Annotated in this window: 57 protein-coding genes (2 of these 57 only partly in view); 22 read left to right on the forward strand and 35 right to left on the reverse strand. The window is 59.9% G+C overall.

Going from position 1 to position 56,995, the window contains the following annotated elements; all coding sequences use genetic code 11:
- The 8 genes from msrP to rluD all read right to left on the reverse strand — a co-directional run.
- Positions 1-756, reverse strand: the 5' portion of a protein-coding gene (gene msrP, locus GH975_RS10025; RefSeq protein WP_153714387.1) for a protein-methionine-sulfoxide reductase catalytic subunit MsrP. Its footprint begins 213 nt before the window's first position; only the first 756 of its 969 coding nucleotides appear in the window; the start codon lies at positions 754-756; the stop codon falls past the left edge of the window.
- A 38-nt stretch (positions 757-794) separates the two neighbouring features.
- On the reverse strand, positions 795-1,568 hold the full coding sequence (gene pssA, locus GH975_RS10030; RefSeq protein ID WP_153714388.1) for a CDP-diacylglycerol--serine O-phosphatidyltransferase: 774 nt from the start codon (positions 1,566-1,568) through the stop codon (positions 795-797).
- Positions 1,569-1,570: 2 nt separating this feature from the next.
- Complete coding sequence (gene ilvC / locus GH975_RS10035; RefSeq protein ID WP_153714389.1) at positions 1,571-2,587, reverse strand: ketol-acid reductoisomerase; 1,017 nt, start codon at positions 2,585-2,587, stop codon at positions 1,571-1,573.
- A gap of 24 nt (positions 2,588-2,611) precedes the next feature.
- The gene (ilvN, locus tag GH975_RS10040) at positions 2,612-3,103 is read right to left on the reverse strand and encodes an acetolactate synthase small subunit (protein WP_153714390.1); all 492 of its coding nucleotides are present in this window, start codon (positions 3,101-3,103) and stop codon (positions 2,612-2,614) included.
- Complete coding sequence (locus tag GH975_RS10045) at positions 3,103-4,845, reverse strand: acetolactate synthase 3 large subunit (RefSeq protein ID WP_153714391.1); 1,743 nt, start codon at positions 4,843-4,845, stop codon at positions 3,103-3,105. Before GH975_RS10045 ends, ilvN begins: the two co-directional genes overlap by 1 nt.
- 106 nt (positions 4,846-4,951) lie before the next feature.
- The gene (gene clpB, locus GH975_RS10050; RefSeq protein WP_153714392.1) at positions 4,952-7,525 is read right to left on the reverse strand and encodes an ATP-dependent chaperone ClpB; all 2,574 of its coding nucleotides are present in this window, start codon (positions 7,523-7,525) and stop codon (positions 4,952-4,954) included.
- A 65-nt stretch (positions 7,526-7,590) separates the two neighbouring features.
- A complete protein-coding gene (pgeF, locus tag GH975_RS10055; RefSeq protein WP_153714393.1) occupies positions 7,591-8,301 on the reverse strand; it encodes a peptidoglycan editing factor PgeF in 711 nt (236 codons plus the stop codon).
- Positions 8,298-9,239: a 23S rRNA pseudouridine(1911/1915/1917) synthase RluD gene (gene rluD, locus GH975_RS10060; RefSeq protein ID WP_153714394.1), complete on the reverse strand. Its 942-nt coding sequence runs from the start codon at positions 9,237-9,239 to the stop codon at positions 8,298-8,300. The genes pgeF and rluD overlap by 4 nt, the downstream gene beginning before the upstream one ends.
- A 64-nt stretch (positions 9,240-9,303) precedes the next feature.
- On the opposite strand from rluD, the gene GH975_RS10065 reads away from it, so the two are divergent.
- Complete coding sequence (locus tag GH975_RS10065; protein ID WP_153714395.1) at positions 9,304-10,269, forward strand: outer membrane protein assembly factor BamD; 966 nt, start codon at positions 9,304-9,306, stop codon at positions 10,267-10,269.
- Here GH975_RS10065 and GH975_RS10070 read toward each other — a convergent pair.
- Entirely contained in the window at positions 10,266-11,918 is a 1,653-nt protein-coding gene (locus GH975_RS10070; protein ID WP_153714396.1) for an NAD+ synthase, read from the reverse strand. The genes GH975_RS10065 and GH975_RS10070 overlap by 4 nt on opposite strands.
- 83 nt (positions 11,919-12,001) lie before the next feature.
- Between GH975_RS10070 and GH975_RS10075 the strand changes: the two genes are divergently transcribed.
- Complete coding sequence (locus tag GH975_RS10075; protein WP_153714834.1) at positions 12,002-12,481, forward strand: GspH/FimT family pseudopilin; 480 nt, start codon at positions 12,002-12,004, stop codon at positions 12,479-12,481.
- Here GH975_RS10075 and GH975_RS10080 read toward each other — a convergent pair.
- From GH975_RS10080 to murJ, 12 genes are all read right to left on the reverse strand, one after another.
- Positions 12,478-12,909 carry a type IV pilin protein gene (locus GH975_RS10080; protein WP_153714397.1) on the reverse strand — a complete coding sequence of 144 codons (432 nt, stop codon included), beginning with the start codon at positions 12,907-12,909 and terminating at the stop codon, positions 12,478-12,480. The genes GH975_RS10075 and GH975_RS10080 overlap by 4 nt on opposite strands.
- Positions 12,888-17,753, reverse strand: a complete 4,866-nt coding sequence (locus GH975_RS10085; RefSeq protein ID WP_153714398.1) for a pilus assembly protein — start codon at positions 17,751-17,753, stop codon at positions 12,888-12,890. Before GH975_RS10085 ends, GH975_RS10080 begins: the two co-directional genes overlap by 22 nt.
- Entirely contained in the window at positions 17,753-18,373 is a 621-nt protein-coding gene (locus tag GH975_RS10090) for a pilus assembly PilX family protein (RefSeq protein WP_153714399.1), read from the reverse strand. The genes GH975_RS10085 and GH975_RS10090 overlap by 1 nt, the downstream gene beginning before the upstream one ends.
- Positions 18,370-19,389, reverse strand: coding sequence for a PilW family protein (locus GH975_RS10095; RefSeq protein WP_153714400.1), 1,020 nt, complete (start codon positions 19,387-19,389; stop codon positions 18,370-18,372). Before GH975_RS10095 ends, GH975_RS10090 begins: the two co-directional genes overlap by 4 nt.
- Positions 19,386-19,838, reverse strand: coding sequence for a type IV pilus modification protein PilV (pilV, locus tag GH975_RS10100; RefSeq protein WP_153714401.1), 453 nt, complete (start codon positions 19,836-19,838; stop codon positions 19,386-19,388). The genes GH975_RS10095 and pilV overlap by 4 nt, the downstream gene beginning before the upstream one ends.
- Positions 19,829-20,365, reverse strand: a complete 537-nt coding sequence (locus GH975_RS10105; protein WP_153714402.1) for a GspH/FimT family pseudopilin — start codon at positions 20,363-20,365, stop codon at positions 19,829-19,831. Before GH975_RS10105 ends, pilV begins: the two co-directional genes overlap by 10 nt.
- 132 nt (positions 20,366-20,497) lie before the next feature.
- Positions 20,498-21,451, reverse strand: a complete 954-nt coding sequence (gene ispH / locus GH975_RS10110) for a 4-hydroxy-3-methylbut-2-enyl diphosphate reductase (protein WP_153714403.1) — start codon at positions 21,449-21,451, stop codon at positions 20,498-20,500.
- Between the two features lies 1 nt (position 21,452).
- Entirely contained in the window at positions 21,453-21,902 is a 450-nt protein-coding gene (locus tag GH975_RS10115; protein WP_153714404.1) for an FKBP-type peptidyl-prolyl cis-trans isomerase, read from the reverse strand.
- Positions 21,877-22,359, reverse strand: coding sequence for a signal peptidase II (gene lspA, locus GH975_RS10120; protein ID WP_153714405.1), 483 nt, complete (start codon positions 22,357-22,359; stop codon positions 21,877-21,879). The genes GH975_RS10115 and lspA overlap by 26 nt, the downstream gene beginning before the upstream one ends.
- The gene (gene ileS, locus GH975_RS10125; protein ID WP_153714406.1) at positions 22,356-25,169 is read right to left on the reverse strand and encodes an isoleucine--tRNA ligase; all 2,814 of its coding nucleotides are present in this window, start codon (positions 25,167-25,169) and stop codon (positions 22,356-22,358) included. Before ileS ends, lspA begins: the two co-directional genes overlap by 4 nt.
- Positions 25,166-26,059: a bifunctional riboflavin kinase/FAD synthetase gene (gene ribF, locus GH975_RS10130; protein WP_246164717.1), complete on the reverse strand. Its 894-nt coding sequence runs from the start codon at positions 26,057-26,059 to the stop codon at positions 25,166-25,168. Before ribF ends, ileS begins: the two co-directional genes overlap by 4 nt.
- An 87-nt stretch (positions 26,060-26,146) precedes the next feature.
- The gene (murJ, locus tag GH975_RS10135; protein WP_153714408.1) at positions 26,147-27,748 is read right to left on the reverse strand and encodes a murein biosynthesis integral membrane protein MurJ; all 1,602 of its coding nucleotides are present in this window, start codon (positions 27,746-27,748) and stop codon (positions 26,147-26,149) included.
- Positions 27,749-27,785: 37 nt separating this feature from the next.
- Here murJ and rpsT point away from each other — a divergent pair, with 37 nt between their 5' ends.
- A complete protein-coding gene (rpsT, locus tag GH975_RS10140) occupies positions 27,786-28,055 on the forward strand; it encodes a 30S ribosomal protein S20 (RefSeq protein WP_153714409.1) in 270 nt (89 codons plus the stop codon).
- A gap of 69 nt (positions 28,056-28,124) precedes the next feature.
- Here rpsT and proB read toward each other — a convergent pair whose 3' ends face one another.
- The 4 genes from proB to rplU all read right to left on the reverse strand — a co-directional run bounded on the left by proB (position 28,125) and on the right by rplU (position 31,075).
- Entirely contained in the window at positions 28,125-29,222 is a 1,098-nt protein-coding gene (gene proB / locus GH975_RS10145) for a glutamate 5-kinase (protein WP_153714410.1), read from the reverse strand.
- Complete coding sequence (cgtA, locus tag GH975_RS10150) at positions 29,219-30,427, reverse strand: Obg family GTPase CgtA (RefSeq protein WP_153714411.1); 1,209 nt, start codon at positions 30,425-30,427, stop codon at positions 29,219-29,221. The genes proB and cgtA overlap by 4 nt, the downstream gene beginning before the upstream one ends.
- A 62-nt stretch (positions 30,428-30,489) precedes the next feature.
- Positions 30,490-30,747, reverse strand: a complete 258-nt coding sequence (rpmA, locus tag GH975_RS10155) for a 50S ribosomal protein L27 (protein ID WP_153714412.1) — start codon at positions 30,745-30,747, stop codon at positions 30,490-30,492.
- A 16-nt stretch (positions 30,748-30,763) separates the two neighbouring features.
- On the reverse strand, positions 30,764-31,075 hold the full coding sequence (gene rplU / locus GH975_RS10160) for a 50S ribosomal protein L21 (RefSeq protein ID WP_153714413.1): 312 nt from the start codon (positions 31,073-31,075) through the stop codon (positions 30,764-30,766).
- A 154-nt stretch (positions 31,076-31,229) separates the two neighbouring features.
- Here rplU and GH975_RS10165 point away from each other — a divergent pair, with 154 nt between their 5' ends.
- The 3 genes from GH975_RS10165 to GH975_RS10175 are packed head-to-tail and all read left to right on the forward strand — an operon-like array spanning position 31,230 to position 33,518.
- Entirely contained in the window at positions 31,230-32,201 is a 972-nt protein-coding gene (locus GH975_RS10165; RefSeq protein ID WP_246164718.1) for a polyprenyl synthetase family protein, read from the forward strand.
- Between the two features lie 56 nt (positions 32,202-32,257).
- A complete protein-coding gene (msrA, locus tag GH975_RS10170) occupies positions 32,258-32,728 on the forward strand; it encodes a peptide-methionine (S)-S-oxide reductase MsrA (protein ID WP_153714415.1) in 471 nt (156 codons plus the stop codon).
- Positions 32,718-33,518 (forward strand): SDR family oxidoreductase, encoded by an 801-nt coding sequence (locus tag GH975_RS10175; RefSeq protein ID WP_170272624.1) that lies wholly within the window; start codon positions 32,718-32,720, stop codon positions 33,516-33,518. Before msrA ends, GH975_RS10175 begins: the two co-directional genes overlap by 11 nt.
- On the opposite strand, the gene GH975_RS10180 is transcribed toward GH975_RS10175, so the two are convergent.
- Entirely contained in the window at positions 33,508-33,936 is a 429-nt protein-coding gene (locus GH975_RS10180; protein WP_153714417.1) for an SRPBCC family protein, read from the reverse strand. The two genes, GH975_RS10175 and GH975_RS10180, sit on opposite strands and share 11 nt — an antisense overlap.
- A 1-nt stretch (position 33,937) precedes the next feature.
- A complete protein-coding gene (locus GH975_RS10185) occupies positions 33,938-36,124 on the reverse strand; it encodes a patatin-like phospholipase family protein (protein WP_170272625.1) in 2,187 nt (728 codons plus the stop codon).
- A 64-nt stretch (positions 36,125-36,188) separates the two neighbouring features.
- Between GH975_RS10185 and GH975_RS10190 the strand changes: the two genes are divergently transcribed.
- The 8 genes from GH975_RS10190 to GH975_RS10225 all read left to right on the forward strand — a co-directional run bounded on the left by GH975_RS10190 (position 36,189) and on the right by GH975_RS10225 (position 41,295).
- Positions 36,189-37,142, forward strand: a complete 954-nt coding sequence (locus tag GH975_RS10190) for a ligase-associated DNA damage response exonuclease (RefSeq protein WP_153714419.1) — start codon at positions 36,189-36,191, stop codon at positions 37,140-37,142.
- Positions 37,139-37,681, forward strand: a complete 543-nt coding sequence (locus GH975_RS10195) for a hypothetical protein (RefSeq protein WP_153714420.1) — start codon at positions 37,139-37,141, stop codon at positions 37,679-37,681. The genes GH975_RS10190 and GH975_RS10195 overlap by 4 nt, the downstream gene beginning before the upstream one ends.
- A 179-nt stretch (positions 37,682-37,860) precedes the next feature.
- Positions 37,861-38,277, forward strand: coding sequence for a DUF4864 domain-containing protein (locus GH975_RS10200; RefSeq protein ID WP_153714421.1), 417 nt, complete (start codon positions 37,861-37,863; stop codon positions 38,275-38,277).
- Positions 38,278-38,280: 3 nt separating this feature from the next.
- The gene (locus tag GH975_RS10205; protein ID WP_153714422.1) at positions 38,281-38,577 is read left to right on the forward strand and encodes a hypothetical protein; all 297 of its coding nucleotides are present in this window, start codon (positions 38,281-38,283) and stop codon (positions 38,575-38,577) included.
- Positions 38,578-38,625: 48 nt separating this feature from the next.
- Positions 38,626-39,471 carry a carboxylating nicotinate-nucleotide diphosphorylase gene (nadC, locus tag GH975_RS10210; protein ID WP_153714423.1) on the forward strand — a complete coding sequence of 282 codons (846 nt, stop codon included), beginning with the start codon at positions 38,626-38,628 and terminating at the stop codon, positions 39,469-39,471.
- The gene (locus tag GH975_RS10215) at positions 39,468-39,656 is read left to right on the forward strand and encodes a hypothetical protein (protein ID WP_153714424.1); all 189 of its coding nucleotides are present in this window, start codon (positions 39,468-39,470) and stop codon (positions 39,654-39,656) included. Before nadC ends, GH975_RS10215 begins: the two co-directional genes overlap by 4 nt.
- Positions 39,653-40,330, forward strand: a complete 678-nt coding sequence (locus GH975_RS10220) for a type 1 glutamine amidotransferase (protein ID WP_153714425.1) — start codon at positions 39,653-39,655, stop codon at positions 40,328-40,330. Before GH975_RS10215 ends, GH975_RS10220 begins: the two co-directional genes overlap by 4 nt.
- Positions 40,327-41,295: an asparaginase gene (locus GH975_RS10225; RefSeq protein WP_153714426.1), complete on the forward strand. Its 969-nt coding sequence runs from the start codon at positions 40,327-40,329 to the stop codon at positions 41,293-41,295. The genes GH975_RS10220 and GH975_RS10225 overlap by 4 nt, the downstream gene beginning before the upstream one ends.
- On the opposite strand, the gene GH975_RS10230 is transcribed toward GH975_RS10225, so the two are convergent.
- Positions 41,282-42,544 (reverse strand): hypothetical protein, encoded by a 1,263-nt coding sequence (locus GH975_RS10230; protein WP_153714427.1) that lies wholly within the window; start codon positions 42,542-42,544, stop codon positions 41,282-41,284. The genes GH975_RS10225 and GH975_RS10230 overlap by 14 nt on opposite strands.
- Positions 42,545-42,577: 33 nt before the next feature.
- Here GH975_RS10230 and GH975_RS10235 point away from each other — a divergent pair, with 33 nt between their 5' ends.
- On the forward strand, positions 42,578-43,354 hold the full coding sequence (locus GH975_RS10235) for a YdcF family protein (RefSeq protein ID WP_153714428.1): 777 nt from the start codon (positions 42,578-42,580) through the stop codon (positions 43,352-43,354).
- Positions 43,355-43,438: 84 nt separating this feature from the next.
- The gene (locus GH975_RS10240) at positions 43,439-44,386 is read left to right on the forward strand and encodes a GGDEF domain-containing response regulator (RefSeq protein WP_153714429.1); all 948 of its coding nucleotides are present in this window, start codon (positions 43,439-43,441) and stop codon (positions 44,384-44,386) included.
- Positions 44,387-44,439: 53 nt separating this feature from the next.
- On the opposite strand, the gene GH975_RS12275 is transcribed toward GH975_RS10240, so the two are convergent.
- Both GH975_RS12275 and GH975_RS10250 read right to left on the reverse strand, forming a co-directional pair.
- Positions 44,440-44,904 carry a pilin gene (locus tag GH975_RS12275; protein ID WP_153714430.1) on the reverse strand — a complete coding sequence of 155 codons (465 nt, stop codon included), beginning with the start codon at positions 44,902-44,904 and terminating at the stop codon, positions 44,440-44,442.
- Positions 44,905-45,123: 219 nt separating this feature from the next.
- Positions 45,124-45,522, reverse strand: a complete 399-nt coding sequence (locus GH975_RS10250; protein ID WP_153714431.1) for a pilin — start codon at positions 45,520-45,522, stop codon at positions 45,124-45,126.
- A gap of 204 nt (positions 45,523-45,726) precedes the next feature.
- Here GH975_RS10250 and pilB point away from each other — a divergent pair, with 204 nt between their 5' ends.
- From pilB to GH975_RS10275, 5 genes are read left to right on the forward strand one after another with little or no spacing between them, the layout of a single operon-like run.
- Positions 45,727-47,424, forward strand: coding sequence for a type IV-A pilus assembly ATPase PilB (gene pilB, locus GH975_RS10255; RefSeq protein ID WP_153714432.1), 1,698 nt, complete (start codon positions 45,727-45,729; stop codon positions 47,422-47,424).
- Positions 47,425-47,436: 12 nt separating this feature from the next.
- A complete protein-coding gene (locus GH975_RS10260; RefSeq protein WP_153714433.1) occupies positions 47,437-48,681 on the forward strand; it encodes a type II secretion system F family protein in 1,245 nt (414 codons plus the stop codon).
- Positions 48,682-48,705: 24 nt separating this feature from the next.
- Positions 48,706-49,593 carry a prepilin peptidase gene (locus GH975_RS10265; protein WP_153714434.1) on the forward strand — a complete coding sequence of 296 codons (888 nt, stop codon included), beginning with the start codon at positions 48,706-48,708 and terminating at the stop codon, positions 49,591-49,593.
- On the forward strand, positions 49,590-50,189 hold the full coding sequence (gene coaE, locus GH975_RS10270; protein WP_153714435.1) for a dephospho-CoA kinase: 600 nt from the start codon (positions 49,590-49,592) through the stop codon (positions 50,187-50,189). The genes GH975_RS10265 and coaE overlap by 4 nt, the downstream gene beginning before the upstream one ends.
- Positions 50,186-50,395, forward strand: a complete 210-nt coding sequence (locus GH975_RS10275; protein ID WP_153714436.1) for a DNA gyrase inhibitor YacG — start codon at positions 50,186-50,188, stop codon at positions 50,393-50,395. The genes coaE and GH975_RS10275 overlap by 4 nt, the downstream gene beginning before the upstream one ends.
- Here the strand turns inward: GH975_RS10275 and mutT are convergent.
- Genes mutT through secA form a run of 3 tightly spaced genes read right to left on the reverse strand, consistent with a single transcriptional unit; the run spans position 50,359 to position 54,628 of the window.
- Positions 50,359-50,781, reverse strand: coding sequence for an 8-oxo-dGTP diphosphatase MutT (gene mutT / locus GH975_RS10280; protein ID WP_153714437.1), 423 nt, complete (start codon positions 50,779-50,781; stop codon positions 50,359-50,361). The genes GH975_RS10275 and mutT overlap by 37 nt on opposite strands.
- Positions 50,762-51,934, reverse strand: a complete 1,173-nt coding sequence (argJ, locus tag GH975_RS10285) for a bifunctional glutamate N-acetyltransferase/amino-acid acetyltransferase ArgJ (RefSeq protein WP_153714438.1) — start codon at positions 51,932-51,934, stop codon at positions 50,762-50,764. The genes mutT and argJ overlap by 20 nt, the downstream gene beginning before the upstream one ends.
- A gap of 12 nt (positions 51,935-51,946) precedes the next feature.
- On the reverse strand, positions 51,947-54,628 hold the full coding sequence (gene secA / locus GH975_RS10290; RefSeq protein WP_153714439.1) for a preprotein translocase subunit SecA: 2,682 nt from the start codon (positions 54,626-54,628) through the stop codon (positions 51,947-51,949).
- A 79-nt stretch (positions 54,629-54,707) separates the two neighbouring features.
- Between secA and GH975_RS10295 the strand changes: the two genes are divergently transcribed.
- Entirely contained in the window at positions 54,708-55,124 is a 417-nt protein-coding gene (locus tag GH975_RS10295) for a hypothetical protein (protein WP_153714440.1), read from the forward strand.
- Here GH975_RS10295 and lpxC read toward each other — a convergent pair.
- Entirely contained in the window at positions 55,103-56,011 is a 909-nt protein-coding gene (gene lpxC / locus GH975_RS10300; protein WP_153714441.1) for a UDP-3-O-acyl-N-acetylglucosamine deacetylase, read from the reverse strand. The two genes, GH975_RS10295 and lpxC, sit on opposite strands and share 22 nt — an antisense overlap.
- 121 nt (positions 56,012-56,132) lie before the next feature.
- Positions 56,133-56,995: the 3' portion of a cell division protein FtsZ gene (ftsZ, locus tag GH975_RS10305; protein WP_153714442.1), read on the reverse strand. Its footprint extends 292 nt past the window's final position; only the last 863 of its 1,155 coding nucleotides appear in the window; the start codon falls outside the window, past its right edge — the gene reads right to left on this strand; it ends in the stop codon at positions 56,133-56,135.

Consider the following 56,995-nt stretch of genomic DNA (forward strand, 5'->3'; position numbering starts at 1 on the left):
CTGGGTTTCGGAAAAACGAATCGAGACGATCGACTTGATCGACTTAAAGCCGTATTTCCAAGGCACCACCAGGCGCACCGGAGCTCCGTTTTGCGGTGGTAGCGCTTGGCCATACATGCCGACCGCTAAGAAACATAGGTCATGCATGGCTTCGTCCATGCGAAGCCCTTCTTGATACGGCCACTGAATCGTTGAAAAACGGCTGCGCTGACCGGGCATTTGCTCGGGGTCAACCAAGGTCTCGAAGGCGACGTATTTGGCGTCGCCGGTGGGGTCAAATTGGCTCAGCACTTTTGACAGAGGCACACCGATAAATGGCAGTACCATCGACCAGGCCTCGACGCACCGAAAGCGCGTGATGCGCTCTTCCAAAGCCAGCCCACGAATAATCGCCTCAAGATCGAATTCTCCGATGTTATTGGCCGCCCCCGAAACCGTCACGCGCCATGGGTCGGTGACAAAGTCCTGGGCATTTTTAGCCGGATCACTCTTGTCAGTCCCAAACTCATAGAAGTTGTTATAGCGAGTGGCAACGTCATAGGGGGTCAGAGCATCGCGTGACCCCGGATCGGCTTGATGGCCTGCGATTGCGGGCTGCAACCAATCGGGGCCGGGGTAATCAATCGGGGCATCGGCCGACTTGGCCGACAGCGCGGTCAGGCTAAGACCGGCACCCAAGCCGGCCATAATGACCTTGCGACGGTGCCAAATTTCAGGGGGCGTAATTTCACTGGGAAGTGGTTGCTGTTGGGCCATGGGCTCTCCTTGTGAACCTATGACCCAATACTAACCGATCAGTTCCCGGACGGTTTACCTGGTCGTAGTCGGCCCAGCGCCCATTCAGCCGGACCACTGAACAGGTAAATCATAGCGATCAACAGCAATACACGCGGTGGATCCAAGGAGATGACCGCATACACCACGACGACCGCGGCCAAGGCCACGAACGGCACTTTGCTACCGGGATCTAATTCTTTGAAGCTACGGTAGTTAACGTTACTGACCATCAAACCACCCAAGGCGGCGGTCAAGGGCAAGTACAGCACCAGCCAATCACGCCCATCAACGGCCATGTCACCGAGCGTCCAGGTCAGTGCCGCGACGGTACCTGCCGCGGCTGGGGAGGCTAGGCCCGTAAAAAATCGCTTGTCAGCCGTTTCGGTTTGAACATTAAACCGGGCCAACCGTAAGGCGGCGCAGGCGACAAATATAAAGGCTGCAATCCAACCGACTTTACCGCCGTATTGAAGCGCAAAAGAAAAGGACAGGATGGCCGGCGCTACGCCAAAGGACACCATGTCGGATAAAGAGTCGAACTGGACGCCAAATTCGGATTGGGTGTTGGTCATGCGAGCAACACGCCCATCCATGCCATCCAGAACGCCCGCGACGATAATGCTAATCGCGGCCACCACAAACAACCCATTTTCGGGGGTCGCCCGCATCGCGTTGACGATGCTGTAAAAGCCTGCCAACAACGCTGCGGTGGTAATCAAGTTCGGCAGCAAGTAGATACCCCGGCGCTGCGCGCGCCGGTCTATGGAAACGGGCTGCTTGTCTGCCGGCATGCTTAGTTCTTTGACTTGTCGACCAGAGCGTTAGCGCTGATCCAAGGCATCATGGCACGCAACTGAGCACCGGTCTCTTCGATCGGGTGTGCTGCGTTGTTGCGACGACGCGCTGTCATGGACGGGTAGTTGCTTGCGCCTTCGGCGATGAACATCTTGGCGTACTCGCCGTCTTGGATGCGCTTGAGTGCGTTGCGCATAGCCTGACGGCTTTCGTCGTTGATGATTTCAGGACCGGTCACGTACTCGCCGTATTCAGCGTTGTTCGAGATCGAGTAGTTCATGTTGGCGATGCCGCCTTCGTACATCAAGTCAACGATCAACTTGAGCTCGTGCAAGCACTCGAAGTAAGCCATCTCAGGTGCGTAGCCCGCTTCGGTCAGGGTTTCAAAGCCCATTTTGACCAGCTCAACCGCACCACCACACAGAACTGCCTGCTCGCCGAACAAGTCGGTTTCAGTTTCGTCCTTGAACGTGGTCTCGATGATACCGGTACGACCGCCGCCGATTGCGGATGCATATGACAGTGCCAACTCTTTGGCCGTGCCCGACGCGTCCTGCTGGATCGCGATCAAGTCAGGGATACCGCCGCCCTTAACGAATTCGCTACGCACGGTGTGACCCGGCGCTTTCGGCGCGACCATGACCACGTCCAAGTCGGCGCGCGGCACAACCTGGTTGTAGTGAATGGCAAAGCCGTGGGCGAATGCCAAGGTCGCACCGCTTTTGACGTTCGGTTCGATTTCGTCGTTGTACAGCGCACCTTGGAATTCGTCAGGCGTCAGGATCATGATGAAATCAGCTTGGGCAACGGCAACGGCAACGTCAGCCACTTTCAGGCCAGCACTTTCAGCTTTGGCGCGTGAAGCACTGCCAGCGCGCAGGCCGACCGTGACGTCAACACCAGAGTCGTGCAGGTTACAGGCGTGGGCGTGGCCCTGTGAGCCATAACCGATAATAGAAACTTTACGGCCTTTGATCAGGGACAGGTCGCAGTCTTTGTCGTAATACACTTTCATTTTCAACACTTCCAAATAAAGGGTTTATAAAGCGAGCGTGCGCTCGCCGCGCGCGATACCGCACACGCCTGTGCGGACCACTTCCATAATGGCGACCGAGCCAACGGCTTCGATAAATGCGTCCAATTTGTCGGAACTACCCGCCAATTGAACTGTGTACGCAGACGGCGTGACGTCAACCACCTGCCCACGAAAGATATCAGCCGTGCGTTTCACTTCGGCGCGCTGGGCGCCGGTGGCTTTAATCTTGATCAGCATGAGTTCGCGCTCGATATGCGCGCCCTCAGACAGATCGACCAGTTTAACCACATCAATCAGCTTGTTGAGCTGTTTGGTGATTTGTTCCACCACCCGATCGTCACCGATGGTAGTCACAGTCAAACGCGACAAGGATGGGTCATCCGTCGCCGCAACGGTCAAACTTTCAATGTTGTAGCCGCGCTGGGAGAACAACCCTGTGACGCGACTGAGTGCCCCGGGGGCGTTTTCCATCAGAACAGAAATGATGTGCCGCATTAGGTGCGCTCCGTCTTACTGACCCACATATCGCGCATTGAACCGGTTGCAATTTGCATCGGGTACACGTGCTCGGAGGGGTCAACCAAAATATCCAAGAACACCAGCTTGTCTTTCAGCGCGAAGCAATCCTGCATCGCTTTCTTGAGCTGGCTCGGGTCGCTGACGCGCATGCCGACGTGGCCATAGGCTTCGGCCAGCTTGACGAAATCAGGCAACGAGTCCTGATAGGTCGAGGCCGAATAACGTCCGCCGTACTGCATGTCCTGCCATTGGCGAACCATGCCCAAGGCTTCATTGTTGATGTTGATGATCTTAATCGGCAAGGCGTACTGGGCGCAGGCAGACAGTTCTTGAATACACATCTGGATGCTGCCTTCACCGGTAACCACGGCGACCGGTGAATCACGGTGTGCAAATTGAACACCCATGGCCGCAGGCAGCCCGAAGCCCATGGTGCCCAAACCACCGGAGTTGATCCATTGGCGAGGCTTTTTGTACTTGTAGTACTGGGCTGCGAACATCTGGTGCTGACCGACGTCCGAACACACGTAGGCATCGCCACCGGTGACTTCGTACAGGGTCTTGACCACGTCTTGCGGCATGATCATGTCCGGGTTACGAACGTAACGATCACCCGTCCACAGGCCATGCGCCGCGCGCCAGCCTTCGATTTGATCCCACCAGGCTTTGATGTCGTCGCCGTTTTCGGCCTTGGGCATTTCGCCCAACATCGCCAGCATATCCGTCAACACCGATTTGGTCGGGCCGACGATCGGCACTTCGACTTCTGTGATTGTTTTTTGAATCGAGGCCGGATCAATGTCGATATGAATGAACTTGGCGCCCGGGCAGAATTTATCCGGGTCGTTGGTCACGCGATCGTCAAAACGCGCGCCGACGGCGAAGATCACGTCCGCATTGTGCATTGCCATGTTGGCTTCGTAGAAACCGTGCATGCCCAACATGCCGATGAATTGACCGTCGTCACCCGGAAACGAGCCCAACCCCATCAAGGTGTTGGTCACTGGGTATCCGAGTTTGCGCGCCAAGTCCGTCAATTCAGCACTGGCGTCACCAATGACGGTGCCGCCACCGGCGTAAATCACCGGTCGCTTGGCCTGAAGCAACAGCTCCAGAGCTTTGCGGATTTGACCGGAATGCCCTTTGGTCGCCGGGCTGTAGGAGCGCAAGCGAACCGATTCAGGGTATTCGAAAGGGAACTTGTCAGCCGGCGCCGTCATGTCTTTGGGCACGTCAATGACGACCGGGCCCGGACGACCAGTGGACGCCAACATAAAGGCTTTCTTCATGATCGACGGAATTTCTTCGACGCTTTGGACCATGAACGAGTGCTTCACGATCGGGCGCGAGACACCGATCATGTCGGTTTCTTGGAAGAAGTCCGTGCCGGTCGCCCAACTTGGGACATTGCCGCTGATCACGACCAACGGAATCGAATCCATGTAGGCCGTCGCGATGCCAGTAATGGCATTGGTGGCACCGGGTCCGCTGGTGACCAGTACGACACCGGTTTTACCTGTTGAACGCGCATAGCCATCCGCCGCATGCACTGCCGCTTGTTCGTGGCGCACTAAGATGTGCTCCACCGCGTCTTGCCGATACAACGCATCGTAGATGTGCAGTACTGAACCGCCGGGGTAGCCGAAAATTAAATCGACGCCCTCTTCTTTCAGCGACCGCATGATCATTTCGCCGCCCGATAGGTGCTCAACCGTCATGTCATTTTCCGTCGTGTTAATCGCGATATGGCCAAGGCCAAGGGGGCCACATAATGCCCTTTTGGCCCGCCGTCGGCAAGACAGCGCAGCGGTTAGCGGCCAAACATTACGACACCGCTACAAATTCCCATGCGCCGTCGCGGACGTCGGCCTCAATCGCAGTCCCCGGCTCGAAGTCACCTTGCAGTAACCGCTGTGCCAAGGGGTTTTCAATGCACTGCTGGATCGCCCGCTTCAATGGGCGTGCACCGTAAAGTGGATCAAACCCGGCCACGACCAGGGCGTCCAAGGCTGCGTCCGTTAGTCGAAGACTCAATTGACGGGCGTGTAATCGCTGATCCAAGCGCTGCAATTGCAGCCCGGCGATTTCGCGAATGTGCTCGGCGCCGAGCGCGTGGAATACGATCGATTCATCAATACGGTTGAGAAACTCCGGGCGAAAATGCTGACCGACCACGCCCATGACCGCCCGGCGCATGTCCTCGGCCGGGGCGTCGTGCATGGACTGGATCATGTCGGACCCCAAGTTCGAGGTCATCACCACCACCGTATTGCGGAAATCGACCGTACGCCCCTGACCGTCGGTCAAGCGGCCATCCTCGAGCACCTGTAACAGCACGTTGAAAACATCTGGATGGGCTTTTTCGACCTCGTCCAACAACAACACGCTGTAGGGGCGGCGACGGACGGCCTCGGTCAGGTAGCCCCCTTCCTCGTAGCCAACATAGCCGGGGGGCGCACCGGTTAAACGCGCCACCGAGTGCTTTTCCATGAATTCCGACATGTCAATGCGGATCATGGCGTCATCGCTGTCGAACAAAAAGTTGGCCAAGGCTTTGCACAGCTCGGTTTTACCGACGCCGGTCGGGCCTAAAAACAAAAACGATCCGCTCGGGCGATTTGGATCCGACAATCCGGCTCGCGCACGGCGCACGGCATTGGCCACGGCGACCACCGCTTCGTGCTGACCGACGACCTGGTCGTGCAGCACTGACTCCATACGCAGTAACTTATCGCGCTCCCCTTCCAGCATTTTACTGACCGGCACGCCGGTCCAGCGGCTGACCACCTCGGCAACTTCTTCTTCGCCGACACGCGAGCGGATCAGGGTCATTTCGACCCCCTCACCGGACTCCGCGGCGGCCAACTGACGCTCCAGCTCCGGCACTTGCCCATATTGAATTTCACTCATGCGCGCCAAATCGCCGGCGCGTTGGGCTGCTTCCAATTGAGTCTGAGCTTGATCCAGTTGTTCCTTGATGTGCTGAGTGCCTTGGGTCGAGGCCTTCTCGCGGGTCCAGATTTCTTCCAGATCCGCCATCTCGCGCTCGAGCACGCTAATGTCCTCGGCCAAATGTTGTTGGCGGGCGACCGCATCCTTATCGGTTTCTTTCTTTAGCGCTTCGTTCTCGATCTTTAGCTGAATCAATCGACGATCCAGTCGATCCAGCTTTTCAGGCTTGGAGTCCATTTCCATGCGGATCCGGCTGGCCGCTTCGTCGATCAAATCAATTGCTTTGTCGGGCAGCTGACGGTCGGTGATGTAGCGCATCGACAACTTGGCCGCGGCAATGACCGCGCCGTCGGTGATTTGAACCCCGTGGTGCACTTCATATTTGGGTTTCAATCCGCGCAAGATTGCGATGGTATCAATTTCGCTGGGCTCGTCGACCAAGACCTTTTGAAAACGGCGCTCCAACGCGGCGTCCTTTTCGATGTACTGGCGGTACTCGTCCAGCGTGGTTGCACCGACACAGTGCAACTCGCCGCGCGCCAGCGCCGGCTTGAGCATATTGCCCGCGTCCATGGCACCGTCGGCCTTGCCCGCGCCGACCATGGTGTGCAACTCGTCAATGAACAGGATGATCTGGCCTTCCTGCTTTTGCAGCTCATTCAACACGCCCTTCAACCGCTCTTCGAATTCGCCACGGTATTTGGCACCGGCGATCAGCGCGCCCATATCGAGCGACATCACGCGCTTGTTTTTAAGGCCCTCAGGAACCTCGCCATTAATCACGCGCTGGGCCAAGCCCTCGACGATTGCGGTCTTGCCGACGCCGGGCTCACCAATTAACACCGGGTTGTTTTTAGTCCGGCGCTGGAGCACCTGAATAGCGCGGCGGATTTCTTCGTCGCGGCCGATCACGGGGTCCAGTTTGCCGTTGGCCGCACGCGCGGTCAGGTCGGTGCAGTATTTGTCTAAGGCGCCACGGCTTTCCTCGGCATTTTGATCCATCACGCGCTCGCCGCCGCGCGATGCCTCGACCACCGACTTGAGGCGATCCAAATCGCCACCGGCGGCCCGATAGGCTTTTTGAATATCTCCGTCTTGAATCATCGCCAGCAACAATATTTCCGACGAGATAAATTGGTCGCCATATTCCGACGCCAAGGTTTCAGCTCGGTTAAACGCACGCGCAAAACCCTGGGACGCACTGATTTGGCCATCGGGTTTATTGATGCGGGCGGCACTTTCCAGTTGCTCACGAATCGATTCGGCAAAGGTCGCCAAGTCAGCACCGGAGCGCGCAATCAGTGCGCCGATCCCGGCTTTCGGATCGTTCAACCAGGCTTGTACTAGATGTTGCGGTTTTAGCTCGGCATTTTTCGCAGTCAGCGCCAATGACTGGGCGTCACCGAGGGTGGTTTGTAAGGTGGTTGTTAGCTTTTCCATGCGCATCGCACTCTCTCCTTAGTACCCGCTAGCAGGCTATGATCTAGGAGTTAGGGACGGCTAACGCGGTTTCAAGTTGCGCGGCGCAGCATGAGCATGGCCATACGTCCACCCGGAGCCTGGCGACGGTAACTAAACCAGCGCTGCGGATCGCCGTAGGTGCACTCATTGAGATCGTCGACAACGCGGATACCCAGCGATACCAGGCGTTGGCGGGCCAGCGATCGCAAATCACACAGCCAGCGATCGCCGGTGTCGGCGCGAAAAGCCGAGGCGGCAGCCGGGTTATCGTTACAAAACTTTTCTCGTACTTCAGGGCCGACCTGAAACACCGCGGGACCGATACAGGGACCTAATACCGCGATCAGCGGTCCGCCCATGGCCTGGGCCGTGGATTCAATCACCCCGCCCAGCAAACCGCGCCAGCCGGCATGGGCGACCCCCACCCGATCGCCATTGGGACTGCACAGCCCGACCGCCAAACAGTCAGCGACGCCGACCGCCAACGCCAGGTTGGTCTGGGTCGTCCACTGGGCATCTGCCGTCGGCACCTCGCCGGCGCAGGTGCGCTCAACGCACACGACCCCGTGGACTTGATTCAACCAGGCCACCGGTGCCTGCAGCGCCGACTCGACGACCTTGCGATTGGCACGAACGGCCACCGGATCATCATCGACATGAGTGCCCAGGTTCAGCGACGCCCATTGCCCGACCGAGACCCCGCCGGCACGCGTGGTCATCACCGCACGCACCGTATCGGGCAACCCGGCCAACTCGATCATAGCGCGTGCAGCAACGCCCTAAGCCGAGCCAAATCGTCCGGCAATGGCGAAGTCCATTCAATGTCTCGACCGTCAGCTGGGTGCTTCATTTTAAGCCGCTGAGCGTGCAGTGCTTGTCGGCCCAAGCCTTGCTGTGCCTGGCGAAATTCTTCGGACAGCGTCATCGGCAACAGGCGGTTACCGCCATACAGCGGATCCCCGAGCAGCGGGTGGTTGATGTGGGCCATGTGGACACGGATCTGGTGGGTGCGCCCAGTCGCCAGCGTCACTTTAAGTTCGGTGGCACCGGGGAAACGCGCCTCGATCCGATAATAAGTCAGCGACTCGCGGCCGTTTGGCGTCACCGCCATGCGCGTGCGATGACCGCTGTGGCGACCCACGCGGGCCTCGACCTTGCCGGGGGTGCGAATTTGACCGAGCGCAATGCACCAGTACTCGCGGCCCAGGCTACGATCCTGAAGTTGCTCGGTCAGCGACTTGTGTGCACGTTCCGAGCGCGCCACCGCCAGCAGTCCAGTGGTGTCCTTGTCAATCCGGTGAACGATGCCGGCGCGCGGCAACGCCGCCAATTCCGGGTACCGAAACATCAACCCGTTGACCAGCGTGCCGTCATGGTTGCCGGCGCCAGGATGGACCACCATGTTGACCGGTTTGTCGACAATGATCAGATCATCGTCCTCGTACAAAACTGGAATCGGAATGTCCTGGGGGCCCCAGTTGACCTGGGGCTCGTCCCCCGGGGTCAAGACCATCACCTGGCCCTCAAAGACTTTGACTTTAGGCTTCAGGATTTCGCCGTCAACCGTCATCCGGCCCTCGCGAATCCACGCGGTAATGCGGGCCCGGCTATAATCGGGAAATAGTTGGGCGGCCGCGGCATCAACCCGCGCACCCGCCAACTCCAATGAAACTGTTTTCTCTAGACCTTGAGACTGCAAAAAACTGCACCGCCCACGTTTTTTCTGTTTGAATACGCAAGATTAACAAAGTGTCTGGATAAACATGCCAACTAAATTACTTTTGATCGGTCTGCTGATTACGCTGACCGGCTGTAGCACCCTGAAAAACGCCAACCGTCAGAGCGAAGCGGAGCTTTACCAGACCGCCATCGGTCACGTCGATGCCGCGCGCTGGGACCAAGCCATCGACGCCCTAGAGGAAGTCGACAGTCGTTTTCCGTTCGGCCCTTACGCGCGTAATAGCCAGCTGTGGCTGATCTATAGCTACCTTAAGCAAGGCAACGAGCCCTTGTCGCGGGCGGCAGCGGATCGTTTTCTGCGCCTCAACCCCGAAGACCAGGACGCCGATTACGCTCTGTACCTGAAAGGATTGGCCAGCTTCCAGGAAGGCTTTACCGTGGTCTCGCGCTACCTGCCGGGCAACAACTACAACCGCGACCCTTCGTCGCTCCTACAAGCCTCAACCGACTTCCGGCGTTTGATCCAGGACTACCCGACCAGCCCCTATGTGACTGACTCGCGTTTGCGCCTGATCTATACGCGTCAGCGCTTGGCGGAACGGGAAATCGAAGTGGCGACCTTTTACGTTGACCGCGGTGCTTGGGTTGCGGCCGCCAACCGCGCCAGCGTCGTCATTGATAACTTTCCGTCGTCATCGGCGGTGATTGATGCATTGCTGGTCAAAGCCATTGCATCCAAGGCACTGGGCGAGGATGAGCTGGAGCAGCGCGCGTTGGCGACCTTGGCCTTGAACTACCCTCAATACGTTGTCACGGGTCCCGCAGGCTACGCCTTGCCAGCACAGCTGGAGCCTACGGCGCCAAGCCTGACGGCCAAGATGAGTTTTGGTTTGTTTGGCGATCAGGGCGACCTGGGCGAGAAATTGGCGCTGTTCACCGAGGCACGGCGCGCCAACACCGCGTTGTTACCGCAACAGACATTGATCCCGAACACCAACGTTAACGAGCCGCGCAGCGGTCGTAACGCCGGCACCGAGACGTTCTTCTAGGCGCGATCCCAGCCCTGGGTGATCGGTACGCGGCGATCGTAGTTGAACGATCGCGGCGTGATGCGCGGCCCGGGCGCGCCCTGGCGACGCTTATACTCGGCTATATTGACTAAGCGCACGACACGCCAAACGTCGGCCTCGTCGAAGCCCGCATCGATGATTTGTTGCTGGCTTTTCTGTTCGTCCAAATAGGCCGCTAAAATCGCATCCAACACCGGGTAATCCGGGAGTGAATCCGTATCGACTTGGTCCGGCGCTAACTCGGCGGACGGTGGCCGTGTGATCACCCGCTCCGGGATCACCATGCCGCGCGTATTGCGGAATTTGGACAACTCAAACACCCAAGTCTTGGGCACATCGCGCAGCACGTTGTAGCCCCCGGCCATGTCGCCATACAGCGTCGCATAGCCAACCGCCAGCTCACTTTTGTTGCCGGTGGTCAAGACCAGACGGCCGCCAAAATTCGACATCGCCATCAGCAAAACGCCACGCGTTCGGCTTTGCAGGTTTTCACGCGTCGTCCCCAGCGGCCCGTCACCCAGCGCCGGTTTCAATGTGTCTAAAAAGGCATTAACCGGGTCAACGATGGCCAAGCTTTGGTAGTCAACGCCCTGAGTCATCGCCTGTTCAGCAGCATCATGCTTGGAGATGTCGCTGGTGTAGTGGAAAGGCATCATAATCGCGCCGACCCGGTCCGCGCCGAGGGCGTCGACCGCGACCGCCAAGGTCAGCGCCGAATCGATCCCCCCAGAGAGTCCCAGAATCACCCCGGGGAAGCCGTTTTTATTGATGTAGTCGCGCGTGCCCACGACCAGGGCATCGTAGACCTCGCCCCAGGTATCGGGCGCATCCGCGACCGCGTCGGTCGAGGATAAGGTCGTGCCATCAAACACCGTGGCCAGGCAGGCGGTTTCAAATAGCGCAGCACGCGCCACGCACTGGCCCTGGGCGTCATAGGCTTGGGAGTCACCATCAAAAATCAAATCGTCCTGGCCGCCGACGGCATTGGCATACAACACCGGCACCGCGTGACGCTTGGCCATGGCCGACAGCGCATCAGCGCGTTGCTGCCATTTACCGCGATGATAGGGCGACGCATTGGCCGCAATGATCAAGTCCGCGCCGGCGTCCAAGGTGTCCGTTAAAACCGATTCGACCCAGATGTCCTCGCACACCAACAACCCCACATTGTGGCCTTTGAAATTGACCACGGTGGCGTCGGACCCCGGCTGAAAATAACGCCGTTCGTCAAACACCTCGTAATTGGGCAGCGCGCGTTTGCGGTGTTCGCTGAGAATTTCGCCGTCCGCGATCAGACCGATAACGTTGTACAAATTCGGCCGCGCATAGCCGTCCGGATCCTGGGTGGCGGGCGCCGGCGCCGGCCGTGGGTAACCCAGCACCACCGCGGTGACACCGGACAACTCACGTGCAATTTGGTCGATCGCCGCCTGGATCCGCGGCATCAGATCGCCGCGATACAATAGGTCTTGGGCCGGATAGCCCGGTAACCACAATTCGGGAAACACCACCAAATCAGCGCCGCGGGCGGCCGCCGCGGTAGCCACCTCAACCAGGTGAGTCACCTGAAAATCAAGATCGCCTAAACGAAATTCGGGTTGGGCTAAGTGAATACTAAGATTAGGCATAAACTGACCGCTGACTCCGTAAAGCCTGACGTCGTGCGGCACGCGGCGACCGTCATTTGGCCGCTCGCCCGCCACTATCAGGCATGAGAAAAAATGCAGGCTTCAGTTTACTGGAATCCTTGATCGTTGTGGCGTTGATTGCACTGTTAGCGACACTGGCTACCAGCGGCGGCCAATCCAGCCTTGAGCGCGTTCGCGTCCATCAACAGCGCGCGGCGTTATCCAAGCTATTGATGCTGGCGCGGGCGACCGCGATCACCCGTGCCAGCCCGGTCCAGGTCGATCGTATTGACGGCCAATGGTGGCTGCTGGACGCGCGCGGCGCGCCCCTGCAAACCGCCAACGCCGAGCACGCCCGTTGGCGCGGATTCCGAGCACTGCCGATTCAATTCAGCGCCGATGGCGGCGCCAGCAATGGCAGTCTGTGGTTTTGCGTGGCGCCGTTCGAACACGCCCGCGGTTTAACCCTGTCGCGGGCCGGGCGACTGCGGCGAAGCACCGACCGTAACCACGACGGTGTCCACGAAACCGGCGCCGGCACCGCGATTGACTGCGCCCGCTAAGGCCAGCAATCGCCCGCGCCCGTGCCGGTCGCACTGCGCACCCCGCTTTGGTTTAGGCTTAATGTCGCGCAGGCGCTGTCCGCGGCTTGCGCGCCCGTCGGCGTAGCGGTGACCACAAAGCAGCCTGTGTAGCCCGCGTTGGTGCAGCTAGGGTTGCTTAATGACAGGCTATAGAAGCCCTCGGCGCTTGCGCTTGCGGCGCCCAACTCAACCAGTGTTGTGGCATAGGTGTTGTTGACCGAGTGGTAACGTTCTTGCTGCTGGGTCAACTGAACCAATGCGATTTGACCATCACTGCGCTGGCTGCGTTGGACGGTGGTTTGGTAACTAGGGATCGCGATCGCGGTCAAGATGCCGATGATCGCCAACCCCACCATCAATTCAATCAGGCTGAATCCGCGCGCCACTACCATTCGATTTGACGCCATGATTCGCGGCCTCCTTGCAGGGTAGGCAGAGTCACGGCCTGAAGGGTGTAACCGCCCTTGTCGTCGGCGACGATCACCTGGTTACCGCCGAACTCGCCCGTCGAAGAGTGGATGAGCGGGCTAAAAGCCAGGCCAGCACTGATCGCGACGCTGGCGACAATGACCGCCTCGTCACCCTCACCGACAATCAGGCCGGCATCCAGTGCGCGCACGCCGTTACTAAAATCCAGGCCCCACAAGCGCGAGCTGCCGCTGGGTTGGCACAGTGCGCCGTCCGGCACGTATTCGGTGAACAAGACCAAGGACGCCAGCACCGCAGACGGCTCGACCACTCGCCCAGACGGGGCCACGCCCTCAACCGTCATCGAGCGCAGCCAACCATCGGCGGCCGCGACCTTGCCATTGAGGTCATCCAAACTCATGACCGGGTCATTGTCGACGGTGTAATCCAGCGGCGCGATGACCCCATCGTCATCAACATCGACCCCAGTCACGTCAACAAAGTCGATCGCCTGACCGCCCTGCTCTTTGATACCGTAAAAGGCCTGGGTCACCGAGCTTTGATTGTCCGCGGACACGAACAAACGCCCCGAACCGGCTAGCACCCAGGGTTGGCCGACGGCGTCGGTGGCCAGGCGCGGGGCCGCGCTAAAACCCTGGCCGATTTGGGTGCCCAGTAGCGCAGATTGGCTCCAGCTGCCGGTTGACCAGTCCGGCACCAATCGGCGTAACGATCCCGTTGGGCTGGCCGCGGTGCCGCCGGTGACGCCCAAGTAGACCGCATCGGTGGCGCCATCCGTGTTCCAGTCCGCGGCGACACCGTCGCCGGCAAAGCTGAGGCTGGTATCGCTGAGGATCAGCGGCGCATATCCCGCGTCAAAGGCCAAACTGGCCAGGTCGTAAAGGTAGACCTGGGCATCCGCCCCACGGGTCGCGCTGGTCATCGAATCGGGACCTGCGCCGAACATCAGCTTCCACTGGTTCAGGCTCGGGTTGTCCCAATCATTGCCGACCCCTGGCGCGGCCGCACTGACCAGAGTCGGCTGGGCGGTGGTGAAGAAAAAGTCGTTGAGCTGGCTGTCAGTCAGCTCGGCCATCAGTTGGGGCGGTTGCTCGGGGTTAGTAATGTCGAACAGCACCACCGATGAACGCGCGCGCAACTCGGCGTCCGTGCCGCCCGGCCCATTGCCACTAACGCCGTCCCAATCGACCCAATAGGCGCCACCACCAAAGCGATAGGTCACCGCCAGCACCGAGCCCCAGCCGCCAGGATGATCGGGGTCGGTGGGGTCAAACACGCGCGCATCGAAGGTCAGTGGGCGCCCGTCGACGTAGTACACGTGGGGGTAATCGTCCTCGACCAGCCACTTTAAATGCGGCAATAGGTTAAACGGGACATAGGCCCACAGTTCGCTGCCCAAGGGGTGCTCAGTTTCATTGCCAGCGCTGCTTTGTAAGTCAAAGCGCAGGCTGCCTTCGTTCCAAAAACCGCCATTGAAGGCGTGCAGCATGCCGTCGTTAGCCCCGACATACACAACCGTGCGTCGGTCCTTGTAGTGGCTTTTAAAGCTGAGGTAGCTGGTGTCACCCAAGCGCGCGTCGTAGCCCGCGTTGGGCGCACCGACCGGGGTCGGCGTCGAATGGATGACATCGCCCAGTCGCCACACGTCGGGCCCTGGGTTGCTACTCAAAAATTCGGCGGTGCGTGAGCGGAACTCGTCGTATTCTTGGCCGCGTAACCAGCGCACCAAACGATTACGCAAAATTGACCCGGGCAGGTCGAGCGAGCGGCGCATGGCCAGATCATCACGAAAGGTGCTGGTGACAAACGGCTGGACTTGGTCTCGGCCAATCAACCCGGACGCATCTGGACCGGCGGTGATGATATAGCGACGGTCATCCGCCACTGCGCTGTAGTTTCGCTGGGACTGCGGCGTCGACAGCGTCGCCAAGCGATCGCGCGCGTTCCAGATTGGACGTAATGCCGACAGCGGCACGGGCTGGCCGCCTTGGCTTAAGGTGGCACCGCCGTCGGCCGACTCGAAACGCGTAACCAGGGTTTGATCACTGAGCGCATCGTAGGCAATTTGAACCACCGGATCCTCGCTGTAGCCACCCAAGGCGCCGTCGCCGTTACCGTCCTCGCGCAGCCGCCCGTTGTCATCGATAAACAGCGCGTGGACCAGTCCTACCCAGGCCAGGGATTCATTGCCGCTTTTAAATTGCGGCTGATACAGCGCTTGGTAGACCGCGCCCAAACCACTGACGGAGTTGGCGACCACCGCCCCGCCGGTACCGGCGGCGGTCCGGTTGATGATGTCTTCCAGCACCAACCCCAGCTGGGCGTTTAGCTGGGCCGGGTTAATCGCTAAAAAGTAATTGTCCGGGATGCCGTCGGCGGCGAAGCTGCCGTCGCTGTTGTCACGGCGGTCCCACTCGGCCGGCAAATTCGGCGTGCCATCGTCATCGGTGTCGGTAAAGCCGCCCCACTTGGCGGCGTAATACAGCGGCTGCTGCAACAATACTGTGGTCGCGCTGCCTAAGGTAAATGTGTGCGACGCCGGGCCATCGCCGCGCTGGCAATTAGTGCAGCCCAAGGCGCCGGCGGGGTTGGTCCAACTAAAGCCTTCGATGCCGCTGTAGGCATGGAAACCGTCTTGGGTGGTGCCGGAAATGACAAAACCAAAGCCCATGTCATAGATGGTCGACTCGGCAAACACATCGGTGGTGACCTCGATGTCGGTGGCGCTGATTCGGTAGCTGACGACCCCACTCATGTCCTGGTCAAAGTCACCGCCCTGCTCAGAGTCCTCCCAGTTGACATAAAACGCACCGGTACCGATCCCGGCCACTTCGGTGTGACTTTGAGTGACCTTAAAATCGACCAACCCACAGTTGCCACCGACGTCTTCGTTGAAGCACGCAGGCAGCAGGCGCACGAATTGGCCAGCGGTGCCGGGCACGGGAATTTGCACGTTCGGCAGGGTCGGGGTCAGCGCAACGCCATAGGTGGTGATGGTTTGCTGGCCTGGAAATGGATCGTTGCTGGGGCTCAGTGGCGGACGCAGATCCGTGGTGTTGACGTGGTGGGCTAAGCCGGCGATTTGATAGCCGCCTTCTAGGCGCGGAGCGTCCGGGCAGGTGCCTTGGACTTCGCTTAATTGGGTGATCAATTTCGGCGTGCACAGCTCGTCGGTGTCACCGGCAACGCGACCGACAAAGGCCTGTTGTCCGTGCAAGCCCTCGCCGGCGCCGACGCGGTCGGTCAAGGTGTCGGCCGAGTCTAGGGTCTGTAAATCCGCGACCCCGGCCAACTCGTCGGTGTCGTAGGAGCTGGTGGAGGCATTAAACGCGATCACGTTGAGTTTGGCGCAGCTGTTGGTCGATGCCAGCGGATCGGTCCAGCTGGCACTGATCATGTTGTTCAATGGGCTGTCGCCATTTAGAAACGGCAAGCCGGAATCGTCGGCGGCAAAGGCGGGTGTCGGCGTCGGATTGCCCGCCAGGTAGCGGTAGCACTCGAGAACGATTTCAGACAGCGGGTTGCCCCAGTTACGGCAGCGATCGTTGTTGAAGCTGTTCAGTCCCCACGCGCAATTGTCACGGTCGTTGTAGCGACCATCGGAATGGTTGTAGCCGACCGGGCGCAGGGCATCCAAGGTGGCGACGATATTGCCGGCACCCGGGGCCGGCAAAAACCGTCCATCGCCACCGATATCGACTTCGTCGGCCAAGCTACCGGGGTTTTTTCGCAGCACCCCACCGGACTTGTTGGCGCGGTACGAACCGGTCATCAGGCCAAACCACACTCGATCGTCATCGCCGTATTGTTGGATCAGGCCGACCGGCTTGAGGCTACCATCGGGGTACTGTTTACAATTTTCCGAGCCAATTAACCCGGGCGCACAGACCTGTACCCGGACCACATAATTACCCTGACTGCTGGTGGCCCCTGCGTAACCAAATCCGAGGCCGTCGGATTGGGCCGGCGAACTCGAGTAGGCATCGATCCCGGACACCGCGGGGTCGTTGGAATTGCTGACCCCGCCGCGTTCGTCATTCCACAGGCACTGCCAGCGTTCGTTAGCCGCCCACAGGCTGCGGTTGCCAGTCACGACGCGCACTTGCGGCGGCGCGGTGACGTTGCTGGAAACCCACTGATTATTGTTGGACGAATTGATCGGGCGCGTGGTGTTGCACAGCGTAATACCCTGATCCCGGGCATCACCGCTTAATGGCGTGGTGAAGGGGGTCAACAAGCGAATGTCATTGACACCGTCGACCAGCTGGCCGCGGTAATACTTGGCAAAGCTGTGGGCATCGTTAGGCAGGTAAGCCCGTTCCAAAACCGTCTGGGCCGGTAAGCTACCGTCGCTGGACTGCCACTCGTGCTCGGACTTCCAAATGCTGCCGCTGGCGGCCACGCGGGCACCGCCGTACAGAATTTTTCGGACCGCGTCGATGCGGGTCGTGGTCGCCCAGTTCAAAAAGTTACCCGCCCATTCACCGCTGCCGCCACAGTAGCCGTCGGCACCGGTCCGGTCCGGCTGAAACAGGTCATCGGTGGTGTCGTAGCGGTAGCATTTATCCGAATCGAAGTAGCCAAAGTACTCGATGGCGTGAACGTAGGTGGTTTCGGGTCGGGATTGGGCATCCCCGTCCAAGTCGTCCCAGTCGGTATAGGCTTTGTAAAACAGTTGGTGATCTTGGCTCATGGCCAACATCACCACCGGCGTACCGGCGCCGGACAAGACCGCCGGCAAACCTTGGTAATCGCGCGAGAGGTTAGTCGCCGCCGCCGCCATGGCGAGACCGTACAAGGGCAAACTCCAACACCATTTCATCAGCGTACCTTCCGATAAGTGGACTGAACCCAGGCCCGTGCGTTGGGCGTGGCGCCGCGGCCCATGGCGGTGATGCGGAACATTTCGCCATGGTCACGAAAAAAAGCAGCGCTGCCGTGGGCATCCACCGAGGGTGGCGCCAGCGGGTCCAAGCGCACGAAACACAAAAACTCGACAATGTAGGTGGCGCCCCCGATCGAGCCGGTCAGCTCATCCTGACTGGCCAGTTGGCGGTGGCGCTTGGTATCGTTCCAAACATCCAGCGCGTTGCCACGGGCATGAACCGGCGTTGCCGTTGGGCTGTGGCGACAGTCCGTCGCCAGCGCACCGCTCAAAGTGCCGTTAAAGCACAGCCCTTTGCTACAGCTAGCATCAAAGCAATCGGCGCCAAAGCAGGCGCTACCGGCCCCTGTAATGGGCGCCAGCGTTTGACTCTCGACCCAGCGCTCGCCGACCGCCAAGGCGGCCTCGGCGGCCTCGAATGCGACCCGTTGATCGCGAAAATTACCGGCCATTCGTTCTTCTAAGGTAGTCGAACTTGCGCCGGACAGGCCAATCAGCGTCAACAGCATCAACACCACCAAACTGGCGATTAACACCCCGCCGCGTTGGCGCTTCATGATCGATTCCTAAGATTTATGGTGGTCACGAACGATCGCCTAACATGGCCGTCGGCAGGCGTGATGGCGGCGCCGGCAAAGGCATAGGGTTTAACCTCGGCGTCCGGGGCCTGAAGTGTTCGCAGCAGCATCTGGACGCGCGCGGCGGTCACCTCAGAAAAATCCAAACTGGGATCCCCCGCCCGGCGCCAGCGATTAACCACGCCGTCGTTGTCCGAATCGTGACCAAACCAAATGCGCATGTCCTCGATTCCCGGTACCAACTCGTCACGGGTTAAGCCGCCGCTGGGCCCCACCTCGACGCGGTACAGCCCCGGCACGCCGCCGACGCCATTGGCTAAATAGTAGGCACGCCCAACCAGTGGCATGACTACACCGCCTTGGTCAAAGGCGCCCGCGGCAGGTGTCGCACAGTCGCCACCCAAACGGTTGCTACAGTTGCCGGGGCTTAACCCGGCGACAACATTGTGCGCCAGCGTGGTCGTACCGGTGTTGTCGGCCGAGACCTGGAACAGCGTCAAGGCGTCACAGGTTGAAGCCGCCATGACTTGCCCTAGGGCGAAATCATGGGCGCCACTTAAGGTCAAATTGCCAGCCGTTTCGGTCCCCACGCCTCGGGTGTTGTCGGCATCCACGCGCACCACGACCAAGGCGTCCGGGTCATGATTGGCATTAGAAAACGCCGCGATGGTGGCGCCGGCGTCGAATTCGACTGGAAAATTGGCGATGCCCTGGTAGCCGCGAATGGGCGTATTGAGGTCATAGCGCCAATCACTCGCGGCGTTAATCATTGGAGTGATCGGCAAACTGGGGCGACAGCCACGAAAACCGGCCATGCGCAGATCACGGGCGATAAACTCGGCGGCAAATCGGGCGTTTTCTTGGGTCCGGCTGAGTTCATCCTGGACGCGATAGGACTGTTTCGCGCCGACCAGCACAGTGAACACCCCGGCCATCAGCAGGCTGCCGATCAACAGCGCGATCATCAGCTCAACCAACGAAAATCCGCGTTTCATGGCTGCGCCCTCATGTTCAGGGTGGCCGTGCCCTGCTCGGCGCGATCGAACCAGCGCACACTGACCACCAGTTCGGTGATCGCACCGGAGGTGTCTCGCTGAATCTGGCCCGACCCCGCTGGCAGTTGCGCAGCCAACTCGGACAGCCAACCGGCCAGGTCGTAATCAGCCAGTTCGATCGGGTTACAGTCCACCGCGCTGCAGTCGTGGGCCAAGGGCGCCGGTGCACCAAAGGCGTGGTCATATTGGCCGGCCTCGAAGGTGGTCGAGTTACCGCGAATTCGATCGATCATGTCCGACGCCATGACCGTGGCCTGGGAGCGTAACCAGGCCTCGTTGCCCAGATTCAAGTTGGCCGCTTGCAGGCTGGCAAATCCAAGCAGTCCCAGGCTCAGGATCAGCAGCGCCACCAGCACCTCGACCAGGCTGATGCCTCGGGTTAACCGCATGACAGTGCACTCCCGCTGCTAGGGGCCTCGTGGACGCTATCGTTATCGGCATCGACCGAGGTGCGTGCGCGCCCCAACGCCGAGACCTGCAAGGCGCGTGCGTTACTCAGCTCGCCCCGGCCATCGCACAGGGTCGCTTCGAGGGCCGCGTCGACTACGCCCCAGCTGGCAAAGGTGATTTGAGTGCGATTGGCGGTGACCGCGACCGCGCTAATGGAGTGTTGGCTGATCGGGTTGACGACCGCGGTGGTGGTGTTCGGAACGGGGCCTTCGAACACCAGCCAACCATTCCAGCTACCGTCGCAGTGACTGCCATCGGAGGACGCGCACAGGGACACCGGGTTACCACGGCTAATGGCATCGGTACGGGCGCGCGTTAGGTCATTCAACAAACGCGCTTGCACAGATTTCACCTCAGTTTGGCGCCGGCTTTGACTCAAGGTCGGAACTGCCATCGCCAATACCAGGCCCAGCACCGCCATCGAGACCAGCAATTCAATTAAGGTAAAGCCCCTGAGCCCATGCATTGCCTGCCACCCTCACGTTTGTAGAACATAAGGGTGGTCTAAGATTGTCACTTGAGGCGTCTAAATTGGACGATCGGTCAATTTACGCGCCCGAATGGGACGAAAATTGCCAATAATGGGAATTACGTCACATTAAGTGGCGTCAATAATTCTTAATTCCTTCGGCAGATTAAAGGTGATGTTTTCCGGGCGACCGTCCAGTTCGGTCACCGACTCGCCACCCAATGCCTGCAAGCGTTCGATCACACCGCGCACCAACACATCCGGTGCTGACGCTCCGGCCGTGACACCGACGCGTTGACAGCCCTCAACCCAAGCCGCGTTCAAGTCACCGGCGTCATCAATCAAATAAGCCGGCGTACCCGCCCGCTCGGACAGCTCGCGCAGCCGGTTTGAATTGGAGCTGTTGACGCTGCCGACCACCAACACCAGATCCGCGTTCTCGGCCAAACCGCGGACCGCATCCTGACGATTCTGGGTGGCGTAACAAATATCGTCCCGGCGCGGGCCGACGATGTGCTCGAAGGTGTCGCGCAAGGCGTCGATGACGTCTGCGGTGTCATCCATGCTGAGCGTAGTTTGGGTCACAAAAGCCAATTGCGACGGATCGCGCGGCGCCAATGCGCGGGCGTCATCCGGCGTTTCGACGAGGTAAATCGCACCGCCATGGCGGCTGTCGTAACGCCCCAGGGTGCCCTCCACTTCCGGGTGCCCGGCATGGCCGATCAAAACACACTCGGTACCGCGTGCGGCGTAACGGGCGACTTCCATGTGCACCTTAGTCACCAGCGGGCAGGTCGCATCGAACACGGTCAGGCCGCGCGCCGAGGCTTCACGTTCGACCGCGGAGCTGACGCCGTGGGCACTAAAAATCACCGTACTGTTGTCCGGCACTTCGTCCAGTTCGTCGACGAAAACCGCGCCGCGATCGCGCAGGCCATCGACCACGTAGCGATTGTGCACGACCTCGTGGCGCACGTAGATCGGCGCGCCAAACACATCGATCGCGCGATCGACGATTTCAATCGCCCGATCAACGCCGGCACAAAAGCCCCGCGGGTTGGCTAACTCAATCGCGAAGCCCATGTTATTGGACCGCGTTCGGGGCAGGGTTGACGGCCAAAATAGCCACCTTGAAGACCAGGTCACGCCCGGCCAAGGGATGGTTAAAGTCGACATAGACGTCATCGCCGTCGATGCGATCGACGACACCTGGCAACTCAGAGCCATTGGCGTCGGCGAACGACAGCATCAGCCCAGGACTCAGGTCCTCGTCAAAGGTCGCCCGTGACATGCGCTGGACATTGTCTGGGTTGGGCTGACCAAAGCCTTGGTGCGGCGCAATGTCCAAACTCGCTTCATCGCCGGATTTGAGGCCGAATAGGGCCTGCTCAAAGCCCGGTAGCAAATTGCCATCGCCGACTACAAAGGTCGCCGGGGTCTTGTTAAAGGTCGAGTCCACCTCGTGCCCGCCTTTGAGGCTGATCGCAAAGTGCAGCGTGACTTGGGTATCAGCCGATATGGTTAGCTCGCTCACGGCGCCACTCCTTAAATCCGTCATATAAAAGTCCGATTGCCCCTAATGTGATGCCGATGTCGGCGACATTAAAGGCCGGGTAATACCAGCCGCGAAAATGCAGCAAAATAAAGTCGGTGACCGACCCTAAAAATGCGCGGTCCAAAGCGTTGCCAATGGCCCCGCCCAGGATCAATCCCAAGCACACCGCCACCGGCATGCTGGCGGTCCGAAACCAGCGCTGAATGACGACCACTGCGACCACCGCAACGGCCAGCAAAAACCAGCGCTGGCCACCCTCGAACCCCGCCAAAAACGAGAACGCGGCGCCGGTGTTGTGCAGCAGCACCCAGTCAAAAAACGGCAACACCGCCACACGCTCGTAGGTATCGAGCAGACTCAGCGCCAGGTACTTGCTGGCCTGATCCAGCGCCAACAGCACCAGTGCAATCGTCCACCCCAAGCGCGTCACACTCATGCGAATTGGCGGGCCTCGCCGTCGCCGTGGATGTTGCTGACACAGCGCCCGCAAATGTCGGCGTGCGCGGGGTCCGAACCGACATCCGGCACCCGGTGCCAGCAGCGTTCGCACTTGGCGTCGCTCACCGCCGCGATGGTGACACCCAGGTTGCCTGCTTCGTTACGGTGGGCATCCGCGGGCACATCCGCCAAGGGCGCCAGGCTGACGGCGCTGGTCAGCGTGGTGAAACGCAACTCGTCACCCAAATGGGCCAGTGCCGCGTACATGGTGTCGTCCGCGTAAATAGTCGCTGCCGCTTCCAGCGAGCCACCCACCACCTTGGCATTACGGGCGACTTCAATGGCCTGGTTAACCAGGTCACGCGCAGCCAGCACCCGCAGCCAAAAATCATTGTCCAAATCGTCCGCGTAGCTGACGTTCATATCGGTATGCCACTGATCGGCAAACACGAATTCGCGGCGCTGGCCGGGGATTTCGGCCCAGATTTCTTGGGCGGTGAACGACAAGATCGGCGCAATCCAGCGGCTGAAGGCTTCAATCAAGTGGTACAACGCGGTTTGCGCGCTACGCCGCGGGTGACCGTCCGCTTGGCAGGTGTACTGGCGGTCTTTGACGATATCCAGATAAAACCCGCCCAGTTCGTTGACGCAAAAGTTGTGCACCAGCTGATAGACGGCACCGAACTCGTGGCGCATGTAGTGCCCACGGATCTGTGATTGCAGATCCGAGGCGCGGGCCAGGATCCAGCGGTCCAACGCGACCAGATCGGCAGTGGCGACCTGGTCGGTGGCTGGATCAAAACCACTGAGGTTGGCCAACATAAAGCGCGAGGTGTTGCGAATTCGGCGGTAGGCATCGGCAGTGCGTTTGAGGATTTCATCCGAAACCGCCAGCTCTTTGGTGTAGTCAGTCGCGGCAATCCACAAACGCAAAACATCCGCGCCCATTTTGTCCATCACGGTCTGTGGGGCAACCACGTTGCCCTCGGACTTGGACATCTTGCGGCCCTTAGCATCGACTGCAAAACCGTGGGTCAACAGCGCCTTATAGGGGGCGTGACCGTGCAACGCCGCCGACGTCAGCAAGGACGATTGGAACCATCCACGGTGCTGGTCGGACCCCTCCAGGTAAAGATCCGCCGGGAAGGTCAGTTCATCGCGCTTGGCCAAAACCGACGCGTGAGTCACCCCCGAATCAAACCACACGTCCAGAATGTCCGTGGTTTTGCGGTAATGATCGGCATCATCGCCAAGCAGTTCGCGCGCGTCCAAATCAAACCAGGCATTGATCCCGCCTTGCTCGATGCGCGCCGCAATCGGCTCGAAAAATGACTCGGTGTCCGGGTGCAATTCCATGGTTTGTTTGTGCACAAACAAGGTGATCGGCGAGCCCCAGTTACGCTGGCGCGAAATGCACCAATCCGGACGATCCGCCAGCATCGCCGACAACCGGTTGCGGCCCCACTCCGGGGTAAAGGTAATCTCGCTGTCGACGGCCGTGCGCGCGCTGTCCAACAACCCGCCCTGCATGGCGATAAACCACTGCGGCGTGGCACGGTATATGACCGGGGTTTTATGGCGCCAGCAATGCGGGTAGCTGTGGGCCTGGCGGTCTTTGTGGACCAGCACACCCTGATCTTCGAGGTACTCGGCGACGCGGTTGCCGCATTTTTGCACGTGCATGCCGCCGATGACTGGGAAGTCAGCCGGAAAGGTGCCATCGTCCTGAACCGGGCTTAGGCTCTCGATGCCGTGGCGCTGGGCCACCATAAAGTCTTCAAGGCCGTACGCAGGCGCACTGTGAACACAGCCGGTACCGGCTTCGAGGGTCACGTGATCACCGTCCAGTAGGGGCACGCTGTCGCCCCAGGGGGCTTGCAGTATCAACCCGGTCAGCTCCGGTCCCTTGGCACGGCCCAGGACCTGGTGAGTGGCCACGCCCCAGCGCGCTAGCACCGTGATTAACAGGCCTTCGGCGACCACCAGGGTGCGCGCGACGCCGTCTTTGACCAGACGCACCAAGACATAGTCCAGGGCATCGCCGACACACACGAAGCGGTTTGACGGCAAAGTCCAGGGCGTGGTGGTCCAGATCACCACCGATGCGCCGTTGGCTTCGTCCGCACCCATGCGCCGGGCCAACTCGGCGGTGTCCTGGACCGGGAAGGCAACGTCGACGTTGAGACTGGTTTTGTCGGCGTACTCGACTTCCGCCTCGGCCAAGGCCGACTGACAATCGGTGCACCAGTAAACCGGCTTCTCGCCTTTGCGCAGGTGACCCTGGGCAACCAGACGACCGAGCGTACGAACAATTTCCGCCTCGGTTTCGAAGTTCATGGTCAGGTAGGGATTGTCCCAGTCGCCGACAATGCCGAGTCGCTTAAAGCCGGCTTTTTGAATGTCGATTTGTTCGTGAGCGTAGGCACGGCAGGCGTCGCGAAAAGCATTGGCGTCGGCAAACTCTTTGCCGATCTTGCCGATCGTGGTTTCGACCTTGTGCTCAATCGGCAAGCCGTGGCAATCCCAGCCCGGCACGTACGGGGCGTCAAAGCCTTCCAATACGTGGCACTTGATGACGATGTCTTTGAGCACCTTGTTGACCGCATGGCCAATATGGATGTCGCCGTTGGCGTAGGGAGGGCCGTCATGCAAGACATACTTCGGCGCCCCGGCGCGGGCATCGCGCATGGCCTGATACAAGCCGCGGGCCTCCCAGCTGGCCAGCATGTCCGGTTCGCGCTTAGGCAAATTGCCACGCATAGGGAAATCCGTTTCCGGCAAGTTCAAGGTGCTTTTGTAATCGGTCATAACGTGTCCGTTGGGTGTGCCAGCGCCGCACGCGCGGCTTGGTGATCAAGGTGAATTTGGTGTTTCAGGGCGTCAAGCCCCGCAAAGGTTTGTTCCGGGCGCAGGGCGTGGATAAAACGTACCCGCAGCTCGTGGCCGTAAAGATCAGCGTCAACATCAAACAGGTGCACTTCCAGCGCCATGTCACGATCCGGGATACTGGGCCGCGAACCAAGATTAGCCACGCCAGGGACATCCACCAGGCCGGCGCTGGGGGCATCGACGCGGACCGCAAACACGCCCTTCAAGGGCGACACTTTGCGATTAATGCGCAGGTTCGCCGTCGGCGATCCTAAGGTCCGCGCCAGCTGCATGCCGTAACCGACCCGTCCGAGCATTTGATAAGGCCGTCCCAGCAAGGACTCGGCCAGGGCCAAATCGTTGGCACCCAGGGCCTGACGAACCCAGGTCGAGGAAATCCGGCGACCCTTGTGCAGGACCTCCCGCGTTCGTTCGACGTCGAAGCCTGCGTCAACGCCCATCCGCTGTAGCAGTGAATAGTCACCGGCACGGCGGGCGCCAAAGCGAAAGTCATCGCCAACGACCAGGTGCTTGACCCCCAGCTCGCGGACCAGCCAGTGTTCTACAAAGGCCTCCGGTTGCTGCGCCGCCAAGGCGCCGTTAAATCGCAGCACCTGAACGCCGTCGACCAAACCGGCCAGGGCGTGGCATTTTTCTTTCAGTCGGGTCAACCGTGCCGGCGCATCGTTGGGGGCGAAAAATTCGCGCGGCTGTGGTTCGAACACCACCGCGATTGACGCCACCCCTAGGCTGTCTGCTTTGTGACGGGCCTGGGCCAAGATTGCCTGGTGGCCACGGTGAACGCCGTCGAGGTTACCCAGTGTTGCCACCGAACCCCGAGAGTCCCATCCCTGCCCTGTTGTTGCCAGACGAATCTGCACGCATCACCTCACGATTGAAGGGGCCGGAGTATAGCCTTAATCACGCTCAGACCCTAGCCATCCGGCGGGTTTGAATCCCAGCACCAAGAGCCCCGCCACGTAGCTTGCGACACCACTGCCAACCAGCACCGCCGCCCAACCGGCACGGGCCAGCATGGACAGCTGTGAAAACTCACCAATCTGGACCGCGACGACCGCCAACACTGCCGCCATCACTGCGCTGGACACCCCGACCTGAACCATCAAGCGGCGCCAGCCTAGGCGCGGTTGATACCAGCCACGCCGGCGTAAACCGAGCCACAGCAGACCGGCATTCAGAGCCGCAGAGAGGCTGGTCGCCGCGGCCAATCCGACGTGCGCCAGCGGGCCGATCAGAGCCAAATTAAAGGCCATATTGGCGACCATGGCCCAGATCGCAATGCGCACTGGGGTGCGCGTGTCCTGGCGCGAAAAATAACCCGGCGCCAACACCTTGATAAACATAAACGGCAACAACCCCAGCGCGTAGGCCCGCAACGACAAACTGGCCTGGGTGACGTCGCGCAGCTCCAACGCCCCATACAGGAACAAGGTAGTCAGCAGCGGCTCGGCCAACAGCCACAACGCCGCAGTCGCCGGCACCCCCAAAATCACGCAAATACCCAACCCCCAATCCTGGATTTGGTTGGTCGCGTCCGGGGTTTTGGCCGCCGCGGCGTGCGAAAGCTTGGGCAAGATCACGGTCGCAATGGCAATGCCAATTACGCCCAGCGGCAACTCGACCAGGCGGTCGCTGTAATACAACCACGAGACGCTGCCGTTCTCCAAAAACGACGCCAGAATGGTGTCCAACAGCAGATTGATCTGGCTGACGCCAACACCGAACAGGGCCGGCAGCATCAATCGGCCTATTTGACGAACACCCGGATCACGGGGCTGCCAACGCGGCCGTGGCAACAACCCAAGTCGCGCCAAAAACGGCAACTGAAAAGCCAACTGTGTGGCGCCGGCGATCAATACGCCCCAGCCCAACGCCATCACCGACACCTCCAAGTGCGGCGATAACCAGATCGCACTGGCGATTAAGCTGAGGTTTAACAGCACCGGCGTAAACGCCGGCACCGCAAAGCGGTCATGGGCATTCAAGATGCTGCCGGCAAAGGCTACGCCGGCAATAAAAAACAAATACGGAAAGGTCAGCTGTAACAGGTCACCGGCCAAGCCAAGTTTGGCCGGGTCGGCCGCAAACCCCGGTGCAAACACCCAAACCACGTAATCCGACGCCATCACCACCGCCAGCGTCACCAGCGCCAAGACCGCGAACAGCACCCCGGATACGGCGGCGACCAAGGCCCGCACCGCGCGCGGGTCGTTGGGATCGCGCCCCATGGTTTCCGCCAGCACCGGCACGAAGGCTTGGGCGAAGGCGCCCTCGCCGAACAAACGGCGCAAAAAGTTCGGAATCTTGAACGCCACAAAAAAGGCGTCGGCACCGCCACCGGCTCCAAACATGGCCGCCAACACACCATCACGCAGCAGCCCGACCACACGCGACAGCATGGTCATCGAAGAAACAATCATTCCCGAACGAAATAGTCGCTTACGCAATTGACATCCCTTGGTGGTTTGTATATCTTTTCGCGCCTTTCGAGCCCACATGGGTTCGTGACGATTTACTAATACAGGAGCATTCGAGGTGGCCAATAGTCCTCAAGCACGCAAACGCGCACGCCAGGCGGAAGGCCGCCGGGCTCGCAACGCCAGCCTTCGGTCTCGCGTCCGTACCACGATCAAGAAAGTGATTGTGGCATTGAACGCAGCTGACGCTGACGCAGCCAGCAGCGCATTTCAGGCCGTACAGCCCGAAATCGACAAGATGGTTAACAAAGGCATTTTCAGTGCCAACAAAGCAGCTCGCACCAAGAGCCGCTTGAACGCTCGCATCAAGGCGTTGAAAGCCGCTTAATTGAAGCGACTGACGGAAAAAACCGGCTTGCGCCGGTTTTTTTTCGTCTGAACATGTCATCGATGCCACCTAGCGCAACGCCAAGTTGTCGCAGTGAATCAATTCAGGCTCACCCGGAACCGACAGGTGCTTCGCTAAGTTACGGCTACTGACACCCTGAATCAGGCGCGCCTCGTCGGCATCGTAATTAACCAAGCCAACCGCCAACTGAGTACCCGCGGCATCCAATACAGCAATCGCTTCACCGCGATGGAATTGGCCCTGGACGGCAACTACACCCACCGGCAACACACTGCGCCCACCCTTGAGCACCGCCTCGACGGCGCCCGCATCCAAGGTCACCGACCCCTTGACGCGCAAGTGCCCCGCCAACCAGCGCTTGCGTGCGGTTTCCGCCGCTTCCGGCGCATTGAAACGGGTACCGACGGATTCGCGCCGGGCAATACGCGCAATCACATCCGGCGTTTTGCCATGGGCAATCACGGTTTCTGCACCGGAGCGAGCGGCCAGCCGCGCCGCCCTAACTTTGGTGATCATGCCGCCACGGCCCAGCGAACCGGTGCCACCGGACGCCATGGCATCCAACCCACGATCCAACGCGTTGACCTGAGTTAACAGCTCGGCATTAGGGTTCATACGCGGGTCTTCGCGGTACATCCCCTGCTGATCGGTCAAGATGATCAGGGTATCCGCTTGAATCAGGTTGGCGACCAAGGCCGCCAGCGTGTCGTTGTCACCGAAGCGAATTTCGTCGGTCACCACGGTGTCGTTTTCGTTGACCACCGGGACGACGTCAAAATCCATCAATCGCAGCAGCGTCGCCCGGGCGTTCAGGTAACGCCCGCGATCCGATAAGTCGTCATGGGTTAGCAGGATCTGGGAGGCAGCGAACCCCTGCAGTCGAAAGCAGGTTTCCCAGACCGTCGCCAAACCAGACTGACCGGCGGCGGCGGCGGCCTGTAGCGTCGGCATGTCGGTCGGGCGATGGGTCAACCCAAGCACCCCCAACCCAGCCGCAACCGCACCGGAACTGACAACCACCACTTGGTGGCCAGACTTGATCAAACCACTGATCTGCCGAGTCCAGTCAGAAATCCCCGGCTCGTTCAGTCGCAGTCCCGCCTGGGTCAGCAGCGCCGACCCCAACTTCACAACGAAACGACTCATTGCTCGTACACAACCTCCATGTCGCCGTCGTCATCATCATCGTCCGACACCGCGTCCAACTTGGCTTGCTTGGCCGCCGCGCGCTCGGCACGGCGCGCGTCGCGCACGGCGTTAAGCTGCTCACGGGCTTCTTCGGCCATACGCAAACGCGTCATACGCTCGTCATCGGCCAAATCAGGCGTGGCTTCTTCTTCAGCCCAGATTGATTCCAAACGAATCATCAGATCCTGCGACAAAATCTGAGTGCCTTGTTCTAGCAAGCCCGAAATAATGTAGGCCGGGCCGTCCCAGTTCAGGGTCGTACGGATACGCTCCAAATGGTCGTCCCATTCGTCTTCGGGCACCGTGTCGGCCTTGTTAACCACCAGCCAGCGCTCGCGCCCAGCCAGGGTCGGGCTAAACCGCGCCAACTCGTCCGAAATTTCCTGAAAGGCCTCGACGGGGTCTTTGCCATCCAGCGGATCCAGCTCAACCAGGTGCAGCAAAATACGCGCACGGGTCAGGTGCTTGAGGAAACGAATCCCCAAGCCCGCGCCTTCGGCCGCCCCGGCAATCAATCCCGGTACGTCCGCAATCACAAAGCTGCGATGGGAGTTAATCCGAACCACACCGAGCGAGGGCACCAAGGTGGTAAAGGGGTAATCCGCGATTTTCGGCTTGGCCGCCGAAATCATCGATACCAGAGAGCTTTTGCCCGCATTCGGCAGACCCACCAAGCCGACGTCGGCCAGAACCTGCAACTCCAAGCGCAAATCGCGCTCTTCGCCGGGCTTGCCATTCGTGGTTTTGCGCGGTGCGCGGTTGGTCGAGCTTTTAAAACGGGTGTTGCCTTGACCACCGTGACCACCTTCGGCCAGGCAAATCAGCTCCCCCGAGTGAGTCACATCACCCAACAACGTCTCGGTTTCGACATCGATAATCGACGTTCCAACCGGCACTTTTAGGATCATGTCCTCGCCCTTGGGGCCACTCTTTTCACGGCCCATACCACCGGTGCCGCTTTGACCACGGTACAAACGCTGGTATCGGAAATCGATCAGGGTGTTCAGGGAGTCATCGCCCTCGACAAAAATCGAGCCACCACGACCACCGTCACCCCCATCAGGGCCACCTTTGGGGATATATTTTTCGCGCCGGAAACTCAGACAGCCATTGCCGCCTTTGCCTGCTTCAACACGAATCAACGCCTCGTCGACGAATTTCATTTAGTTGCCACCTACAAAAAAGCCCCGCACAGGCGGGGCTTTCGATACTGAGGGTCAGTCCCTTACGCGTTTACGATACTAACGTATTTGCGGTTGTTAGGGCCCTTCACTTCAAACTTAACCACACCGTTCGCTTTGGCGAACAAGGTGAAGTCTTTGCCCAGGCCGACGTTAACGCCTGCATGGAACTTGGTGCCGCGCTGGCGAACCAAGATGTTACCTGCCAGTACTTCTTGGCCGCCGAATCGCTTCACGCCTAAGCGTTTGGATTCTGAATCGCGACCGTTACGGGTACTACCGCCTGCTTTTTTGTGTGCCATGAGGTCAGTCTCCTAGTTATTTGGCAATCGAAGTGATTTTCACTTCGGTGTACCACTGCCGGTGACCCATGCGTTTCATGTGGTGCTTACGGCGTTTGAATTTAAGGATGCGAATTTTGTCGCCACGAACTTGGCCAACAACTTCGGCTTTGACGAGACCGCCGGCAACCAAAGGTGCACCGATTTCGATCGCGTCGCCGTCGGCAACCATTAATACTTTGTCAAAGTCGATAGTAGCGCCGACTTCTGCTTCGATTTTCTCGACGCGCAGAACTTCGTCTACTTCAACACGGTGCTGCTTTCCGCCAGCTTCAAATACCGCGTACATGTGTCTGTCTCCGATGTGGATGAGCCCAAAGGCATAAATTCAGGGTCGCGAAGTTTAGTGTGTTGACGCACCTAACGCAACCGTTATCGCCTGCGCCTTTATCAATCAACGGCGGCACTCTACACTGCGCCAAAAACCAGTAGGACTGCCACGCTTGACTCACCCTGTAACTCCGCTGATCAACAGCGTTCGCGACGCCTTTGACCAGCTCGACCGCCTTATTTTGGATCGCATCGCATCGCGCGTCGGTCTGGCCGAAGAAATCAGCGCCTACCTGGTCAAGGCCGGCGGTAAACGCGTGCGCCCACTGGTTACGCTGCTGGCGGTGCGCGCGCTGGGCGGCGAGGACAGTCGCGATGTATTGCTGGCCGCGTCGATCGAATTTTTACACACCGCGACGTTACTGCACGACGACGTGGTCGATGAATCCGATCAACGACGCGGCCGCGACACCGCCAACGAAGTGTGGGGCAACGCCCCCAGCGTGTTGGCCGGGGATTTTGTCTACACCCGCGCCTTTCAGTTGATGGTCGAGGTCGGCGAGATGGAGATCTTGCGCGAACTGGCGGACACCACCAACCGGATTGCCGAAGGCGAGTTGCAACAACTGATCAACAAAGGTGACGTCGACATCGACGAAGCCAGCTACTTTGAAGTGATCTACGCAAAAACCGCCCGCTTGTTCGAAGCCTCCGGCCGCGTCGCCGGACAGTTAGTCCAAGCGACACCGGCGCAAACCCAGGCGCTGGCCGAATACGGCCGACTATTGGGGCTGGCCTTTCAGATTGCCGATGATGCGCTGGATTACCAAACCGACGCCGACAGCGGCAAGTCATTGGGCGATGACTTGGCGGAGGGCAAGGTGACGTTGCCGATTCTGATTGCCAAGGCCCAGTTGCCAGGCCCACGCGCCCGTTGGCTGGACATGCAGTTCACCCGCGCCAACCGCGACGCGCTGCCCGAGGTGATCGAGGCGCTGGAACAGTGCAACGCGATCGAGCAAACGCTGGCGAGGGCTGGTGAGTTGGCAGCCCAGGCGATCACACAATTACAGGCATTGCCGGCCGGACCCTATCGCGACCACTTAGCAACGCTTGCAAATATCGCGGCGAAACGCGACCACTAAGGCATTGCAATCGCCGCGGACGGACCGACTTACCTAGAAATCATAGGAGAAAGTCGATGACTACTGCGACCTTTGGCGCCGGCTGTTTTTGGGGCGTCGAGTTAACTTTTTCAAAACTGCCCGGTGTCAGCGCGACCCGCGTCGGCTACATGGGCGGCAACACCGACGCCCCCAACTACCAAGCCGTTTGCACCGGTGACACCTACCACGCCGAAGTGGTCGAGGTTAGCTTCGACTCCGCGCGGCTGGACTATGACGCCCTATTGACAACTTTTTTTAACTGCCACGATGCGACCCAGCTCAATCGCCAAGGGCCGGACCGGGGTACCCAGTACCGCAGCGCCATCTTCGTCCACGACGACGAGCAACGCACACAGGCCCAAGCCCGAATCGACGAGCTCAACCGCCAGCAAAATGGCGACCAACCGATCGTTACCTCGGTCGAGCCGGCGAGCCAGTTTTGGGTGGCCGAGGATTACCACCAAAAGTACTTGGAAAAGCGTGGCGCCAGCTCCTGTGGCCTCTAACACGGTCCTGATCACCGGCGCGTCGTCCGGGATCGGTCAGGCCACCGCGGAACGGTTTTTCAATGCCGGATGGCGCGTGATAGCGACGGCGCGCTCGGTTGAAGGTCGCGACGCGCGGTTTCAGTGGGTCGCGCTGGATCTGAACGATGCCGACAGCATCGCGGCGATGTGCGCACAGGTGCTGGAGCACTACGGCTGCCCCGACGTGGTCGTTAACAACGCGGGCTACGGCTTGATTGCACCGATAGAGTCAGTTGAGATCGAAGCCGCGCGGCGTCAATTCGAGGCTAACTATTTCGGCACAGTGGCGGTGACGCGGGCATTTTTGCCGGCCATGCGAGCCCGCAACGCGGGTGTAATGGCCGCCGTGTCGAGCATCGGCGGGCGCATGGCATTTCCGTTTTTCGGCCATTACAACGCCTCAAAGCACGCCTTAGAAGCCGCGTACGAGGCGCTGCACCACGAACTGGCCCACAGCAACATTGACGTTCGCATCATAGAACCGGGATTTACCCAAACCCAGTTCGCAACCCACGGCATGGACCGGGGCTATTACGATGAGCCCTATTACCGCGGCGGCCTGCGCAGCCTAGCCGATCGCTTGGAAAGCGGCACCACCGGGTCCGACCCCGCTGTGTTGGGCGAACTTATCTATCGTGCCTGCACCGGCAAAGGGGGGTTGCGGCATGTCGCCGGGGCATTGGCGCGACCGATTTTGTGGGCCCGCCGGTGGTTGCCAGAATCCTGGTTTTTAGCCCTGATTACACGGGCCACCAACCCTAAGACGTAAGGTGACGGCGCATATTGCGGACCGCTTTTTTGACCGTCGGCGCAAACACCAAGGCCAAAATAGGATCCAACCACCGCACCCATCCATTGAAACGGATATCGGCTTCGTAGGTGACGCGGGCACCGGTGCCCTTGGACTTGACGGTAACTCGGTCGATCGCGATCGAGCTGTCATTTTCGCCACGTAACTCGGCGAATTCAGCGGCAGCGTATTGCATCACACGGTAGTCCATGTGCTGCTCGCGTCCGGCAAACATCAAGGTCACCGCGTACTTGGCGCCGACACCAAAGCTCTGCTCAGCGTCGTATTCAACCGCGGTCACCGACTCGTCCCACTGTTGCAGGTTGGAAAAGTCAGCAATAAAGGCCAGCGCTTCTGCGGGGCTGGCGGTGACGTCAAATTCTTCAACAAATCGCATGCTATTCGCCCAATGGCCGCCCGAGGGTTAAGGAAACCGATTTACGCCCACCTTCGGACGCACCGAATGAAAGATACAGCGGACCGAGTTGAGTATCCAAGCCCATGAACACCGAGTAACCATTCAACAGGTCCGAAAAACTGATCGCTTCGTCACTCAAAAACACACCGCCGGTCTCGAGCGACAAGCCGCGATACATTTGACCCAGTCCCAGGGTGCTTTCGATCGGCTGGTAGGCCACCAACGACAATAGGCCCAACCGCGATCCGGCCAGTTCACCCGGCGAATAGCCACTCAGGCGGGTGAACCCGCCCAGCGTAAAGGCGCGCTCGGGCGGTGCATCTTTGGACAGCACTTCACCGCCTTCCAGGCGCGCCAGCACGGTGCCATAGCGGCCGCTGTAAGGCACCAACAGCCGCATCGCCGCTGACTCATAGTCCTGGGCGGCACCGAGCTTTTGACGCGAGGTCGCGTAGGACAGCTCGGTACGCACGCCGCTGGACGGGAACGCTAGTGAGTCCAGGGTATCGGCGGCGAAACTCACCGTGACGGCGGCCTGGGTATCGGCGCGGTCCAGCACATTGGTGCCCAGTTGCAGCTCCGAGCGCGGTTCAGATTTTTCCAGACCGATCCGGATCTCGCCCCAACTGCTGAGCTGGCGACCAATGTCAAAGCCGATGCCAGTATCCGACACCAGGTACTCCGCCACCGGCAGGCCCTGATCGTAGATGCGGAGCAAGCGCCGTGCGGTGTACAGCTCGGCCTCGGCGAACCAGGGCGTGCCGTAACCGATGGGCTGATAGAAACGCACCGACAAGGACGGGTCGCGGCCCAATTCCAGGGTCGTCTTCAACTCGCCGCCGGTTGGGTTTTGACCGGTCGCGGTGTAACTCAAGCGAAATGAATAGGCGGCGTCGCCGCGAAAATTGTCTTCGACACCGGCGCCAAAGTTGAGGTAGTCCGGGCCCCAGGCCTTTTCACGGGTTCGGATTTCTAAGCTTTTTTGACCCTGCCGGTCTTCGATCACGTCAGCCTCGACGCGCTCGAAAATCCCCATGGCGTAGACCCGCCTCAGGTCCTGCTCCAGTTGCTCGGGTTGCAAGATCTGACCGGGCGTAAAGTTCAGTTGGTTAACGATGGCGCGCCCGTCCAGGCGCGACCCGTTGAACACCGTCACACTGTCGATTCTCTGACTGGCTTGAAAGCGCGCCAACCGCTCGGCTTGCCAGCTGGCCCAAGGCAGCGTGTCCAGGGCACGCAACGTCCGCCAATCAATGTCGGCCAAGGCGGCCGCGCGGCCGGCGCCGATGGCATCAGCGGTGCGCGCCAAATCCAGCGAACCGATGCCGTCCAAGTCCGGCGACACCAAAAAATCGTTCGGTCCCAAGCGCGACAATTGACGATCCGCATTCGCCCGCGTCAGCAAAGTCGTGATCTGGTCGACGACGCTGACAAAGCTGGTCAGTTGATCGGCCCGCAGCCGCGGCATCGACGCATCCACCGCAATCACTTGGGTGGCGCCCAAATCGCGCGCCACATTGACCGGCAGATTATTGGCAACGCCTCCGTCGACCAACAAACGACCGTCAATGCTAACCGGCGCAAATACCACCGGCACCGCCAGCGAGGCCTTGATCACTGTGGCCAGGTTACCGCGATCCAAACGCACCGCCTGGCCGGTCTCGATATCGGTCGCGACCGCCACAAACGGAATCGGCAGTTGGCTAAAATCGCGTTGGTTCGACACCGGCAACAGCACCTTGGCCAGGGTTACGGACAGCTCCTGGCCCTGCACCAATCCCAGCGGCAACTTGACCCCGTTGATACCCGCACCGACATCAAAGTTCAGCAGATTGCCGGCGTTGTCGTTCTTTTGCCGGTAGGTTTGCAGGGCGCGCTCGGGGCGGTCCTGAAAGTTTTTCGCCAATGACAGCTCGGCCATCAATTGTTCGATGTCGTCCAGCGCCATACCGGACGAATACAAACCGCCGACCAGGGCGCCAAAACTGACGCCAACAATTAGATCCGGACGTACTTGGCGCCGTTCCAATTCACGCAATACGCCGATGTGTGCGGCGCCGCGGGCACCACCACCGCTGAGTACCAGTGCCACTTTTTCAGCCGCCGCGACCTGCGCGCTGACCAGCATCGTCAAAATCAGGATGACGACTTGTACGAAAGAACCCATGATGGCCCCATTAGCAATAACCCGCACAGAGTAGGCGAGCGAACCGCCGGAGCCAAGCCAGCACATGATCCAATTAACCGCCAATGGCCTGTATTGCGCCGCTGGGGACTTCTTTATTGACCCCGAACGCCCGGTGCCACGGGCCGTGATCACGCACGCCCACGGCGACCACGCCCGTTTCGGTCATACCCACTATTGGATGACGCCGGCAACCGCAGCGCTGGCCCGCATTCGACTGGGTGACTTCGCCTGCACCACCGTAAACCCCGGGGTTCCCTTCGCTGTCAATGGCGTCGAGCTGAGTTTTCACAGCGCCGGCCACTTGCTGGGCAGTGCCCAGGTCCGGATCCGCAGTCACGGCCAAACCTGGGTCGTCACCGGCGACTTTAAGCGCCACCGCGACCCCAGCTGCGAACCTTTTGAGGTGGTCCCCTGCGACACCCTAATCACCGAGGCCAGCTTTGCATTGCCGCTGTACCGCTGGCCCCCGATGCAGGCCGTATGCGCCGACATCGTAAAGTGGTGCGACAGCAACCCCGATGGCACCTGCGTGCTGGAATGCTATGCCTTGGGCAAGGCCCAGCGCATTTTGGCGGAACTGGCGACGCTGACGAACCGCCCGGTGCATGTGCACCCGAGCATTGATCGATTCTTGACGGTTTACCGTGACCACGGCATCGCCTTGGGCAGCGTCCAACGATTGGGCGATTCGGTGCCCCCGGGCAGTCTAATTTTGGCGCCGCCCAAGGCCGTCACGCGCGGCTGGTTACGGCGCTGGACTAAGGTTCAGCGCGGCTTTGCTAGCGGTTGGATGCAACTTCGCGCGCACCGGCGCGAGCGCGTTGGCCGTGGATTCGTGATTAGCGATCACGCCGACTGGGACGAGCTGAATCAAACCGTGGTCGACAGCGGCGCCCAGCGCGTCCTGTGCATCCATGGCGACAGTCGGATCTGGGCCGAGCACCTGAGCCGCCGCTATCATGTCGACGCCCGTCCGATGCCTGAGACCCAGCCATGAGGGCCTTTGCCGAGTTGGTGTTGGGCTTGGAGAGTGACCCGGATCGCGAAGCACGCCGCCACCGCTTAACCCAGTACCTTGCGGATGACCGCAGTGGCGAATGCGAAACCGCGATTGCGCTGCTACGCGACGGTCGGCTGATGCCGGCACTGGAACCGCAGGCATTGGTGTCCGCTATGGTCGCGCACACGGGTTTTGCGACTGACCTGATCCAAGCCTGCCTTGCGAAAACCGGTGATGCCGCCGAGCTGTCTGGCCTGGTTGAAATGCAGACGCGCGACCAGCCCATGACCCTGATCCAATTTTGTCAGCGCTGGGCCGAGCAACCCGGGATTGAAGCCTTAACGCGGCAATGGCTGGGTGCGCCGTCACCGGCGCGCGCCATCGCCAGCGCCTTAGTATGCGGTGGCTTGGCGTATCGACCGGGTGCCGATGTACTGGTGCCGGCGATCCAGCGCGGACTGGGCCTGAATCACGACGATGCACGCGCCTACTTGCGTGGCGCGCAACCGCCTAGGACGTCACACCAGCAGCAATAATCCGATCAAAACCGGCGCGACAATGGCGATTAATGTGAGCGGGATCAAACGGTCGTTTTCAAACATGGTATCTTCTCTTTTTATTGTTATTTTCAAGACTCGCCCACGGCGGTCTCAGGGACAGTGTTAACACGCCGTTAACACTCACGAAAGGACTTTGTCACTGACGGAGGTTCCCGATGCGCTATACCCTACTGTGCTTGGCACTGATTTTCCCCGCGGCACAGGCCGACGACGCCCCGCTGGATGTGATGCGCAGTTTACTGCTGGCACTGCAAACCAACGACGACTCCAATGCTGGGATCGCCCAAGTATTTGACCAGGCCGCGCCCAGCAACAAAGCCGCGACCGGCCCACTGCCGCGCTTTATCAGCATGGTGTCGCGCCACCCCTACGTTGAATTGCTGCAGCACCAAAGCGCGGACATTGGACCGGCGCTGGCGCGCGGCAATACTCAGCAATATCCGATCCGGCTGATTACCAAAACCGGACACGCCATGGGCTACCTGTGGACGCTAGAGCAGCAACCCAACCAGCAATGGATGACCACCACCGTGCGCCCGGTTGCGCTCGGCCAATCGATCAAAGGGCTTTAAATCATGCCAATCCATTACACGGTGATGACCGATCCGCGTGACATCGAGCGACACGCGGCTGAGTTCGCCGCCCTGACGCTGTGGTTCGACGCCAAAAAGCGCCAGCTTGGCCTAAGCGAAACGCCGGACGGTGACTACTACGACATGCACCATCCCTACAACCGCCATGCCGAGGCCCTGTTCAAGCAGGCCACCGTCGAATGGCAAACGCACAACGACTACACACCCTCACCGGGCCAACTGATGGCGGCCTTTTTCGCCCTGCCCAATCCCAATCGCCGGGTATCCATGGACGCTTGAGGGCAAGCGGGACACAATGTGCGCTGACCTAATCGATTCAGGATTGATATGCACGCTGCATTCTCCCAGTTAAGCACCCAAGTTGCGGCCGCGTTGGCCGAAGACCTGGGCACACCGGCGCGTGATTTGACCGCCGAGCTGATACCCGCGGGCCAACAAGCTCAGGCTCGGTTAATCGCCCGTCACCCGGCGCTGGTATGCGGCACCGCTTGGGCCGACGAGACCTTGCGTCAAATTGACCCAAGCCTGCGCGCCCAGTGGTTCGTCAAAGACGGCGACTGGGTCGAAGCGGACCAGCCGTGGCTTGAAATCCGCGGTAACGCGCGCGCCATTTTAAGCGCCGAACGCACCCTGATGAATTTTCTACAGACCCTGTCCGGCACAGCCACCACGACCCTGGGCTACCGTGCCGCCCTGGGCGAGCATGACACGGTCTTGCTGGACACCCGAAAAACCCTACCGGGGCTGCGCTTGGCGCAAAAATATGCCTGCCAGGTCGGCGGCGCCAGCAACCACCGGTTGGGCCTGTATGACGCGTTCTTGATTAAGGAAAACCATATTGCCGCGCACGGCTCAATCACCGGTGCGGTGCACGCCGCCTTGGCCTGCGCATTGGATGTCCCAATCGAGGTCGAAGTTGAGAGCATGGACGAGTTGACCGAAGCGCTGGACGCCGGCGCCAACTGGATCATGCTGGATAATTTTGATCTGGCGGCGACCGCGGCAGCGGTTAAGCTTAACCAAGGCCGCGCGCGCCTCGAGGCCAGTGGCAATGTGCACCTGGCTGACCTGGCGGCACTGGCGGCCACCGGCGTCGATGCGATCAGCGTCGGGGCCCTGACTAAACACCTTCGGGCAACCGATTTGTCCCTTCGTGTGGAGCTGAACCAATGATTCGTTATGTTGCCTTTGTGATTGGAGCTGCGCTGTTGCTGTGGCTGGGTTACTTGTTTACCAAGGCCGTCCCGGCCGCCGGCCGCGGTGAGTCCGGCGCGCGCCTGAGTTTGTTTTTTAACGGCCTTGGATTTGTCGCCGTACTTGGATTTTTGACCTTTATCATCACGGCGTTTCAGGAGTGAAGCTGGTTATTTTAGAGTGCGACCGCGTCCCCGATGCGCTGTCGCACATTGGCGGACAATACGCTGACATGTTCGTTGATGCGTTCACGCGCGTGCGACCGAACTGGCACTTTGAGACGGTCAAAACTTGCGACGGTGTACTGCCGCCGCTGGACGCGGGCTGCGCTTACGTGATCACCGGGTCGCGCCATGATGCCTTTGATGACGCGCCCTGGATCCAAGCGTTACGGGGATGGGTGGTCGAGGCTGACCGCACCGGACTGCGGGTGGCTGGGATTTGCTTTGGCCATCAATTAATCGCCCATGCCTTGGGCGGCCGCGCCGGTCGCGCAGGCGGCTGGGGTATTGGACGAATGCCGGCGACCGCCGTTGACGGGTTGCCGTTCAGCCGTGCCGACTTACTGGTCAGTCACCAAGACCAGGTGCTGGACTTGCCGCCAGGATCAGAGCGTTTGATCAGCAGCGAGTTTTGCCCCAATTTTGGCTTTCGTACACGCACATTGATCGGCGTCCAAGGCCACCCCGAATTCAAACCCGAGTATTCACGTGCGCTCGCCGAAGCTCGTCGCGACCGTATCGGGTCCGAGCGCGTGGACATCGCGCTTGCGACCTTGGATGACCCATTAAACGCCGATGCTGTTTTGGATTGGCTTGCCAGTGAGCTAGAACAATGAACCCAACACTCAACGTTGAAGTGACCCGGGGTGGCATGGTCGAGTCCACCCACTGCGTACACATCGTGGTTGCCTCCAAAGACGGCCTTGAAGTCTGGGGCGACCCGGCGCGACTGACCTTCCCGCGCTCCGCCGCAAAAATTCTGCAGGCATTGCCGATGGTTGAATCCGGCGCCGCCGCGCGCTTAGGGTTGACCTCGACACAGCTGGCGCTGAGCTGCGCCAGCCACGGCGGTGAAGCTCGCCACGCCAGCGCCGTCGGCGCATGGCTTGGCCAACTCGGCTTGAATCACGAATGCCTTGAATGCGGTCAACACTGGCCGATGTACGAGCCGGCTGGGCGCGAAATGGCCGCCGCCGGGACGCCACTGTCGGCGCTGTACAACAACTGCAGCGGCAAGCACGCCGGCTTCGTCAGTTTGGCCCGCGACCAAGGCTGGGATATTGCCGACTACATCCAGCCCGAGCACCGCGTCCAACAAGCGATTCGGGCGACCAGTGAAGAGCTGCTGGAGGCGAAACTGGGGCCCATGGGCATCGACGGCTGTGGCATCCCGACCCACGCCAACCGTTTGGATGACTTGGCACTGGCCTTTTACCGCCTGACCCAGGCCAAGAGTGGCGCCCGCCATGGCGCCGTCTCGGCCTTGGTTAGCGCCCACCAAAGCGACGCCTTTATGATTGGCGGCAGCGGCCGGCTGTGCACCCAGGTCAACGAAAAGCTGCGCGACGGCATGGTTAAGTTTGGCGCCGAGGGCGTCTATTGTGCGACCTTCCCCCACGCCGAAATCGGCATCGCCCTGAAAGCCGAAGACGGCACCGTGCGCGCCGCCGAAGTGGCACTGATGTGGCTGCTCAAGCGCCTCGGATTGCTGGACCCCGGCGCCCTGCCCGAGCGCTTACCGGAATTACTCAAAAACCGCGCCGGCGTGACGGTCGGCGAGGTTCGAGTTAGCGCCGCTTAGGCTCAGTTAACGAGAACACCAGTGTGGCAACCTCACCGGGGGCCATAACCCGCTGCCCTGGCAACCGATCAATCACCGCATCGCGGGCGATCTGGGGTCGTAACACCGCAGTCAACGGCTCACCCGAGCCGTTTTCCAAGGTCAGCGTCCATTCACTGACCCAGCTGGCGCCGCGTTCGACACGCCCGTTTTGACGCAGCTGCCCCTGCAGCGCCAACGAGGGACCCAGCCGCAACCGGTGGCTGGCGCCGACCGCCAAATCTGGCAGTGACGCCTGGCCCTCAAGCTCAAACCCGGGCGCCGGTCCATTGATCCGCAGCTGACCCGCTACCCAGGCCTGCGCCGTACCCCCTTGATCACGATTGGTCAGCGTCCACACCCGATTGGCACGCAGCGCGACCGCGGGCTGGTTGTAATTAAAGCCAAAGTTGAGTTCGTGCTGACGCTGAATCGGCACGCGCTGACTGAACAGCCGGTAGCCTTGAACACTGCCGCCGACCATCGCCATCGCGTCCGCAAAGCGATATTGCCACTGACCGTCGCTAACGCTGGGGCCGGACTCGGCACTAAATTCGGCGACGCGCGCCATCATCATCGGAGCCTGTACGGCACCGACCTGGCTGGACAGAGTCACCGCCGCGACGCCCCAGTCCTGCGCGGCCGGCACACGAATCAACGCATCTAGGTGCACCACAAGCGCATCGCCCTCGCGGGTCGCTTGATAGTGCGCCGACCAGGCCGGTCCTAATGCGGCACAGCGTAAACTCAGATCAGCATCGGCCTGGGCATCCGCCGACAACCAGGTCTGCTCGGGAGTTTGCAACAGCCGTGCCCAGGCGGCGCCCGCTTGCCAGGGCAAAATCGCACCCTTGGCCGGACCCGATTGCAGCGCCAAGCCGAATTGCTGGCCATCCCGCCAGGCCACGGTCGCGGCCTGAATCGGCGCCCCCAGTTGTGGGTCGCTGACGTACAGTCGGACCGAATCGCCGACATTGGGCGACGCCGATGCCGGGTATCCAATCTGGCGCACCTCGGCCCCGAGCAACGCACAGCTGCCAGCCAGCGGCGGCGCTGGCAGGTCAATGAACTGATACGGCCCGGGGCCGGGCGCTGGAAATTGATCGTGCCATTCGGCCGGACCACTTTGATATAGCGTTACCGCCCGCTCGGCCCGCGCATCCGCACCCAATTGCACGGCCTGCACCGCGCCGGCCCATGCAACCACCAGCGTCGCGCTCATCAATTTCATGCTCATCACTCCACAACTCGATAGACTGTGAGCATGAGTGTATTGCTAAGCAAAATCATCAGCACCCTGGTGCATCCCCTGAATTTCGCCCTCTATGGCCTGCTCGCGGCGTTGTTGCTGCGCGCCGTGGGATGGCGCCGATTGGCGCTGACGGCGGCACTGGTGTCGGGTCTGTGGCTGTGGTTTTGGTCAACCCCGTTTAGCGCCGAACCGATCATTGGCGAGTGGGAGCAGCGCCATCCACCGCAGGACATCGCAACCTTGCCGTCGGCCGATTGGGTATTGGTGCTCGGCGGTGGGCTAATGGGCAGTGCGCCGCCCGTGCGGCTGCGATCGGAGTTAGGCGGCGCTGCGGACCGGGTATGGCTCGGCGCGGAATTGATTAAAGCCGGCGTCGCCCCGCGCGTGCTGGTCACCGGTGGGGCGCTGCCGTGGAACGCGCAAACGGCGCCGGAAAGCGATGCGATGCTGGAATTCATGCGCGCCCTGGGGGTTGCGGCCGACGCTATCGTGCTCGAATCCGAATCGCGAACCACGCGGGAAAACGCGACCTTCAGCGCGCCTTTGCTGGCGGGGACGGCGCGCGTGATTGTGGTGACCAGCGCGTTTCACATGGAGCGTTCGATGCGAACGCTGAAAAAAGTCATGCCGGACATTGAGTGGATCGGCGCCAGCACCGACATCAAAGTGGTGCCGCGAGCCGACAGCCTGCTGCGCTTTCTACCGGACAGCGAAACCCTGCAGGACGCGCAACGCTACCTGCGCGAACGCGTTGGGATCGCGGTCTACATTTACCGTGATTGGATATGACCGGGTTCGCATCTTAACGGTGGCACACTTCCCCGAATCATCACAAATCCTTAGGTTCTAGGACTCTGAACGAGGAGTCCAGACATGCACGTACTGGTAGTAGACGACCACCATGACGACCTGATGCAGGTCGAGCGCGTCCTAAAGAACGACCCAACCTTGCAATACACCCTATGCGACCGCCCCGACCGGGCCCTTAACTTGCTTAACAAAGGCAGCGTCGACCTGCTGTTGTTGGACATCCATATGCCCGGCATGGACGGGTTAAAAATGATCCAGCAAGTGCGCTCCATGCAAGGCGAAACCTGGCTTCCGACTATTTTCATGACCGGCGTCTTGGACGCCAAAACACGTATCCGCTCATTGGACTCCGGCGGTGACGCGATATTGACCAAGCCAATAGAAGCCGAGGTCATGATGGGCCAGGTCGCGGCCATGCGCCGGCTGGTCGACGCCCAACGACGGCTCAAGGAGAGCCGCGACGAAATGGAGAACATCGCCCGCGAAGACAACCTCACGGGCATCCTCAACCGGCGTGGAATCGACCAAGAATTGCAACAAGCCATCGCGCTGTCGTGGCGCTTCAACACCCCCATGAGTCTGTTATTGATCGACGTCGACCGCTTCAAACTTTATAACGAAGCCCACGGCCATTTGGCCGGTGACGAAGTACTGCGCCAAGTCGGCAAAGGCCTAGGTGGCTGCATGCAGCGCCAAAGCGACGTGCTCGGCCGTTTTGGCGGCGAGGAGTTCATTCTGGGGTTGCCGGCGACCGATCAAGTCGGCGCCGCGGCGGTCGGCCAGCGCGTACTCGAAACCCTCACCGAAATTGGCCTGACGACCGACACCAACCCGGCCGGACATGTCACCGTCAGCGTCGGTATCGCTACACTAATTCCGACCGGCGGGCCGATGGATGTGACTAAACGGGCGTTGGATTTATTACAGGTGGCCGACCAAGCCATGTACGAAGCCAAGGGTGCCGGCGGCGCCGCCATTCGCACCGCCACCTGTTCGGAAGTCAGCACCTAAGACGCACAAAAAAGCCGGCTGATCGCTCAGCCGGCTGGGTCCAACGCTCCGTATTAGCGGCAATTCGCCGGTCGGAAGTTGGCGCTCAAAGTGCCGCCGGTGCAGTCCCAGGCAAAGTTACCGCTGTGGGCACCGGATGCAAACGACAGCGCCGCGGAACCGTCAGCCTGGAACGGTGCAAAAATCATGGTGCCGCCGCCCGCCGCCGCCGTGTAGGTCACGGTAATACCGCCGGTCGCGCCATCGACGGCCACCGCCGACACATTGTCCGTGGCTGAAAACGACCCTGAGTTCCAGCCCGCATCCAAGTTGGATGAAGCGCCGGCAATAATGTTTTCCGAGACCACCGCTTTAATGGTGCCGGCGATGCCGACGCCCTCTGTGACCTTGGCCCGCGTCGTGTAATCGGAATACGCAGGGATCGCCACCGCCGCTAATATGCCAATAATCGCCACCACGATCATCAGTTCGATAAGGGTAAAGCCCTGCTGGGCACGTGTTTGAGTGCGTGTACGCATGATGACGCTCCTGTCATTGAAGACATTGGGTGGCCCAGAACAGCGGGCATCGTAGTCACAGCGATACAGCAATGGATGGCAGTCGGGCTGCCTGACCTCATTAAGGTAGTGGAGGGTTATCGAGGGCGGACGACGGCCTACTCAGGTTGTGATGAAGTTCACAAAAATAAGCGTCAAAAAAAGGGCCCCGAAGGGCCCTCTGGGTCAAACCGTCGCGTGTTAGCGGCAGGTCGCCGGCAACAAAGCATCGTTGATAGCAGAAGTACACACCCAGCTGACCACGCCGTTGGCAAAGGTCGGCGTGAATACGATGTTACCGCCGCCGGCGACGTTGGCGTTGTAGGTTACAGTGATCGCGCCGGTCGCCGACGCAGTGGTGACGCTGGCGACGTTGGCACCGGTCACGCCCAGATCGTTAACACCGGAGCTTGCACCGTTGCCGCTTAATAGGTTTTCAGTCACCGCCGTTTTGGCACCTGACATCAGGCTTAAGCCTTCGGTAATTTTGGCGCGCGTGGTGTAGTCCGAGTACGCAGGGATCGCGACAGCGGCCAAGATGCCAACGATCGCAACCACGATCATCAGTTCGATTAGCGTAAAGCCTTTTTGATTCTTCATAGTGTTACTCCAAAACTTCGTGTGACGCAGTTCACGTACTCGCGACTGCTGGCCCCACAAAAGTTAGTTCACCCAACCCGTTATGCCAGTCTGCTACCTGCCCATCAGTACTAGGCATCGGACGCTGTTCGACCCAGGCCCGCCAGATATCCGACCGATCGGCCGTTTGTGGCCTATATTTAGGGCACACAGAAAGGAGAGCATGTGGGACAGGTTGTACTCCAAGGGTTAGCGCGCCAACTGGTGTCGAACGCTCAAATCAGCGAAGAAGTCGCAATGCAGGCGACCGCGGACGCACACAAGGCCGGCGAGCCCTTTGCGCACCATGTGGTGGCGCAATCGCTGGTCAAATCGGCCGATCTCGCGCTGACCGCTTCGCAGCTGTACGGCACCCCGCTGCTGGATCTGAACGCCTTTGATTTAACCCGCATTCCGAGCGACAAACTGGATCGGAAAATAGTTATCGAGGCCCGCGCCCTGCCACTGTTCATCCGCGGCAAGCGGCTGTACGTCGGCCTCAGTGACCCGACCGACTTGCGCGCCTTGGATGCGATGCAATTTGCCTCCGGATTGACCACCGAAGCGATTGTGGTCGAGGCCGACAAATTGGCTGCGGCTATCGAGAACTACGGCGAATCCAGCGGTAGCCTGGGAGATCTGAATGACGACGGTTTGGACAATATTGACCTGGAAGACGACAGCGACACCCAAACCGAGGACGATCCGAGCGACCCCGGCAACGACCAGCCCATTGTCCGCTTCGTCAATAAGATGTTGCTCGACGCGATTCGTCTGGGTGCGTCGGACATCCACTTCGAACCCTACGAAAAAGCCTACCGCATCCGTTACCGGGTCGACGGGGTGCTGAGTGAAGTGACCAAACCGCCGGTCAACATGGCAACCCGTTTAGCAGCGCGCATTAAAGTGATGTCGAAAATGGACATCTCGGAGCGCCGCGTGCCCCAGGACGGGCGCATTAAGATGAAACTGTCGGCCAACAAAGCGATCGATTTTCGCGTCAACACCCTGCCAACTTTGTGGGGTGAGAAAATCGTGCTGCGTATTTTGGACCCCAGCAGCGCCCAACTCGGTATCGATGCGCTGGGTTACGAGCCCGACCAAAAAGACATGTACATGAAAGCGCTGGCCCAACCCCAGGGCATGATTTTGGTGACCGGCCCAACCGGTTCCGGCAAAACCGTGTCGCTGTACACCGGCCTGAATATTTTAAACACCCCGGAAGTGAACATTTCGACCGCCGAAGACCCGGTCGAAATCAACTTGGAAGGTATCAACCAAACCCAGGTCAACACCAAGGTCGGGCTGACCTTTGCCGAAGCCCTGCGGGCGTTTTTGCGCCAAGACCCGGACGTGGTCATGGTCGGCGAGATCCGTGATTTGGAAACCGCTGAAATTGCGATCAAGGCCTCACAAACCGGTCACCTGGTGCTGTCGACGCTGCACACCAATTCAGCCCCGGAGACCCTGACTCGCTTGCGCAATATGGGGGTGCCGGCTTTCAACATCGCCACCAGCGTTTCGCTAATTATTGCCCAGCGCTTGGCGCGGCGATTATGCAGTCACTGTAAATCCGCGGTCGAGCTGCCTCCCGAGGCGCTCGAAAGCGAGGGCCTCGCGCCCGCGGACATCGCCACGCACACGCTTTACGAACCGGTCGGGTGCGAGCACTGCATGAACGGCTACAAGGGCCGCGTCGGTGTCTACGAAGTGGTCCGGGTCACTCCGGCGATATCCGAAATCATCATGCGCGAGGGCAACGCGTTGGAACTGGCCAAACAGTGCCACCTTGAAGGGTTTAAAAGCCTTCGCCAGTCAGGCCTGCAAAAAGTCCTGCAGGGCGTGACCAGCCTTCAAGAAATTAACCGCGTCACCAAGGACTAAGAGGAAGCTTCGATGGCCACAGCCACTGCAACCGCCCGCACCGAGATCCGCAAGGACAAAGACCTGTACGTTTGGAACGGGGTCGATAAACGCGGCCGCAAGGTCAACGGCGAAATTACCGGCGCCAACGTCGCCCTGGTGCGCGCCCAATTGCGCCGCCAGGGGATCGTCCCGGACAAGGTCCGCAAAAAGCCCAAGCCGCTGTTTGGCGAACGCAAGGCGGCGATCAAGCCGGGTGACGTCGCCATATTTACGCGCCAGTTGGCGACCATGATGAAGGCCGGCGTGCCGCTGGTTCAGGCCTTTGAAATTGTTGCCGACGGCTTGGACAATGCGACCCTGAAAAAACTGATCGGAGACATCAAACTGGATGTCGAGGGCGGGACCTCCTTTGCCAACGCGCTGAAACGTCACCCCAAACATTTTGACGACCTGTTCACCTCACTGGTTGATGCCGGCGAACAGGCCGGCGCGTTAGAAACCATGTTGGACCGGCTGGCGACCTACAAGGAAAAAACCGAGGCGCTCAAGGCCAAGATCAAAAAAGCCATGACCTACCCGATCGCGGTCTTGGTGGTGGCGTTTGTGGTCACGGTGATTTTGTTGGTTAAGGTGGTGCCGCAGTTCGAATCGATGTTCACCTCGTTTGGCGGCGAATTGCCCGCGTTCACCCAAGTGGTGGTGGCGATGTCGGAGTGGGCCCAGCAGTACTGGTTTATCGGCATCGGAGTCATTGCCGCGGCCGTGTTTGGGTTTTCTACGGCGGTTAAACGAAGCGACAAATTCGCCACCCGCGTGGATGCATTTTTGCTCAAGGCGCCGATTGTCGGTGACATCGTGACCCAGTCCGCGATTGCCCGGTATTGCCGCACCCTATCGACCACCTTTGCCGCCGGTGTGCCGCTGGTTGAAGCCTTGGACAGCGCCGCTGGAGCCGCCGGCAATCGTATTTACTACGCCGCGATCAAGATCATCCGAGACGACGTCGAAACCGGCCAACAACTTCAATTCAGCATGCGTGCGGCCGGCATCTTTCCCAACATGGTCATTCAAATGGTCTCAATTGGCGAAGAATCCGGCGCCCTCGACGAGATGCTGCACAAGGCGGCCAATCACTATGAAGACGCGGTCGACAATTCGGTGGATAACCTGACCGCGTTGATGGAGCCGATGATTATGTCGTTCCTGGGGGTAGTCATTGGGGGATTGGTGGTGGCAATGTACCTGCCGATATTCCAAATGGGGTCGGTGGTGTAACCGGCGCCGCGCAAGGAGCGCAATTTGATTCAAACATTGGCCGATGCTGGCCTCTTTTTACCCCTGGTCACCGTATTGGGCCTATTAATCGGCAGCTTTCTGAATGTCGTCGTGCATCGACTGCCGATCATGATGGAAAACGAGTTGCGGCTGGACTGTGAGTGGCTCAGCGCAAAAGATAACGGCCTGCCCGAACCGGACCCGACCGCGCCCACCGGTCCGATCTTTAACCTATCGAAGCCGCGCTCGCGCTGCCCACAATGCGACACTCAAATTCGCGCGCGCGATAACATCCCGGTGTTGTCGTGGGTGCTATTAAAAGGCCGTTGCCGGGGCTGCGATCATCCGATCAGTGCGCGCTACCCGATCGTCGAAGCCAGCACCGCAGCGCTGTCGCTGCTGGTGGCCTGGGTGATGGAGCCCAGCCTTGCCACCATCGCCGCACTGGCACTGGTATGGACGCTGTGGGCACTGACGCTGATTGATGCGGACACCCAATTGCTACCCGATCAATTAACCTTACCGCTGACCTGGGCGGGATTACTGGTCGCCACCACCGGGGTGTGGCCGGTCAGCCTGACCGACGCCCTGTTTGGCGCGGTCTTTGGGTACCTCAGTCTGTGGTCCGTGTTTCATTTATTTCGCATCCTAACTGGCAAGCACGGCATGGGCGCGGGTGACTTCAAGCTGTTGGCCGCACTTGGCGCCTGGATGGGCTGGCAGGTGCTGCCGCTGATCATTGTGCTGTCCAGTTTGGTCGGCGCCGTAGTCGGCATTTCGGCGATTGCCTTGGCCAAAATGGGCGCGCGTGCGCCAATGGCGTTTGGGCCCTACTTGGCCGGTGCGGGTTTGATCGCCCTGTTGTGGGGCGCACAGTTAATTGACGGTTATAAGGCGGTGGCAGGCTTATGACAGCACTGGTGGCACTCACCGGCGGGATCGCGTCGGGTAAATCCAGCGCCGCGCGGCGCTTTTCACAGCTGGGTATCCGTGTCACCGACGCCGACGAGGTTGCAGCGGAGGTATTGGCCGCGGGCAGCCCAGCGCTGGATCAGCTATGCGACGTATTTGGCCAGGCGGTGCTGACGCCCAGCGGTGACTACAACCGCAAGGCCATGCGCGAATTGGTGTTTGGCGACGAGCGGGCGTTGCAACAACTGAATGCCATCGTCCACCCGGCGGTGCGCGAACGGACCCAGGCGCTGCTGGCCGAGCCGCACGATAAGCCGTATCAAATCTGGTCAATCCCGTTGTTGCTGGAAACTGGGCAACAGGGCATCCCGGATCGCATTGTCGTGGTCGACTTGCCCGAGGCCCTGCAAATCCAGCGCGTGATTGCCCGCGATCATGTGACCGAGGCGTCCGCCCGGCGCACACTGAGCGCCCAGGCCAGTCGTAAAGCGCGATTGGCCGTCGCCGATTACGTTATTCACAACGACAGCAGTTTAGAAGCGTTGGATAGCCAAGTAGACTATCTGCACCAAACACTGATGGATGATTTTACGTGAACCCCCAACTGGTCAAATGCCCTGAGTGCGGCACCTCGTGTCGCTTTGATTCATCCAACCCACACAAGCCATTTTGTTCGGAGCGTTGCAAGCTGTTGGACTTGGGTGGCTGGGCCAGCGAGTCCTACAAGGTCCCGGGTCCTGCGGCATCGGATGAGTTGATGAGCGATCAGATCGAGGGTGCTGAGTCCAACGAAGACAAATAAGCGGCGACAATCGGGCGATTGGCGTCAGGGAATTCAAGTGACGTTAAGTCGGCGGCGTCAAACCACTGCATGGCTTGGCCTTCTAGGCCCCCTGGCTGCCCGGTAAAGGCGTCAACCACGAACACGTAAAGACGCACCCGCTTATCACCGTAGTCATGCGCCACTTCGATCAGCGAGCGCGCGGTTACGACATTAATGCCGAGTTCTTCGTTAAGCTCGCGTCGAAGCGCCGCAGCCGGTGCTTCATCGGCTTCGATCTTGCCGCCAGGGAATTCCCACTTGCCGCCCTGATGGGCACTTTGAAGGCGCCGAGTCAGCAAGACCTGATCGCCGGGACCGGCGATCACGCCCGCGGCCACCGCTATTTCAGGAGCGGTAATCGGCATTGATGCTGACGTAATCGTGACTCAAATCGCAGGTCCAAACACAGGCACGGCCGTCGGACTGGCCCAGCTCGATGTAAATTGGAATGTCGGTTTGCGCGAATACCCGGGCGCCATCCGCTTCGGTGTAGCTGGGATCGACCGCGCCGTCTTTTAACAGCGACACATCGCCAACACGCAATTGGATCTGGCTGACGTCCAGTTCGTCAACCGGGGCACGACCAATCGCCGCTAACAAACGACCCCAGTTGGCATCGCTAGCGAACAAGGCAGTTTTTACCAGCGGGCTGTGGGCCACGGTCTTGGCAATCGCATGGGCGTCGCTGTCGGACTGGGCCCCACTGACGTCGATGGTGACGAACTTGGTCGCGCCCTCGCCGTCGCGCACGATCGCTTGGGCCAATTCCACCATCACATCGGTGACGGCATCGGCGAAAGCCGACCACTCAGAATGCGCCGGCGATAGTTCCGGCCCATAACCCGTCGCCGCCAACACACAGGCGTCATTGGTCGAGGTGTCGCCATCCACCGTGATGCGGTTAAAGCTCAGGTTGGTCGCATCCACCAATAGTTGCTGCAAATCGCCCTCGCCGACGCGCGCGTCGGTGGCAACAAAGCCCAGCATGGTCGCCATGTTGGGCTGGATCATGCCGCTGCCCTTGCTGATGCCTTCAATCGACACCGTCTCGCCGTCAATGGTGACCGTGCGGGTGACTTGTTTCGGACGCGTATCGGTGGTCAATATCGCCGCGGCGGCGTCCGCCCAATGATCCGCGCCCAGCGCACGCACCGCAGCGTCGATGCCCGGCTCAATCAGATCCATCGGCAAACGCGCACCAATCACGCCGGTCGAAAACGGCAACACCTGGTTGACGTCCAGTCCAAGCTGATCCGCCGCCATGGCACAGCAGCTCACGGCATCATCCATGCCCAGCTGACCGGTCCCGGCGTTCGCGCTTTTGGTGTTGACCAGCCACGCACGTGGCGCACCGACCAAATGATCACGGGCCACGTGCACCGGTGCCGCACAAAAGGCATTCAGCGTGAACACGCCGGCCATGCTGACGCCCTCGTCGAATACAAACAGCGCCAAATCTTGGCGCGGTTTACCGTATAGATTGGCGCTAACACCCGCCACGCGTACCCCACGAATCATTCGATTAATTCCTCAACCGATCTTGCCGTGGCACTGCTTGTACTTTTTACCGCTGCCGCATGGGCAAGCATCGTTACGGCCGACTTTGGGCATCGCATCACGCTCGGCTTGGGCTTTGGCCGCCACTTGCTGGGCAGCAATGGCCGCGGCTTGCGCTTCGGCTTGCTGGCGACGCTGGGCTTCGATTTCCTCGGCGCTGGGCACCTGGACACGGCACAGCACACCGGTGACCTGTTCTTTAATACCCGTCAGCATCGACTGGAACAGCTCGAAGGCTTCGCGCTTGTATTCCTGTTTCGGGTTCTTTTGGGCGTAACCACGCAGATGAATGCCCTGGCGCAGGTAATCCATGGCCGCCAGGTGCTCTTTCCAGCGGTGATCCAGCACCTGCAACATGACCTGCTTTTCAAAGCTGCGCAGACTGTCAGCCCCGACCACGCCTTCTTTCCTGACGTACGACTCGTCGGCGCTCGCTTGGATGCGCTCCAGCAAGGTTTCTTCGTACAGGCTGGCGTCTTCTTGCAACCAGTCGCGCACCGGCAGCTGCAAATCAAATTCGCTGGCCAGTTCGGCTTCCAGTTCTTCCAGCTTCCACTGTTCTTCGAGGGTTTTAGGCGGCACGAACTGGGCAAAGGTAGCCGCCAGCGTGTCCTCACGGACGACCTTGATCAAGTCCGCCACATCCTCCGATTCCAGCAGCTCAACACGCTGTGCGTAAACCTGACGGCGTTGGTCGTTGGCCACGTCATCAAATTCAAGCAACTGCTTACGAATATCGAAGTTGCGCCCCTCGACTTTCTTTTGAGCCTTTTCAATCGAGTTGGAGACCATCTTGTGCTCGATCGCCTCGCCTTTCTCCATGCCCAGCTTTTGCATCAGCCCTTGGATCCGCGAGCTGGCAAAAATGCGCATCAAGTCGTCTTCGAGCGACAGGAAAAAGCGCGAGCTACCCGGGTCACCTTGACGACCCGAACGGCCACGCAACTGGTTGTCGATGCGTCGTGACTCGTGACGCTCCGAGCCAATGATGTGCAGACCGCCCGATGCCAACACGGCTTCGTGACGGGCTTTCCAGGCGGTTTTGGCCGCGTCAATATCCGCCTCGCTTGGGTTGTCCAGTGCGGCGACGTCAACTTCCCAGCTGCCGCCCAACTTAATGTCGGTACCACGACCGGCCATGTTGGTGGCAATGGTCACGGAACCGGCTTGGCCGGCTTGGGCAATAATGTCAGCCTCGCGTTCGTGTTGTTTGGCATTCAACACTTCGTGGGCAATGTCGGCGGCTTTTAAGCGCTCGGACAAGATCTCGCTGGTCTCGATGCTGGCGGTACCGACCAAGATGGGGCGATTGTTGGCCAACTCGGTCCGAATGTCCTCGATGATGGCGTCGTACTTTTCGTCGACCGTCAGGTACACCAAGTCATTGCGATCGATACGCTTGGGGTCGACATTGGTCGGGATCACGACCACATCTAGCCCATAGATCTGTTTAAATTCGAAGGCTTCGGTATCAGCGGTACCGGTCATGCCGGCCAGCTTGTTATAGATACGGAAGTAGTTTTGGAAGGTGGTGCTGGCCAGCGTCTGGGACTCGGGCTTGATAGTCACGCCTTCTTTGGCTTCGACCGCCTGGTGGTTACCGTCACTCCAGCGACGACCGGCCATGGTGCGGCCGGTGTGCTCGTCGACGATCACAACCTCGTCACCTTGGACGATGTACTGGACGTCTTTTTGGAACACCACGTGGGCCCGCATGGCCGCATTAAGATGGTGAAACAGTGACAAGTTCTGGGGTGCGTACAGGCTATCGCCCTCGTTCAGCAGGCCCATCTCGCCGAGCATCGCCTCGACCCGCTCCAAGCCTTGCTCGGTCAGTTCAACGGCGCGCTGCTTTTCATCAAAAGTGTAGTCGCCCTCACCCGGCTCGCCGTCCTCAACCAGCTCGGCGCGTGCCAACTGGGCGGGGATGCCGTTCATGGCACGGTACATTTCAGACGAGTCGTCGGCCGGGCCTGAAATAATCAGCGGCGTGCGCGCTTCATCGATCAAAATCGAGTCAACTTCGTCAACGATGGCGAAGTTCAGACCACGCTGGACGCGCTGGTTAACATCCAGCGCCATGTTGTCACGCAGGTAGTCAAAACCGAATTCGTTGTTGGTGCCGTAGGTGACGTCGGCGCGATAGGCCGCGCTCTTTTCATCGTTGGATTGGCCGGAGTAGACCACGCCGACGCTGAGGCCAAGCGCTTCGTAAAGCGGACGCATCCATTCGGCATCACGCCGCGCCAGGTAATCGTTGACCGTGACGACGTGAACGCCGTCACCGGGAATGGCATTCAGGTAAACAGCCAAGGTCGCCACCAAGGTTTTACCCTCGCCCGTGCGCATCTCGGCAATCCGGCCATCGTGCAGCGTCATCGCGCCAATCATCTGGACGTCAAAGTGACGCATGCCACCCATCACCCGCACCGACACTTCGCGGCAGACCGCGAAGGCTTCGGGCAAAATTTGGTCGAGGCTTTCACCGGCCTCGATGCGCGCCGCAAAATCCGCGCGCTTGGCAGTCAGTGCATCAAGGTCTAGGCCCTGCAATTGCGCTTCAAACGCATTGATGCGCTCAACGCTTTTCCCCATGCGCTTAAGCTCGCGCTGGTTTTTGCTGCCAAACAGCTTCCTGGCTATAGACCCTAGCATTCGATGTCCTTAAGTGGGGCGTAGTAAATCCGACGCGGCAGTATAGCGCCGAAGCGACATACCCGTCATGCTATTGGTTATGGATGATTTCAAGGGTCCGCGCGACTTAAATCAGCTCACCCGCGTCACCGGCGCCGCCCAACTGATGATGGCGGCGGCGCGACTGGAGCGGCTGAACCGGCTATTGCGACCGCACTTGGCGGCGCATTTGCGCGACTGCGTGCGTGTCGGCGCCATGACAGAGTCGATGCTGACGCTGGTCTTGTACGACCGCGCCTACGCCACCGAAACCCGCTTTAGCGCACCACAGTTGCTGGCGTCGCTGGGCAACACCCCGGAATTTCGCGGACTGCGCAATATTCAATGGAAGCAGGCACGCCAGACCCAGCCCATCAAACACCATGCCGAGACGATCACGCCGCAACCGGCGATGGACATTGAGGATTGGTTAGTGCGTGCGCAGGCGCGCGGGAATCACAATTCCAGCGAGGGCTGATCAAAACTGATCGGGCAGTCCGCTTCATTAAGGGTTTCGATGCGCCACGAATCCGGCGAATCCAACAGCGCGCGGACCAAATCGTTGTTCAAACCGTGGCCCGACTTTTTCGCGACCATTTCGCCGATAATGGCGTGCCCGGCCAGCGACAGGTCACCAATGGCATCCAACACCTTGTGTTTGACGAACTCGTCTTGGTAGCGCAACCCGCCTTCGTTCAAAATTCCGTCCTCGCCCAAGACAATAGCGTTTTGGGTACTGCCGCCTTTGGCCAAGTCGTTGTTGCGCAGAAATTCAATGTCACGCACGAACCCGTAGGTGCGCGCGCGGCTGATTTCACGGATGAAACTCGAGGTCGACACGTCCATGCTGACACTTTGCATGTTTTTCGGAATCGAGGGGTGGTCGTATTCAATGTCAAAGGTAATGCGGTAACCGTCAAAGGGCTGGAGCCGGGCAAACTTGTCAGGCTGGCGAACTTCGATCGGTTTTAGAATTCGGATGAATTTTTTTGGGCTGGTTTGAATGCGGATACCGGCCGACTGCATCAAAAATACAAAGGGCGCGGCACTGCCATCCATAATCGGCAGCTCGGGACGATTCACGTCGACCCATAAATTATCAATGCCCAGGGCACTGACGGCACTTAAGAAGTGCTCGACCGTCGATATCGACGAGGCACCTTGACCCAGGCGTGTGGCCATTTGCGTGTCGGTGACCGACAGCGCATGGGCCGGAACACTGACCACCGGATCCAGATCAACACGGCGAAATACAATCCCCGTGTCGTCCGGCGCGGGCCGAAGCGTCAGATAGACTTTTTCACCGGAATGCAGTCCGACGCCCGTGGCGCGGATAACGTTTCCCAGTGTTCGTTGTCTAATCATGGCCCGTCCGGTGCAGTGTTCTGGCTCAAGTCTAGCATTCAGCTCATCGGTCTATCGAGCCGAAACAACTTGCCGGTAGCCAGCCGGCAAGAAAAACAGCAGTTATTGCGAAACCCGTCGACTAGTCGGCTTGGCGGCGCAAAAAGGTCGGTACGTCCAATGACGCGCCTGCACCCGCGCCTGAGCTGGTGTTGCTAGTTGCAGCGACCGGGGCTTGGGGACGCAAGATACCCGGCATCGACAAACCACCGTTGGCGACCATTTGCTGGGGCTGGGCCTGCTCTTGAATTCCGCCTTGAACGACCTCGAGTTCAGCACGGCTGTCCAAGCCCGTTGCCACCACCGTCACGCTCAATTCGTCACCCATGTTGTCGTCAATCACAGTGCCAATCACGACCGCGGCATTTTCGTCAGCTATGTCGTCGATCATGTCGCCGATCGTGGTGTATTCGCCCAAGCCGAAGCTGGAGCTGGCGGTGATATTGACCAAAATACCGCGCGCACCTTTGAGGTCGATTTCTTCGAGCAGCGGGTAGCGAATGGCTTTTTCGGTCGCTTCGATGGCGCGATCCGGGCCGGACGCAGTGCCGGTGCCCATCATGGCTTGGCCCATGGCGCTCATCACGGTGCGCACGTCGGCAAAGTCGACGTTGATAATGCCGCGCTTAACAATCAGGTCAGCAATCCCACGAACCGCACCGTTCAACACGTTGTTGGCTTCGTCAAAGGCCTGCATCAAGGTCGCGTCGCTGCCCAGTACCGGCAACAGCTTTTCGTTTGGGATAATAATCAGTGAATCGACGTTCTTTTCCAGCGCCTTGATGCCTTCTTCGGCGACGCGCATACGGCGGCGACCTTCAAAGCTAAACGGTTTGGTCACCACGGCGACGGTCAAAATACCCATCTCACGCGCCACTTCGGCAACCACGGGAGCGGCACCGGTGCCGGTACCACCACCCATGCCGGCGGTAATAAACAGCATGT

The sequence above is a fragment of the Litorivicinus lipolyticus genome, assembly GCF_009650135.1.
In the GTDB taxonomy this organism is placed as follows: domain Bacteria; phylum Pseudomonadota; class Gammaproteobacteria; order Pseudomonadales; family Litorivicinaceae; genus Litorivicinus; species Litorivicinus lipolyticus.

Coding starts and splice junctions, on each gene's coding strand:
- pssA (WP_153714388.1), bottom strand. CDS start 1,568: ATGCCGGCAGACAAGCAGCCCGTTTCCATAGACCGGCGCGCGCAGCGC.
- ilvC (WP_153714389.1), bottom strand. CDS start 2,587: ATGAAAGTGTATTACGACAAAGACTGCGACCTGTCCCTGATCAAAGGC.
- ilvN (WP_153714390.1), bottom strand. CDS start 3,103: ATGCGGCACATCATTTCTGTTCTGATGGAAAACGCCCCCGGGGCACTC.
- GH975_RS10045 (WP_153714391.1), bottom strand. CDS start 4,845: ATGACGGTTGAGCACCTATCGGGCGGCGAAATGATCATGCGGTCGCTG.
- clpB (WP_153714392.1), bottom strand. CDS start 7,525: ATGCGCATGGAAAAGCTAACAACCACCTTACAAACCACCCTCGGTGAC.
- pgeF (WP_153714393.1), bottom strand. CDS start 8,301: ATGATCGAGTTGGCCGGGTTGCCCGATACGGTGCGTGCGGTGATGACC.
- GH975_RS10065 (WP_153714395.1), top strand. CDS start 9,304: ATGCCAACTAAATTACTTTTGATCGGTCTGCTGATTACGCTGACCGGC.
- GH975_RS10070 (WP_153714396.1), bottom strand. CDS start 11,918: ATGCCTAATCTTAGTATTCACTTAGCCCAACCCGAATTTCGTTTAGGC.
- GH975_RS10075 (WP_153714834.1), top strand. CDS start 12,002: ATGAGAAAAAATGCAGGCTTCAGTTTACTGGAATCCTTGATCGTTGTG.
- GH975_RS10080 (WP_153714397.1), bottom strand. CDS start 12,909: ATGGCGTCAAATCGAATGGTAGTGGCGCGCGGATTCAGCCTGATTGAA.
- GH975_RS10085 (WP_153714398.1), bottom strand. CDS start 17,753: ATGAAATGGTGTTGGAGTTTGCCCTTGTACGGTCTCGCCATGGCGGCG.
- GH975_RS10090 (WP_153714399.1), bottom strand. CDS start 18,373: ATGAAGCGCCAACGCGGCGGGGTGTTAATCGCCAGTTTGGTGGTGTTG.
- GH975_RS10095 (WP_153714400.1), bottom strand. CDS start 19,389: ATGAAACGCGGATTTTCGTTGGTTGAGCTGATGATCGCGCTGTTGATC.
- pilV (WP_153714401.1), bottom strand. CDS start 19,838: ATGCGGTTAACCCGAGGCATCAGCCTGGTCGAGGTGCTGGTGGCGCTG.
- GH975_RS10105 (WP_153714402.1), bottom strand. CDS start 20,365: ATGCATGGGCTCAGGGGCTTTACCTTAATTGAATTGCTGGTCTCGATG.
- ispH (WP_153714403.1), bottom strand. CDS start 21,451: ATGGGCTTCGCGATTGAGTTAGCCAACCCGCGGGGCTTTTGTGCCGGC.
- lspA (WP_153714405.1), bottom strand. CDS start 22,359: ATGAGTGTGACGCGCTTGGGGTGGACGATTGCACTGGTGCTGTTGGCG.
- ileS (WP_153714406.1), bottom strand. CDS start 25,169: ATGACCGATTACAAAAGCACCTTGAACTTGCCGGAAACGGATTTCCCT.
- murJ (WP_153714408.1), bottom strand. CDS start 27,748: ATGTGGGCTCGAAAGGCGCGAAAAGATATACAAACCACCAAGGGATGT.
- proB (WP_153714410.1), bottom strand. CDS start 29,222: ATGAGTCGTTTCGTTGTGAAGTTGGGGTCGGCGCTGCTGACCCAGGCG.
- cgtA (WP_153714411.1), bottom strand. CDS start 30,427: ATGAAATTCGTCGACGAGGCGTTGATTCGTGTTGAAGCAGGCAAAGGC.
- rpmA (WP_153714412.1), bottom strand. CDS start 30,747: ATGGCACACAAAAAAGCAGGCGGTAGTACCCGTAACGGTCGCGATTCA.
- rplU (WP_153714413.1), bottom strand. CDS start 31,075: ATGTACGCGGTATTTGAAGCTGGCGGAAAGCAGCACCGTGTTGAAGTA.
- msrA (WP_153714415.1), top strand. CDS start 32,258: ATGACTACTGCGACCTTTGGCGCCGGCTGTTTTTGGGGCGTCGAGTTA.
- GH975_RS10180 (WP_153714417.1), bottom strand. CDS start 33,936: ATGCGATTTGTTGAAGAATTTGACGTCACCGCCAGCCCCGCAGAAGCG.
- GH975_RS10185 (WP_170272625.1), bottom strand. CDS start 36,124: ATGGGTTCTTTCGTACAAGTCGTCATCCTGATTTTGACGATGCTGGTC.
- GH975_RS10190 (WP_153714419.1), top strand. CDS start 36,189: ATGATCCAATTAACCGCCAATGGCCTGTATTGCGCCGCTGGGGACTTC.
- GH975_RS10195 (WP_153714420.1), top strand. CDS start 37,139: ATGAGGGCCTTTGCCGAGTTGGTGTTGGGCTTGGAGAGTGACCCGGAT.
- GH975_RS10200 (WP_153714421.1), top strand. CDS start 37,861: ATGCGCTATACCCTACTGTGCTTGGCACTGATTTTCCCCGCGGCACAG.
- GH975_RS10205 (WP_153714422.1), top strand. CDS start 38,281: ATGCCAATCCATTACACGGTGATGACCGATCCGCGTGACATCGAGCGA.
- nadC (WP_153714423.1), top strand. CDS start 38,626: ATGCACGCTGCATTCTCCCAGTTAAGCACCCAAGTTGCGGCCGCGTTG.
- GH975_RS10215 (WP_153714424.1), top strand. CDS start 39,468: ATGATTCGTTATGTTGCCTTTGTGATTGGAGCTGCGCTGTTGCTGTGG.
- GH975_RS10225 (WP_153714426.1), top strand. CDS start 40,327: ATGAACCCAACACTCAACGTTGAAGTGACCCGGGGTGGCATGGTCGAG.
- GH975_RS10230 (WP_153714427.1), bottom strand. CDS start 42,544: ATGAAATTGATGAGCGCGACGCTGGTGGTTGCATGGGCCGGCGCGGTG.
- GH975_RS10235 (WP_153714428.1), top strand. CDS start 42,578: ATGAGTGTATTGCTAAGCAAAATCATCAGCACCCTGGTGCATCCCCTG.
- GH975_RS10240 (WP_153714429.1), top strand. CDS start 43,439: ATGCACGTACTGGTAGTAGACGACCACCATGACGACCTGATGCAGGTC.
- GH975_RS12275 (WP_153714430.1), bottom strand. CDS start 44,904: ATGCGTACACGCACTCAAACACGTGCCCAGCAGGGCTTTACCCTTATC.
- GH975_RS10250 (WP_153714431.1), bottom strand. CDS start 45,522: ATGAAGAATCAAAAAGGCTTTACGCTAATCGAACTGATGATCGTGGTT.
- GH975_RS10260 (WP_153714433.1), top strand. CDS start 47,437: ATGGCCACAGCCACTGCAACCGCCCGCACCGAGATCCGCAAGGACAAA.
- coaE (WP_153714435.1), top strand. CDS start 49,590: ATGACAGCACTGGTGGCACTCACCGGCGGGATCGCGTCGGGTAAATCC.
- mutT (WP_153714437.1), bottom strand. CDS start 50,781: ATGCCGATTACCGCTCCTGAAATAGCGGTGGCCGCGGGCGTGATCGCC.
- argJ (WP_153714438.1), bottom strand. CDS start 51,934: ATGATTCGTGGGGTACGCGTGGCGGGTGTTAGCGCCAATCTATACGGT.
- secA (WP_153714439.1), bottom strand. CDS start 54,628: ATGCTAGGGTCTATAGCCAGGAAGCTGTTTGGCAGCAAAAACCAGCGC.
- GH975_RS10295 (WP_153714440.1), top strand. CDS start 54,708: ATGGATGATTTCAAGGGTCCGCGCGACTTAAATCAGCTCACCCGCGTC.
- lpxC (WP_153714441.1), bottom strand. CDS start 56,011: ATGATTAGACAACGAACACTGGGAAACGTTATCCGCGCCACGGGCGTC.